Source organism: Pseudoleptotrichia sp. (assembly GCF_057270515.1).
Genome location: NZ_DBHIXS010000001.1, coordinates 228,035 through 285,705 on the forward strand (window position 1 = coordinate 228,035; position 57,671 = coordinate 285,705).

At 30.5% G+C, this 57,671-nt stretch carries 54 protein-coding genes and 11 tRNA genes (2 of these 65 running past the window's edge); 16 read left to right on the forward strand and 49 right to left on the reverse strand.

The genetic code is table 11. The features are described from left to right. The 7 genes from ACO5J6_RS01140 to ACO5J6_RS01170 all read left to right on the forward strand — a co-directional run. Positions 1 to 9, forward strand: the final stretch of a protein-coding gene (locus ACO5J6_RS01140) for a hypothetical protein (protein ID WP_485641529.1). 279 nt of this gene lie to the left of the window's left edge; only the last 9 of its 288 coding nucleotides appear in the window; the start codon falls outside the window, past its left edge; the stop codon is at positions 7 to 9. Next, complete coding sequence (locus ACO5J6_RS01145) at positions 10 to 186, forward strand: hypothetical protein (RefSeq protein ID WP_485641530.1); 177 nt, start codon at positions 10 to 12, stop codon at positions 184 to 186. A gap of 11 nt (positions 187 to 197) precedes the next feature. After that, the gene (locus tag ACO5J6_RS01150) at positions 198 to 875 is read left to right on the forward strand and encodes a lambda-exonuclease family protein (protein WP_485641531.1); all 678 of its coding nucleotides are present in this window, start codon (positions 198 to 200) and stop codon (positions 873 to 875) included. A gap of 12 nt (positions 876 to 887) precedes the next feature. Continuing rightward, complete coding sequence (locus tag ACO5J6_RS01155) at positions 888 to 1,802, forward strand: DUF1351 domain-containing protein (RefSeq protein WP_485641532.1); 915 nt, start codon at positions 888 to 890, stop codon at positions 1,800 to 1,802. Next, on the forward strand, positions 1,803 to 2,732 hold the full coding sequence (locus tag ACO5J6_RS01160) for a recombinase RecT (RefSeq protein WP_485641533.1): 930 nt from the start codon (positions 1,803 to 1,805) through the stop codon (positions 2,730 to 2,732). It abuts the gene before it with no gap. A 34-nt stretch (positions 2,733 to 2,766) separates the two neighbouring features. Further along, positions 2,767 to 3,216 (forward strand): YopX family protein, encoded by a 450-nt coding sequence (locus tag ACO5J6_RS01165; protein ID WP_485641534.1) that lies wholly within the window; start codon positions 2,767 to 2,769, stop codon positions 3,214 to 3,216. A gap of 68 nt (positions 3,217 to 3,284) precedes the next feature. After that, positions 3,285 to 4,667 (forward strand): recombinase family protein, encoded by a 1,383-nt coding sequence (locus ACO5J6_RS01170; RefSeq protein ID WP_485641535.1) that lies wholly within the window; start codon positions 3,285 to 3,287, stop codon positions 4,665 to 4,667. 16 nt (positions 4,668 to 4,683) lie between these two features. Here ACO5J6_RS01170 and ACO5J6_RS01175 read toward each other — a convergent pair. From ACO5J6_RS01175 to ACO5J6_RS01235, 13 genes are all read right to left on the reverse strand, one after another. After that, positions 4,684 to 4,759 (reverse strand) — tRNA-Phe (locus tag ACO5J6_RS01175). A 27-nt stretch (positions 4,760 to 4,786) separates the two neighbouring features. Further along, positions 4,787 to 4,876 (reverse strand) — tRNA-Ser (locus ACO5J6_RS01180). Between the two features lie 73 nt (positions 4,877 to 4,949). Continuing rightward, a tRNA-Glu gene (locus ACO5J6_RS01185) sits at positions 4,950 to 5,024 on the reverse strand. A gap of 4 nt (positions 5,025 to 5,028) precedes the next feature. Beyond that, positions 5,029 to 5,105 (reverse strand) — tRNA-Ile (locus ACO5J6_RS01190). A gap of 3 nt (positions 5,106 to 5,108) precedes the next feature. Then, positions 5,109 to 5,185 (reverse strand) — tRNA-Arg (locus tag ACO5J6_RS01195). Between the two features lie 20 nt (positions 5,186 to 5,205). Then, positions 5,206 to 5,281 (reverse strand) — tRNA-Lys (locus tag ACO5J6_RS01200). A gap of 4 nt (positions 5,282 to 5,285) precedes the next feature. Further along, positions 5,286 to 5,361 (reverse strand) — tRNA-Gly (locus ACO5J6_RS01205). A 48-nt stretch (positions 5,362 to 5,409) separates the two neighbouring features. Next, positions 5,410 to 5,497, reverse strand: a tRNA-Leu gene (locus tag ACO5J6_RS01210). Positions 5,498 to 5,688: 191 nt separating this feature from the next. Further along, positions 5,689 to 8,181 (reverse strand): AMP-binding protein, encoded by a 2,493-nt coding sequence (locus ACO5J6_RS01215; protein WP_485641536.1) that lies wholly within the window; start codon positions 8,179 to 8,181, stop codon positions 5,689 to 5,691. Positions 8,182 to 8,349: 168 nt separating this feature from the next. Then, on the reverse strand, positions 8,350 to 9,360 hold the full coding sequence (asnA, locus tag ACO5J6_RS01220) for an aspartate--ammonia ligase (protein WP_485641537.1): 1,011 nt from the start codon (positions 9,358 to 9,360) through the stop codon (positions 8,350 to 8,352). A 36-nt stretch (positions 9,361 to 9,396) separates the two neighbouring features. Further along, positions 9,397 to 9,473, reverse strand: a tRNA-Arg gene (locus ACO5J6_RS01225). A 14-nt stretch (positions 9,474 to 9,487) separates the two neighbouring features. Then, positions 9,488 to 9,581 (reverse strand) — tRNA-Ser (locus ACO5J6_RS01230). Between the two features lie 17 nt (positions 9,582 to 9,598). After that, a tRNA-Ser gene (locus tag ACO5J6_RS01235) sits at positions 9,599 to 9,684 on the reverse strand. A gap of 395 nt (positions 9,685 to 10,079) precedes the next feature. Between ACO5J6_RS01235 and ACO5J6_RS01240 the strand changes: the two genes are divergently transcribed. The 7 genes from ACO5J6_RS01240 to ACO5J6_RS01270 are packed head-to-tail and all read left to right on the forward strand — an operon-like array spanning position 10,080 to position 16,208. Beyond that, positions 10,080 to 12,095 carry a PRD domain-containing protein gene (locus ACO5J6_RS01240; protein ID WP_485641538.1) on the forward strand — a complete coding sequence of 672 codons (2,016 nt, stop codon included), beginning with the start codon at positions 10,080 to 10,082 and terminating at the stop codon, positions 12,093 to 12,095. Between the two features lie 15 nt (positions 12,096 to 12,110). Next, the gene (locus ACO5J6_RS01245) at positions 12,111 to 12,545 is read left to right on the forward strand and encodes a PTS sugar transporter subunit IIA (RefSeq protein WP_485641539.1); all 435 of its coding nucleotides are present in this window, start codon (positions 12,111 to 12,113) and stop codon (positions 12,543 to 12,545) included. Positions 12,546 to 12,556: 11 nt separating this feature from the next. After that, complete coding sequence (locus ACO5J6_RS01250; RefSeq protein WP_485641540.1) at positions 12,557 to 13,882, forward strand: PTS galactitol transporter subunit IIC; 1,326 nt, start codon at positions 12,557 to 12,559, stop codon at positions 13,880 to 13,882. A gap of 2 nt (positions 13,883 to 13,884) precedes the next feature. Next, a complete protein-coding gene (locus ACO5J6_RS01255; RefSeq protein WP_485641541.1) occupies positions 13,885 to 14,169 on the forward strand; it encodes a PTS sugar transporter subunit IIB in 285 nt (94 codons plus the stop codon). A 4-nt stretch (positions 14,170 to 14,173) separates the two neighbouring features. Then, the gene (locus ACO5J6_RS01260; protein ID WP_485641542.1) at positions 14,174 to 15,010 is read left to right on the forward strand and encodes a class II fructose-bisphosphate aldolase; all 837 of its coding nucleotides are present in this window, start codon (positions 14,174 to 14,176) and stop codon (positions 15,008 to 15,010) included. After that, positions 15,010 to 15,690, forward strand: a complete 681-nt coding sequence (locus tag ACO5J6_RS01265; protein ID WP_485641543.1) for a triose-phosphate isomerase — start codon at positions 15,010 to 15,012, stop codon at positions 15,688 to 15,690. The genes ACO5J6_RS01260 and ACO5J6_RS01265 overlap by 1 nt, the downstream gene beginning before the upstream one ends. 2 nt (positions 15,691 to 15,692) lie before the next feature. Beyond that, a complete protein-coding gene (locus tag ACO5J6_RS01270) occupies positions 15,693 to 16,208 on the forward strand; it encodes a YjbQ family protein (RefSeq protein WP_485641544.1) in 516 nt (171 codons plus the stop codon). A gap of 129 nt (positions 16,209 to 16,337) precedes the next feature. Here the strand turns inward: ACO5J6_RS01270 and ACO5J6_RS01275 are convergent, their stop codons facing one another. The 19 genes from ACO5J6_RS01275 to ACO5J6_RS01365 form a co-directional block, all read right to left on the reverse strand. Next, positions 16,338 to 16,739, reverse strand: coding sequence for a hypothetical protein (locus ACO5J6_RS01275; protein WP_485641545.1), 402 nt, complete (start codon positions 16,737 to 16,739; stop codon positions 16,338 to 16,340). A gap of 89 nt (positions 16,740 to 16,828) precedes the next feature. Next, positions 16,829 to 18,220, reverse strand: a complete 1,392-nt coding sequence (locus ACO5J6_RS01280) for a hypothetical protein (protein WP_485641546.1) — start codon at positions 18,218 to 18,220, stop codon at positions 16,829 to 16,831. A gap of 295 nt (positions 18,221 to 18,515) precedes the next feature. Beyond that, positions 18,516 to 20,018 (reverse strand): glutamate--tRNA ligase, encoded by a 1,503-nt coding sequence (gltX, locus tag ACO5J6_RS01285; protein ID WP_485641547.1) that lies wholly within the window; start codon positions 20,016 to 20,018, stop codon positions 18,516 to 18,518. A 404-nt stretch (positions 20,019 to 20,422) separates the two neighbouring features. Then, on the reverse strand, positions 20,423 to 21,094 hold the full coding sequence (locus tag ACO5J6_RS01290; protein WP_485641549.1) for a cupin domain-containing protein: 672 nt from the start codon (positions 21,092 to 21,094) through the stop codon (positions 20,423 to 20,425). Between the two features lie 77 nt (positions 21,095 to 21,171). Then, a protein-coding gene (prfB, locus tag ACO5J6_RS01295) for a peptide chain release factor 2 (protein ID WP_485641551.1) occupies positions 21,172 to 22,267 on the reverse strand; the annotation gives its coding sequence in 2 pieces (ribosomal slippage) (positions 21,172 to 22,206 and positions 22,208 to 22,267; 1,095 coding nt in all). A 72-nt stretch (positions 22,268 to 22,339) separates the two neighbouring features. Then, positions 22,340 to 23,380, reverse strand: coding sequence for a 2-hydroxyacid dehydrogenase (locus ACO5J6_RS01300; RefSeq protein WP_485641552.1), 1,041 nt, complete (start codon positions 23,378 to 23,380; stop codon positions 22,340 to 22,342). A gap of 319 nt (positions 23,381 to 23,699) precedes the next feature. Next, complete coding sequence (locus ACO5J6_RS01305; RefSeq protein WP_485641554.1) at positions 23,700 to 24,332, reverse strand: superoxide dismutase; 633 nt, start codon at positions 24,330 to 24,332, stop codon at positions 23,700 to 23,702. Positions 24,333 to 24,425: 93 nt separating this feature from the next. Beyond that, positions 24,426 to 25,103 (reverse strand): response regulator transcription factor, encoded by a 678-nt coding sequence (locus tag ACO5J6_RS01310; protein ID WP_485641555.1) that lies wholly within the window; start codon positions 25,101 to 25,103, stop codon positions 24,426 to 24,428. Positions 25,104 to 25,143: 40 nt separating this feature from the next. After that, the gene (locus ACO5J6_RS01315) at positions 25,144 to 25,944 is read right to left on the reverse strand and encodes a P-loop NTPase (RefSeq protein WP_485641556.1); all 801 of its coding nucleotides are present in this window, start codon (positions 25,942 to 25,944) and stop codon (positions 25,144 to 25,146) included. A gap of 326 nt (positions 25,945 to 26,270) precedes the next feature. Beyond that, on the reverse strand, positions 26,271 to 28,352 hold the full coding sequence (gene ligA, locus ACO5J6_RS01320) for an NAD-dependent DNA ligase LigA (protein ID WP_485641653.1): 2,082 nt from the start codon (positions 28,350 to 28,352) through the stop codon (positions 26,271 to 26,273). A gap of 290 nt (positions 28,353 to 28,642) precedes the next feature. Further along, complete coding sequence (locus ACO5J6_RS01325) at positions 28,643 to 29,197, reverse strand: hypothetical protein (protein WP_485641557.1); 555 nt, start codon at positions 29,195 to 29,197, stop codon at positions 28,643 to 28,645. A gap of 95 nt (positions 29,198 to 29,292) precedes the next feature. After that, a complete protein-coding gene (locus tag ACO5J6_RS01330; protein ID WP_485641558.1) occupies positions 29,293 to 29,793 on the reverse strand; it encodes a hypothetical protein in 501 nt (166 codons plus the stop codon). Positions 29,794 to 29,886: 93 nt separating this feature from the next. Next, a complete protein-coding gene (locus tag ACO5J6_RS01335) occupies positions 29,887 to 30,390 on the reverse strand; it encodes a hypothetical protein (protein ID WP_485641559.1) in 504 nt (167 codons plus the stop codon). 135 nt (positions 30,391 to 30,525) lie between these two features. Continuing rightward, entirely contained in the window at positions 30,526 to 31,080 is a 555-nt protein-coding gene (locus ACO5J6_RS01340) for a hypothetical protein (RefSeq protein WP_485641557.1), read from the reverse strand. 3 nt (positions 31,081 to 31,083) lie between these two features. Continuing rightward, entirely contained in the window at positions 31,084 to 32,070 is a 987-nt protein-coding gene (locus ACO5J6_RS01345; protein WP_485641560.1) for a hypothetical protein, read from the reverse strand. Between the two features lie 418 nt (positions 32,071 to 32,488). Further along, complete coding sequence (nagA, locus tag ACO5J6_RS01350) at positions 32,489 to 33,721, reverse strand: N-acetylglucosamine-6-phosphate deacetylase (protein ID WP_485641561.1); 1,233 nt, start codon at positions 33,719 to 33,721, stop codon at positions 32,489 to 32,491. Between the two features lie 52 nt (positions 33,722 to 33,773). Beyond that, positions 33,774 to 35,096 carry a family 4 glycosyl hydrolase gene (locus ACO5J6_RS01355; protein WP_485641562.1) on the reverse strand — a complete coding sequence of 441 codons (1,323 nt, stop codon included), beginning with the start codon at positions 35,094 to 35,096 and terminating at the stop codon, positions 33,774 to 33,776. Then, positions 35,093 to 35,866, reverse strand: a complete 774-nt coding sequence (locus ACO5J6_RS01360) for a MurR/RpiR family transcriptional regulator (RefSeq protein WP_485641563.1) — start codon at positions 35,864 to 35,866, stop codon at positions 35,093 to 35,095. The genes ACO5J6_RS01355 and ACO5J6_RS01360 overlap by 4 nt, the downstream gene beginning before the upstream one ends. A gap of 12 nt (positions 35,867 to 35,878) precedes the next feature. After that, positions 35,879 to 37,429, reverse strand: a complete 1,551-nt coding sequence (locus ACO5J6_RS01365) for a PTS transporter subunit EIIC (protein ID WP_485641564.1) — start codon at positions 37,427 to 37,429, stop codon at positions 35,879 to 35,881. 404 nt (positions 37,430 to 37,833) lie between these two features. On the opposite strand from ACO5J6_RS01365, the gene rlmN reads away from it, so the two are divergent. Continuing rightward, the gene (gene rlmN / locus ACO5J6_RS01370; protein ID WP_485641565.1) at positions 37,834 to 38,901 is read left to right on the forward strand and encodes a dual-specificity RNA methyltransferase RlmN; all 1,068 of its coding nucleotides are present in this window, start codon (positions 37,834 to 37,836) and stop codon (positions 38,899 to 38,901) included. After that, complete coding sequence (locus ACO5J6_RS01375; RefSeq protein WP_485641566.1) at positions 38,894 to 40,960, forward strand: transglycosylase domain-containing protein; 2,067 nt, start codon at positions 38,894 to 38,896, stop codon at positions 40,958 to 40,960. The genes rlmN and ACO5J6_RS01375 overlap by 8 nt, the downstream gene beginning before the upstream one ends. Before the next feature lie 189 nt (positions 40,961 to 41,149). On the opposite strand, the gene metA is transcribed toward ACO5J6_RS01375, so the two are convergent. The 17 genes from metA to ACO5J6_RS01460 all read right to left on the reverse strand — a co-directional run. Next, complete coding sequence (gene metA / locus ACO5J6_RS01380) at positions 41,150 to 42,073, reverse strand: homoserine O-acetyltransferase MetA (RefSeq protein WP_485641567.1); 924 nt, start codon at positions 42,071 to 42,073, stop codon at positions 41,150 to 41,152. 80 nt (positions 42,074 to 42,153) lie between these two features. Next, positions 42,154 to 42,741, reverse strand: coding sequence for a C40 family peptidase (locus ACO5J6_RS01385; RefSeq protein WP_485641568.1), 588 nt, complete (start codon positions 42,739 to 42,741; stop codon positions 42,154 to 42,156). Between the two features lie 108 nt (positions 42,742 to 42,849). Continuing rightward, positions 42,850 to 43,287, reverse strand: coding sequence for a D-aminoacyl-tRNA deacylase (gene dtd / locus ACO5J6_RS01390; protein WP_485641569.1), 438 nt, complete (start codon positions 43,285 to 43,287; stop codon positions 42,850 to 42,852). A 96-nt stretch (positions 43,288 to 43,383) separates the two neighbouring features. Next, entirely contained in the window at positions 43,384 to 44,796 is a 1,413-nt protein-coding gene (locus ACO5J6_RS01395) for a glycoside hydrolase family 1 protein (RefSeq protein WP_485641570.1), read from the reverse strand. A gap of 165 nt (positions 44,797 to 44,961) precedes the next feature. Further along, positions 44,962 to 45,573 (reverse strand): MBL fold metallo-hydrolase, encoded by a 612-nt coding sequence (locus tag ACO5J6_RS01400; protein ID WP_485641571.1) that lies wholly within the window; start codon positions 45,571 to 45,573, stop codon positions 44,962 to 44,964. Next, positions 45,563 to 46,417 carry a mechanosensitive ion channel family protein gene (locus tag ACO5J6_RS01405; protein ID WP_485641572.1) on the reverse strand — a complete coding sequence of 285 codons (855 nt, stop codon included), beginning with the start codon at positions 46,415 to 46,417 and terminating at the stop codon, positions 45,563 to 45,565. Before ACO5J6_RS01405 ends, ACO5J6_RS01400 begins: the two co-directional genes overlap by 11 nt. A gap of 72 nt (positions 46,418 to 46,489) precedes the next feature. Then, complete coding sequence (ychF, locus tag ACO5J6_RS01410; RefSeq protein ID WP_485641573.1) at positions 46,490 to 47,593, reverse strand: redox-regulated ATPase YchF; 1,104 nt, start codon at positions 47,591 to 47,593, stop codon at positions 46,490 to 46,492. Positions 47,594 to 47,706: 113 nt separating this feature from the next. Beyond that, the gene (locus tag ACO5J6_RS01415) at positions 47,707 to 48,480 is read right to left on the reverse strand and encodes an MBL fold metallo-hydrolase (RefSeq protein WP_485641574.1); all 774 of its coding nucleotides are present in this window, start codon (positions 48,478 to 48,480) and stop codon (positions 47,707 to 47,709) included. Positions 48,481 to 48,574: 94 nt separating this feature from the next. Beyond that, positions 48,575 to 49,012: a competence protein ComE gene (locus ACO5J6_RS01420; RefSeq protein WP_485641575.1), complete on the reverse strand. Its 438-nt coding sequence runs from the start codon at positions 49,010 to 49,012 to the stop codon at positions 48,575 to 48,577. A 36-nt stretch (positions 49,013 to 49,048) separates the two neighbouring features. Beyond that, positions 49,049 to 50,170 carry a ribosome biogenesis GTPase YqeH gene (yqeH, locus tag ACO5J6_RS01425; RefSeq protein WP_485641654.1) on the reverse strand — a complete coding sequence of 374 codons (1,122 nt, stop codon included), beginning with the start codon at positions 50,168 to 50,170 and terminating at the stop codon, positions 49,049 to 49,051. A gap of 26 nt (positions 50,171 to 50,196) precedes the next feature. Further along, positions 50,197 to 51,159: a site-specific tyrosine recombinase/integron integrase gene (xerA, locus tag ACO5J6_RS01430; RefSeq protein WP_485641576.1), complete on the reverse strand. Its 963-nt coding sequence runs from the start codon at positions 51,157 to 51,159 to the stop codon at positions 50,197 to 50,199. A gap of 12 nt (positions 51,160 to 51,171) precedes the next feature. Continuing rightward, the gene (topA, locus tag ACO5J6_RS01435) at positions 51,172 to 53,580 is read right to left on the reverse strand and encodes a type I DNA topoisomerase (RefSeq protein ID WP_485641577.1); all 2,409 of its coding nucleotides are present in this window, start codon (positions 53,578 to 53,580) and stop codon (positions 51,172 to 51,174) included. Positions 53,581 to 53,692: 112 nt separating this feature from the next. Beyond that, positions 53,693 to 54,763, reverse strand: a complete 1,071-nt coding sequence (dprA, locus tag ACO5J6_RS01440) for a DNA-processing protein DprA (protein ID WP_485641578.1) — start codon at positions 54,761 to 54,763, stop codon at positions 53,693 to 53,695. A gap of 83 nt (positions 54,764 to 54,846) precedes the next feature. Continuing rightward, positions 54,847 to 55,644 (reverse strand): tetratricopeptide repeat protein, encoded by a 798-nt coding sequence (locus ACO5J6_RS01445; RefSeq protein WP_485641579.1) that lies wholly within the window; start codon positions 55,642 to 55,644, stop codon positions 54,847 to 54,849. 97 nt (positions 55,645 to 55,741) lie between these two features. Then, a complete protein-coding gene (gene asnS / locus ACO5J6_RS01450; protein ID WP_485641655.1) occupies positions 55,742 to 57,130 on the reverse strand; it encodes an asparagine--tRNA ligase in 1,389 nt (462 codons plus the stop codon). Positions 57,131 to 57,308: 178 nt separating this feature from the next. Next, positions 57,309 to 57,602, reverse strand: a complete 294-nt coding sequence (rpmA, locus tag ACO5J6_RS01455; RefSeq protein WP_485641580.1) for a 50S ribosomal protein L27 — start codon at positions 57,600 to 57,602, stop codon at positions 57,309 to 57,311. Positions 57,603 to 57,605: 3 nt separating this feature from the next. Beyond that, positions 57,606 to 57,671: the final stretch of a ribosomal-processing cysteine protease Prp gene (locus ACO5J6_RS01460; RefSeq protein ID WP_485641581.1), read on the reverse strand. The gene runs 270 nt beyond the window's last position; the window shows 66 of its 336 coding nt (coding positions 271-336); its start codon lies off the right edge, out of view — the gene reads right to left on this strand; it ends in the stop codon at positions 57,606 to 57,608.

Consider the following 57,671-nt stretch of genomic DNA (forward strand, 5'->3'; position numbering starts at 1 on the left):
GAGGGATAAATGAGAGAAAAAGACGAGGTAATTGAAAAATTAGAAGAGTTGATTTTAGAATTAAAAGCCAGTACACAAATTCAGGGACTCAAAATAAAAGATATAAAAGATTATTCCATGTTTGACTATGAACGTGGAAAAATCGAAGCTCTTAAGTGGGTTTTAAAAAAAATAAAATATATTTAAGGAGAAAAAATATGCAATACAGAGAATTAGAATACAAGAACAAAGATGAGTGGCACGAGCTTCGGCGGAAACATATTGGAGGCAGTGATATTTCGGTGTTAATGGGTTATAACGAATATAAAAATATTGTAGATTTATGGAAAGAAAAGACTGGGAGAAAAAAGCAAGATGACTTATCCGACAACGAAGCAATCCAAAGAGGTGTTAAAAGCGAAGATTTGCTTATAGAACATTTTCGGATTAACAATCCTGAATATTTGGTAAGTAAACTTGAAAAAACTCTTGAAAGCCTAAAATATCCGTTTATGAGTGCTAATCTTGACGGAACTTTGGAACATCGGGAACTTGGCAAAGGAGTACTGGAAATTAAAACAGCCACTTGTTTTAACTCAAATCAGTACTACGATATTTGGCTAGTGAAAGATGAAAATGGCAGATATACAGTTGATGACATTCCAATTAATTATTGGCTACAGATTCAACATTACTTAGCTGTTACAGGCTGGCAATACGCAATATTGTACGCTGATATAAAACTGGCGTTTCAGAATGAAAGACATGTTTTAAAAAAATATATCTGTCATAGGAATGAAGAAGCAATAAAAGAAATAATAGAAAAGGAGCTGGAATTCAATTCATACATCATAAATGATATTGAGCCAGTTTATAAAAGAAAATTGCAAATATAGGAGGATAAACATATGGGAACAAACGAATTACAAGTTGTGGAGTTCGAGATAAAAAAATTAACACCAGCAAAAATAGAAAGTAATATTGAAGAACTGGAAAATTTTATGATAGCTGTGAAAGAAAAATATCACGACTGGATAGTTACAGAAGATGAAATAAAAATTGCTACAGAGGAAAGAACAAAATTAAATAAATTAGAAAAAACAATATCAGAAGAAAGAAAGAGAATTCAGAAAGAAGCTAACGCAGATATTGAAAAGCTTATAGAAAAACTTAAAATTGCTGAAAAAGAAACAAAGACATTATCAAGCAATATTGCGGAACAAATCAAAGAGTTTGAAGAAAAAGAATATCAGAAAAAACTGGAAAAAATTGGAGAAATAAAAGAACAAATCTTTTCAGAAAACAGGTTACTGGAACAATGGTTTACAGTAAATGAAAAATGGAAAAACAAGACAATGACACTCAAAAAAATTGAGGAGGAAATAAAAGAACAGTTTGAATACTGGAGTAAAAGATACAACTTTATTACTTCTCAATTAACAGCAATAAATGAAGAAATAGAAAATAAAATAAGCTTTGAAGATGTACAGTATTTAATGATTGCAGAGTACGACAGTATCATGAAAAAGCTTATAGAAAAAAAGAACGAAATCAAAGCTACAGAAGAAAATATGAAGAAAAAAGCAGAAGAAGAAAAGCAAAAAGCCTTGGAAGAACTGGAGAAGAAAAAGGAACAGGAAAAACAGGAAGCAGTGGCAAAAGCTACTGAAGAAAAAGTAGTAGAAACAAAAACAGAAAATGCAGATAAAAAAGGAACATATATCTGTATCAAAGTTAGTGGACTAAGTGAAGAAGCTACAAATGATTTATTATCAGTAATCAGAAAACATGAACTAAAATATGAAAAAAAGGAAGTGAAATAAATGGATAATACAAATAAATTAGCAAAGAAAAATAGCAATGTAGGAAAGAATACTTTAAAAGCATTAGTAAATGCTGATGTTACTAAAAAGAAATTTCAGGAGATGTTGGGAAATAAAGCAGCAGGATTCTTAACATCATTAATGAATACAACAAATGGGAATGCTCAACTTCAACAGGCAGACCCAAACAGTATTTTAAAAGCAGGAGCAATTGCTGCAACATTGGATTTGCCAATAGACCCAAACCTAGGATTTGCCTATATAGTTCCGTATAAAAACACTGTAAAAGACAAATTCGGAAATGTTGTAGAAACGAGAAATGAAGCACAATTTCAAATGGGCTGGAAAGGATTTTATCAACTCGCAATGAGAACAGGACAGTACAAAAGAATAAATGTTACTGAACTATATGAGGGGCAATTCGAGAGCTATGATTCGATTACAGATGAACTGAAATATAATCTTGATAATAGACTTAGCAATGAAATAACTCATTATATTGCTTATTTCAAAACTTTAAATGGGTTTGAAAAATACTTTGTGATGAGCAAAGAAAAAATAGAAAATCATGCTAAAAAATTTAGCAAGACATACAGCTATAACGGCTCGAGTTGGAAAACTAACTTTGACGCTATGGCTAAAAAAACAGTTTTAAAGCTATTATTAAGCAAATACGGAATGTTAAGCATTGAAATGCAGACAGCACAGAAAGCAGACCAGGCTGTAATAAGAGAATTTGACAACAATAATAATATAGAAGTCGAATACGTTGACAATGAACAAAATACTACTGATGTTTCAGAGAATGCAAATGAAACTCCACAGGAAGCTGAAGAAGTTCCGGGAGAAAATACTGATGAAGTTGATGACGAAGATTTAAAAAAAGAACTCTTCGGAAACAAAGGATTTAATTCTGCGGACCAATTTTAAAAATCGGGGTTAATTGAAAGAACGGAGGAATAAAATGAGAATAATAAAATTTAGAGTATGGGATATCATAAACAGAATGTGGTTAAACAACTTTAATATTAATCTGCTGAATATAGGCGACCTGTCAAATGTAGAAATAAATCAATATACAGATTGCACAGATAGCAAAGGTAAAATGATATTTGAGGAGGATATACTGCTATCCTCAAATGAAAATGGAACTTTCTTACAACTAATTGGTTTTGGAGACAGCGAGAGGGATTATGACTGTATGCTGCAAGGATTTAAAATCATAGATGGCTATACTTTAGAAAATGATGATTATGAGATTGACGAATGCAAGCCATTAACACAGGAATTAGTAAAGAAACATAATATACCAATTATCGAAAGCGAAGGTGGAATTATTATGGATGGTTGGTGGGTTATTGGGAATAAATACGAAAATCCCGAATTAATGGAGTTGATCGAGAATGAAAAATAAGGAAATAGTAAATCTAATAGTTTACAAATTAAAAGTTTTAAAAGACAAGCAGGAAAAGAGGATAAAAAATGCGTCTTAAAGCAATTATCTATGCGAGAGTTAGCACAGAAATGCAAGAAGATAATAATAGCTTAAAATACCAAATTTTAAAAGCTAAAGAATATTGTAATAATAAAAATTATGAAATATATCAAATTATTGAAGATGTCGAAAGCGGAGGCAAAGATGATAGAGACGGATTCAACAAATTAAAAAAAGAAATATCAATGAAAACATTTGATGTATTGGTAGTATTCGAGACTTCGAGAGTTTCAAGAAATTCAAGAACACTTATAAACTTTATTCACGATATGTTTATTAAAAATATAAAGTTTGTTTCAATATCACAGCCTGAACTTGATACTACCACTCCTACTGGGAGTTTATTTTTTCAGATTCATGCAAGTTTTGCAGAATATGAGAGAAAACAAATCTCAATTAGGGTTAAGACAAGTAAAAAAGCTCGTGCAAAAGACGGAATTTGGCAAGGCGGATTTCTTCCGATAGGATATACAAAAGATAAAGACAATAATATTATAATTGATGAAGAAAACGCTAAAACAGTCCGAGAAATATTTGATGAGTATCTATTAACTCATTCCTTAAAATATCTTTCTGAAAAGTTCAAAATTCATATTTCAAGTATAAGATATATTTTGAAAAATAAATTTTATCTCGGATATATACCGTATGGAAAACAAGAAAATATTCTTGAAACTAATTCTTTTAAGAGAAATAAAGATTTTAAGTACCAATTTAAAGGTAAACATGAAGCTATAATTTCAGAAGATATCTTTAATAAAGCAAACCAAATCATTGATAATAGAAGTATAGTAAGAAGTGAAGGACTTCTGTTTTCAGGATTATTACATTGTCCTTGTGGCGGAAGAATGTACCGTTCAAAGACAAGAAAATGGAATGACTATAAATGCTCCAAATGTAAAAAGTCCGTCAGTCAAAAAAGAATCGAACCTGTCATTTTTAAAGAATTGCTTAATTTAGATAACTTGAAAAGTTTAAATGATGTAAATATCCAAGAAAATATATCTAAACTTTCCTTGAAAATCGCACAGGAAGAAGAAAAAATAAACAATTTGGAAAGCAAAAAGAACAAACTGATTAACTTATTGACTGATGACATTTTAACTAAAGATGAATTTATAAAAACAAAAGAAGATATTGATATTAAAATCAAAAACCACAATGAAAAAATAGATACTTACAAATCTATGATTGAGTTTGAAGAAAAAAAATCGAATCAGAAAGACAATATCGAAATATTAAAGTCAGTAGTAAAAAATTTTGATGAGGAAGATATTACAGAATTAAAAGAGATTTTTAGGCTTTTAATAGAAAGAATTGATATAATAAAAAAAGATGCTTTATCGGTAAACATCATTCTTAGAATATAGCGTCAGTGAAAATATATGGTGCCCAGACGCGGAATCGAACCACGGACACAGGGATTTTCAGTCCCTTGCTCTACCGACTGAGCTATCTAGGCATAATTTTAATTATATTTTTAATTAAATGGCGGGTGAACAGGGACTCGAACCCTGAGAGCTTATATCAGCTTTATCGGTTTTCGAGACCGACCCCTTAGCCATTCGGACATTCACCCGAAGGTACTCTATTATAAAAAACTTTTTCTAAAAAAAATACCACAACAACAATTATGGTAGCAAACTTAATAATGGTACGCCCTAGGAGGATCGAACTCCTGTTGCCGGGATGAAAACCCGATGTCCTAACCACTAGACGAAGGGCGCATGATGGTGGATCCAGCTGGACTTGAACCAGCGACCGCTCGGTTATGAGCCGAGTGCTCTAACCAGCTGAGCTATGGATCCATATGGCGTGCCTGAAGAGATTCGAACTCCTGGCCCACGGCTTAGAAGGCCGTTGCTCTATCCAACTGAGCTACAGGCACGCATCATAATAAACTGGTAATGGTGAGCCATACTGGAATCGAACCAGTGACACCATGATTAAAAGTCATGTGCTCTACCGACTGAGCTAATGGCTCATAATGGAGCGGGAGACGAGGGTCGAACTCGCGACATTCAGCTTGGAAGGCTGACACTCTACCAACTGAGTTACTCCCGCAAAATTATGATTTGCATCATTTACTAATCATCATTTTCTAAAATCTAGTGGTGCCTCGGGCCGGACTTGAACCGGCACGGTAATAATTACCACAGGATTTTAAGTCCTGTGCGTCTACCGATTTCGCCACCAAGGCATAATCCTCAATCACACTGACAAGGTAGATTATATATTTTTTCTACGGATTTGTCAAGGACTTTTTTATATTTTATTTTTTGATTAGGTGCTTTTTGATACATTTTCTATCTTAAGCACCTAATCATTTTATAAAATTTTTCAGAAAAATTCAAGTTAATTTTTGATTAATAGTTTTTTGTATATAAAATTTTAATTTTCTTTTTTATTTCCTTCGACATATTCTCTTATAATATTTTCAGCTTTTTGCACTATTTCATCATATGTTCCTTCGGGCTTAAATCTTTCCAATGCTGCCACTTCTATTTTCTTAGGTTTAGGAAATTTCATAAATCTTGAATATGCTTCAAATCCGCCTTTTATACCTAAACATTGTATATCTATGTTCAATTCTTTTGCAATTATAGCGAAAACTTTTTTGAATTTTCCTACTTTTCCGTCTTTTGTTCTCGCTCCTTCAGGAAATATAAGAACATTTTTTCCGGCTTTTACATGAGCAGCTATTTCCTCAACACTTTTTTTAATATTTTTATTTATATCTATCAGAACAACATTTCCATTGCTTACAAGTAATTTCATAAGTCCTTTTTTAAAATACCAGTCTATAGCTAAAAACATCGTATTATACAGTATTTTATGCGGCAACAGACTTCCCAGAACGAGTGAATCAATAAAACTCTGATGATTTGAAACAAATATTTGCTGTTCTGCAATTATACTGTCCCTGTTGACTCTTTTTAGTCTGAAATATACTTTTAATGCTACATCCAATAAAGGTCTTAGCACTTTAGTAATCCAACGGTTTCTTTCTTCAACAGCAGGAGCTTCGGCTATTATCTTTTTCCAGTCGACTTCAGAATCTTCTATTTTAGTGGCCTTTTCATTAATATATTCCGACAATGCTTTCAAATTTGACATTTCAGAAAATTGTTCCTCATTCAGTTTTATTCCAAAGCTGTTTTCAATATATGCAAATAGTTCCACTATATCCAGTGAGTCCATTCCTATTTCCAGCTCCAAATTTTCTTCAGGTAACGGCTCTACACCTTTCAATTTTTTTATATATTCTTTCAATATTCTATAAACTTCCGTATCAGGTTCTTCGACTTTTTTCTTTTCAGTAACATTTTTTTCATATAAATTCGGAAGCATAAACCTTCTTACTTTTCCTACTCTTGTTTTAGGCAGTTCCTCTTCATAAAGCTTATAATCCAGTATTTTTTCATGATTGTGAACTGTCAGATTGTAGTCTTCTATCACATTTTTTATATATGCTTTTATATTTGTAATTCCTTTTTTTCTAAATTCCAGTAATTCAGGAACTATGATTGCGGCTATTTTGTCATTATAACCGAATACTCCTATTTCCTTTATTAAATAATTGCTCTTAGCTATAACTTTATTTTCAATAGTTTCAGGGTCAATATTTTTTCCATTTGAAAGAACAATCATACTGTTTTTTCTTCCCCGTATTGTAATGTATCCTTCGTCATCAATATCTGCAAGATCGCCTGTCTTGAACCAGCCGTCTTCCGTTATGACTTCTGCCGTTTTTTCAGGTTTATTGTAATAACCTTTCATAACTATAGGTCCTTTTACCCATAATTCCTCATCTACTACTTTTACTTCAATATTTTCGAGTTTTTTTCCAACTGTTCCTATTTTTCTTTCTTTTTGAGAATTTACCGCTATTACCGGCGAAGTTTCAGTCAATCCGTATCCTTCCAGCGAATATATCCCCAAGACTTCATAAAATTCGGCAATTTCAGCATCGAGTTTGGCTCCTCCCGAAACAATAAAATTAAGATGTCCTCCAAATTTATCATGAACTTTTTTAAATACTTTTCTTCTTAATTTAAATGACTTTATTTTACTCATAATTTTATATATAAGTCTTGTTATAAATTTAGAATCTATCTGCTGTTTTATTCCGTCATAAAATAATTTGAAAACTCTCGGAACTCCTACAAGTGCAGTAACCCTGTTTTTGCTTAATGCTTCAAGGATTTCCTTGCTTGCAACTTTCTCAACAAACACTATTGATGTCTGCTCCCTCAACATAAGCAGGACAGTCGCAGTCAAAGGTAATATATGGTGAAAAGGAAGCAATGCAAGTATCTGATCTCTGTACGTAAATATATTTTTTGCAAATATTCCGTCCATTTCAGAGTTTAAATTTCTGTATGTAAGCATTACTCCTTTAGGCTGCCCCGTTGTTCCGGAAGTATAGAGCATTACCGCCGTATCCTCATCTTCAGGATTGTCCAGAGTAAATTCCTTGTTTTTTATAGCTTCCAGTTTTTTATTATCAATTGAATAATTATCAACATTTATTATTTTTATTTTATCTTTTGAGACATATAATGAAACTGCTTCAGAGATATTTTTTTCTGTTTCATTTGAACATATAATTATTTCAGGATTGGAATCTTCGAGAACATATAAAATTTCTTTTGGATTACTTCCTGCATCTATTGTTATCGGAGCGGATTTTTTGTCCCATACTGCAAAAAAACTGTAAATCCATTCGACTCTGTTTTCCATTACAATTAATCCGAATTTGTTTTTCTCAAGCTCGATTACATTTTCGGAAAAATATTTTATATTTTCTATCAATTCGGTATAATTGATATGATTATTCTCAAAGTCAACTAATGCCAATCTGTCTGTCTTTTTCAAAAACATAAAATTCTCCTTTTTAAATTTATTATTTTAAGTAATTATATCATAAATTTTTAAATAATAAAATGGAACTATCTAAAAAATAACACAATAAATATAATAAAAAAATATTTATTTTTAGATAGCTCCATTATTTATAATTTTTATTATTTAGTAATCTATTATTTATAATTATAGTAAATTTATTCCATTTTCTTCGCATATTTTTATCATATCGTCCGTCCAGATAGATGCCTGAACTTCTCCAATATGTGCTTTCTGCAATAAAAACATACAAATTCTTGACTGACCTATTCCTCCTCCTATTGTCAGAGGTAATTCTCCATTAAGCAGCATTTTATGATATTCAAGTTCTTTTCTTTCTTCCAAATTGGAAATTTTGAGCTGTTTTAAAAGAGAATTTTCATCTACTCTTATTCCCATTGAGGACAATTCCAAAGCTCTGTCAAGGACAGGATTCCACATAATCAGGTCTCCATTTAGCTCCCAGTCATCATAGTCAGGAGCTCTTCCGTCGTGTTTTTCTCCCGAATTAAGAATTTTACCTATCTGCATTATGAATATTGCACCTTTTTCTTTGGCAAATTTATTTTCCCTTTCTTCGGCAGATAAATCAGGATATATGTCTTCCAATTCCTGAGAAGTTATAAATGTAACTTTTTCAGGCAAAAATTTCTTATATTTTGGATATTTATTTACAAGCATTTCTTCCGTTTTTAAAAATACTTTATATATTTTTTCTACCGTTTCTTTTAAATAGTCTAAATTTCTTTCTTCTTTTGTTATAACTTTTTCCCAATCCCACTGGTCTACATAAATAGAATGTACATTATCAAGTTCTTCATCACGTCTTATTGCATTCATATCAGTATAGATACCTTCCTGTATTGGAATACCGTATCTTTTCAATGCCAATCTTTTCCATTTTGCCAGTGAATGAATAATCTCGATAATTTCACCCTCATAGTCTTTCATTTCAAAACTTACAGGTCTTTCAACTCCGTTCAGATTATCATTTAGCCCTGTTACCCTTTTTACGAATAATGGAGCCGATATTCTTGTAAGATTTAACTCTTTAGCAAGCTCCGATTCAAAAAAATCTTTTATTAATTTTATGGCTCTCTCTGTCTCCATTATACCGTATTTAGCGTCATAATTTTCAGGAATTATAATATTTGCCATACTATTACCAACTTTCCGGTTTATTACCAATAAAAATGGCGCACCCAGCAGGAGTTGAACCCACAACCTTCTGATCCGTAGTCAGACGCTCTATCCAATTGAGCTATGGATGCATTTTATAAAAAAATGGCGGAGAAGGAGGGATTTGAACCCTCGATCCAAGTTTTAGCTCGGATACTCCCTTAGCAGGGGAGCGCATTCGGCCTCTCTGCCACTTCTCCACGATATTAAATTAATATGGCGGGTGAACAGGGATTCGAACCCTGAGAGCTTTCGCCTTGCCGGTTTTCAAGACCGGTCCCTTAGCCGTTCGGACATTCACCCACACATTACTTGGTTAGTTTATCATATTTAATTATTTTTTGTCAAGGCTTTTTTATTTAATTTTTTTCATAACGATATCAGAACTGAAAATAAATGCAGTCGGTTCATATATGCTTCTCAACTTATACATTTCCTATTTAATACATACTTTTTACTTGTTAAATTCTATTTCCGAAATTTTTGAAACAGGATTTATCAGATATTGCATATTCATATTTTAATTATATTCATATAATGTAAAATTTATTTCCAAAAAAAAATCCGTAAATTTAGTATTGAAAAACAGGGATTATTTAAATATACTTAATATATGAAAGGAGAAAGTAGAAATCAATAGTATCTCCGATAATGCAGACTACAAATATTACTATATTACAATATGAGGAGGTGTTTAAATGATATTGAACGAACGTGAAGTAAAGATTTTAGAAAAATTTTATAATAACAGGACAGTATATATTGCAGATCTTTCAAAAGAGTTTTCCGTTTCCGAGAGAATGATAAGATACAATATTGATGAGATAAACACTCTGCTTGAGTTTATTAAGACAAAACCGATAAGAAAGATAGGAAAAGGAAAATATATACTGGAAAACAGCTCGACAAAACTGTTAGATATGATAAAGGAACTGGAACCTATAAATAAATACAAAAGACAGTCATTAATTCAAATGTATCTGCTGTTTTCAGGTGAAAAAATAAATATTAAATCTCTGGCAGAAAAATTTCAATTAACGAGGATAACTATTAATGCAGATATAAAAGAAATCAACAGAATTCTCGATGTCAGAGGATTAAAAATAGCCAATAATAAAGGGCTTGTTATCATCGGGGAAAATGAAAACATAAAAAAATACAAAATTTTTATTTTGTCAGAGCAGCTGGAATTATTACTCAAAAATGACTCCAACGAATATTCCAGTAAAGTAAAAGAAATTATATTTAGGTCAATCAGCGAAAATAATTTCAAAAAAATTAAAATATTTATAGATAATATTATCAATGAAAACAAAATCAAGCTGGATGATTTAAATTATAAATATTTCTATTCTCAAATTGTAAATATTTTTTACGATGACGATGAAAATAACGATAACGAACTTAATTTATCTGACAGAAAATATGTCATTGAAAATTTAAAAAAACTGAAATTATATAAGGAACTGAGTATTCATAAAATAGATAAAATATCCAATTTAGTAGCATGGATAAAATCGTATGAAAATTATGAAGATTTTTATCAAGATTGGTTAAATGTTGAAGTATTAGTTAAAAACATAATAAAAACTGTAGAAAATAAAATATCTATACAAATATCCAAAGATAAATTATTGGAAGAATTTCTCATACAGCACCTCAAAGCGCTGATATATAGAACTCAGAAAGGATATAAATTAAAAAAAGAGGAAATTATAGGTGAAAAAGAAGAAGATGAACTATACCTTATCATTAAAAATTCTTTGGAACTAATAACTCAACTGCTGGGAAATAAAATCGAAAATGATGAAATTCATCTTTTAAAAATTCATTTTTTGGCTTCAATTGAAAGAATAAATAAATTAAAGTCCGAGCCTATAGAAGTCGTAATAATAACATCTTTGGGTCCGGGAAGTAATAAAATACTGATTGACAACATTAAGAGCAAATTTTTAATTAATGTAGTTTATATAGGTCCTTTATATAAAATGCCTTCCGTTCTCAAAGAACATAAGAACATCAAATATATTTTAACAACAACGGATATTAATGAAAATGAATATAAGGGCAAAAAAATAATTAAGATAAACACAATATTAAGCCTTGAGGATAAGCAAAAATTAGCTTCCTTAGGTTTCAGAACAAATAATAATAAGATTAATTTATCAAATCTTATCGAAGTAATATCTCAAAATTGCAGGATTGATAACAGAAACGCTCTGATTGAAAATCTGATGACTAATTTTAATGACAGGATAATAAACGATGTGAGTGAATTTATAGGAAATGAAGATGTGTTATTACCTAAAAACATTATTTTTGATTATGAAGCAGCCGATATTACCGATGCAATAGAGAAATGTTGTAAAAGTCTTGAAGGGGAATATACGGACGCTACGTATACTAAAGAAGTATTAGATATTTTTGCAAATAATCATCAGCATATAATCAGATATAACGGTGTGATATTACCTCATACAAGAAATAAAGGAAATGTATATAAAAACGGTGTTTCAATATTAAAACTTAAAAATCCTGTAATAATAAATGACACTAAAGAAAAAATAGATACGGTCGTATCATTTGTAATCAAAGATGAAAAGAATATCAGTAACAAAATAAGCAACGTAATAAATAAAGTATTCCGAGTTCAATTTAAAAAAATGATGAAAGAAAAAAACAAAATTTCAATTATTAACTATTTAATGAGTTAAAGAAAGGATAGAGCAATGTTTGAAAAAGAAAATATATATCTGGATATTGAAGCTAAAGATCATACTGAATTATTTACAAAAATGGCAGAAATATTCAAAAAAAAAGGATATGTAAAAGAAAGTTATTTAGATGCAATTATAGAAAGGGAAAAAAAATATCCTACAGGTTTTGAATTTGACGGATATAACATAGCACTGCCACATACGGATGCAGAACATGTACTTGTCCAGAAAACAGTAATAGTAAGGTTAAAAAAGGAAATCAAATATAAAGAAGTTGTATCCAACAAAGAAATACCTGTCAAACTGTTTATAATGCTGCTCGTTAAAAATGGAAACGAACAGACTGAAATATTGGAAAAACTGATAGCAATAATCAGCGAGAAAAAATTTTATGATGAAGTCATAAAGGCAAAAGATGTAAATGATTTAAAAAATATATATAATTAGGAGGAATATTTATGGTTATTTTGCAATGGTTTATCAATTTGGGAGCAACAGTAATGGTACCTGTATTATTAATACTGTTTGCCCTTATTTTAGGAACAAAGCCCTCAAGAGCTATTAAAGCAGGGATAACAATAGGAATAGGATTTATAGGATTAAATCTTGTAATAGGGCTGTTAGTCGGGTCATTGGGAGAAGCTGCCCAAGGAATGATTAAGAATTTCGGTTTTCAATTGGACGTTCTCGATGTCGGATGGCCTGCTACATCAGCAATTGCATATAGCACAGCTTTAGGTTCTTTTGCAATTCCTTTGGGAATAATTGTCAACATAATACTACTGGTATTCGGTCTGACAAAAACTTTAGACATAGACTTATGGAATTTTTGGCACGGAGCTTTTATAGGGTCTATTATTTATGCAACGACTGATAATTTTATTTTAAGTGCTTTAACAATAGTTGTCTATTATCTGTTTATATTCTGGGTAGCGGATTATATGGAGCCTGCAATATCCGAATTTTACGGATTTCCAAACATCACTTTCCCTCATGGTACAAGTGCACCCGGATACGTTATAGCCAAACCTTTAAATTATATTTTCGATAGAATACCCGGATTTAAAGACTGGGATGTAAGTCCTGAAAAAATTCAGAAAAAATTGGGATTATTTGGAGATTCTACAATTATGGGATTGATAATAGGTCTGATTATGGGAGTTCTTGCGGGATATAATACCAGCGATACATTGAATTTAAGTATGAAAACAGCGGCAGTGATGATGCTAATGCCGAGAATGGTTTCATTATTAATGGAAGGCCTCGAACCTATATCGGAGTCTGCAAGTGAATTTATAAAAAAACGTTTTCCGACAAGGGATATTTATATTGGAATGGATTCAGCACTATCAGTCGGACATCCGGCAGTTTTAGCTTCATCGCTGATACTTGTTCCTATAACAATTTTCTTGGCAGTTATCCTTCCCGGAAACAGAGTATTGCCTTTTGGAGATTTGGCGACAATCCCGTTTCTTGTCTGTCTAATGGCGGCAGTATTTAGAGGAAATATTATCAGAACGGTAATAGGCGGAACTTTATATATGGGATTAGGTCTATATATTGCAACATGGATTTCTCCATTATTTACTAAAATGGCGGAAAATGCTAAATTTGATTTCAATGGAAATGTAAACATTTCATCTTTAGCAGACGGTTCATTATGGCCGACAGCATTATTTGTATTTTTCGGTAAACATATTGCATATGTCGGAGTAATAGGTTTTGGATTATTGATGTTAGGATTGCTGATTTATCAGTCAAAAATTAAAGGAGGTAAAAAGTAGATATGAAAAAAATGTTAATTGTATGTGGTACAGGTATCGCAACGTCCACGGTAGTTATAGGAAAAATCAAGAATTGGCTGGAAGCTAATAGTTTGAGCAGTCAGGTTAAAATATATCAGGGAAAAATTGCTGAAGAAATAAACAGATTTGATGATTATGACATAATAATATCGACTACTTTGGTTCCCGATAACTATAAAGACAGAGTAATAAACGGGATTGCCCTTTTGACAGGCGTAGGAACTGAAGAAATGTACGAAAGAATTAAAAAAGAGATAGAAGGTTGATTATATGGAAAATAAGATGTCAAAAATGTTTGAAGCGGCAATGAAAGAAAAATTTGCCATTCCGTCAGTCAATTTTATAGATCTTGAAACTGTACGAGCCTATGCTGAAGTTGCCGATGAAACAAAATTACCGATAATTTTTTCAATAGCCGAAGCCCATTTGACATATATTGATCTGGAAGAAGCATTTTTGCTCGCTGAATATTATATCAAAAAATTCAACTTAAATGCAGTTATACATTTGGATCATGGGCAAAGTTCCGAAATTATAAATAAGGCCGTTCAGCTTGGTTTTGATTCCATTATGATAGACGGCTCAAGCTTACCTTTTGATAAAAATGTCAGTTTGACTAAAGATGTAGTAAAGCTCGCTCACAGTAAAGGTATATTTGTCGAGTCGGAAATAGGGCATGTCGGAAGCGGAGAATTAGTCGGTCTTTCCTGTTCTTCAGATGATGACAGCATTTACACAAGTAAAGAAGAAGCACTGAGTTTTGCTGAACTTACGAATACAGATTCTCTTGCAGTTTCCATAGGGACAGTACATGGTAACTATTCCGGAGAGCCTAAAATAAATTTTGAAAGATTAAAGGAAATAAGAAACGAATTAAATATTCCTCTCGTTTTACACGGAGGGTCCTCATCAGGAGATGAAAATCTGAATAAATGTGTCAAATATGGAATCAATAAAATAAATATTTATACAGATTTTATAGTGGCTGCACAAAATGCAAATAACTCCGAATTAGGTTATTTTGAAAACAAATATAATATGCGGGAAGCTATAAAAAACAAATTAAGACATTATTTTAAAGTCTTTGAAACAAAGAAGGTGAAATAATGAAAAAACCATTTTTTGTTGTAAATCCGAAATCGTATTTATATGGCAAAAAATTATATTCATTAGCTTTAAAAGCCGATGAAGTAGCCGATAAATACAATGTAGAGATATATTTTACAGCTCCTTTTGTAGAACTTCAAAATATTAATAAAATGACTAAAAATATTTTTCTGACCGCACAGCATATGGACGATACTAAAATCGGAAGAGGTATGGGTCATATTGTAGGTGAAATATTAGTTGACTCAGGAGTTAAAGCTGTTGTATTAAATCATGCGGAACACAAAGTCGAAAATGAAAAACTTGAATCGACTATACAGAGAGCAAAGGAATTAGGACTTAAAACAATAGTCTGTGCAAGTACCTACGATGATGTAAAATATGTAGCAGGTTTACATCCATTTTCCATACTGTGTGAGCCTACCGAATTAATCGGAACAGGAATTACGAGCGGGAACGATTATATAGATGAAAGCAGTACAATAATAAGAACTATTGACCCCGAGATATATGTAATGCAGGCGGCAGGAGTAACTACTCCCGAAGATGTTTACAATATAATATTGAGAGGTGCGGATGCTACAGGCTGTACCAGCGGGATAGTTTCAGCAGACAATCCTGAAGAAATGATTGAAAAAATGGTAATATCTTTGATTAAAGGTTATCAGGAAAGGAAATAAAAATGAAATTTACACATGATGATATAACAGTCAGAACCGTATCAAACAGAGTTTCTTATCACTGCCTTACGAAAGAAACGGAAGAAATTATTGAGAAATCGGGAATAAAAAACGGGATTGCAGTTTTGAGCAGTTCCCATACAACATGTTCATTATTCTTTGAAGAATATATGCACGATAAAAACTATTACGGAGATGAATATATACAAATAGATATAAATAATATTATGGACAGAATAGTACCTAAATGTAATACTGAAACACAATATTTCAGTCCGGGACCTGAGCATATTGAATTTGGTATAGGATTAGTAGACCCTAATTATCCTCAGGAAAAATGGACAATGTTGAATACAGATGCCCATATCAGGTCTTCTATTTTTGGAAATAATTCCCTGACTTTTATTATAAAAGACGGAAAAATGAGATTAGGTTCATTAGGAAAAATATATTTTGCCGACTGGGACCAGCTAAGGGAAAGAACAAGAAAAATTAATGTACTGATAATGGGGGAATAAATAATTCAATATAAAAAATCATCCCAAAAACAAATAAATTTGAAATAAGAGTGAAATAAATATATACTTTACTATATTTTTTCACTCTATTTTTTATTTTTGAAATGATTTCAGTTTTATTTTAATATTTTACAATTTACTGTAAATATCTATTTTTCCCACTATATGGTCTATCAGTTCTTCAAAAATAAAATTAAACCTTTTATTTGAAGAATAACAAATTATAAAACATAAATCTGTTTTAAACTGTTCCATTTTTTTATCTATTTTAATTTTTCCGTAATCTATAATTTTTTCAGTTTTTACAATTTTAATCTCTTCCTTGTAACTTTTATTTTTAATAGGACAAACTACAAATTTTATTTTCCCAAGATCTATCGTCATTTCTCTTTTTCCTCTTCTAATGGACGTTTTTCCTGTAACATCATTATTACAAATAAATTTTGCAGCTTTTTCTTTTATTTCTGTACAATTTTTGACATTTTTTAATACATAAATATGCCTGTCAAATTTTAGCCTGCCTTGTTCCATTCTCATCCTCCCCCAATTATTATTTTATAGAATATTATTTTATAAAAACTCCTTTCTCTTATATATAACTATAATTTATAAGCTATTTTTTATTTATATTTATCATATTCCATTATCATTTTATTGATTTCATCCAATTGTTTCTTGAAATCCGATCTTCTTTTCAGTTTTCCTATTTTTCTTCCAAATCTGTTTTCTTTACCGATTCTGAAAAAATAAATCGGAATATTGGAATAATTATCTATTAAATTTTGAACTTCCCCTGTAGATAATAAAAATACCTGTTCAATATCATCATTATCGCTATTATTAAGTTTTTTGTTTAAATTTTCCAGATTTACAGTTTCGACTATATCCGCTATCTCAAATAAAGTCTTTATATTCTTTCTACTTTTTACCATTTCACTATATTCCATATCTATGGCTAATATAGTCTTTCTTTTTTCTATATTTTCAGGAACTTGTGTATTTCCAGTTTCTTCTGCAATCTGATATACATATTCTCCTGTCGCTTTTTCATTTGAAATATCGCTGTTATATAATATTTCCCTTGATTTTATATTTTTCATATTAAAATTTTCTTTTTCTTTTTTCAATAAAAGTTTGTATAATTTCAATCTGAAATATGAATATATTCTGATATTTTCATTTCTGGAAATTTTATCCAGCATTTCCGATAACAGTATATAATCTTTATCTTCTTTCATTTTTACGCTTTTTGAAGTTATTCTTTTTCTTACATTTTCCTTTTCATTATATAAACTTAAAACAAAATAAGTGAAAAAATCATATTTTTCATCAACTGAAAATAATTTACCGTAACTTTCATAAAAATTCTGAAAATTTCTGAATATATATTTTATATCTTTTATTTTAAGTTCTTCTTCCATTATTTCAAACAATAATTCCTCTACATCTATATTATTTTCTTCATAATTTTTTGTTTTATGTAGATATCCTCTTTCAAATCTTTTTATTAAAAGATTTTTGATATAGTTTTTTCTCGTCATTTCAAAATTTTCTATTTTTCTTTTGATTATTTCTAACGGATTTTTAAATTCTCTATATTCCGAATAATCTATATTTAACGTTTCCAGCACAGTCTTTATATCTCTTCTTACATATTTTCTGTCATACTCACTAAGTTTCAGTTTTAAAGTAAACTTTGTTATATTAAAATGTTTTTCACTTAATAAAAGAAACAGATAAATCATTTCTCTTCTTATGCTGTTTTTAAATTTTACGATGCCATCCATTCTGAGTTTATGTTCATTTCTTTCATTATTAAAAAGTATATACCCTCTTTTACTGATAAGAGAATTTAATTTACTCCATTCAAGTAAATTGTTCAACTTTTTGATAATATCAGATAATTCGGTTTTGCTGAGGTCATAATTATCTGTTATTCTATTTTTATCAACTATTTTAAAATTCATAATTTCACGCAATATATCAATTTCTTTGTATCCAATACTTAACAAAATTTTCACCTCGCAATTTTATTATTTGTTTAAATAATACTAATAACAAGAAATTATTATCAGTTACCTATTTTTCTATTTCTTGTTTTCTGTTTCCCATTTTAAATTAGCAATCTTAAACTTTTTATCAATTAATACGATGTTAAACGATATATTTTATTGATTTTTCAACTTTGATATTACGAGGTTTTATATGAAGAATTTTTAAAGAAATTGATTTTTTCCAAAAAAAAAACAATATTAAATTTTACAATTTAATATTGCCCTCTTCTACAAAATTTATTATACCAACACATTATTTTATTATATTTTTTATTCTGTTTAATGTTCTTTCCTTACCGATTATCGCTATTACCGTGTACAAATCAGCTCCTCTTGATTTTCCTGTAATTACGGCTCTCAACGGCATAATCACAGCTGCCGGACCTTCTCCCAGTTCATCCTGCAACTCATTAAGAACTTTTTTTGCTTCTTCTTCACTAATGTTTTCATTCAGCTTATTTATTTTTTCTATAAATAATTCTATTGATTTTTTTCCTGTTTCCGTTTCCAAAGAAGAACGTAATTTTTCAACAGATTTCCTCTCTTTTTTATTCATTCCTTCTTCTATGGCAGGTAACTCAAATTTATCTTCAAAGTATATGGAAGCTATTTCAGGCAGTTCTTTTAAAGTATGAGCTCCTTCCCTTGAAATCTCTACTATCCTTTTCAATTTACAATATTCTTCTTCGGATAAATCCTCATTATTGTAATAACCTGCTCTTACAAAATAAGGAATTGCAAGTTTTGTGAGTTCATCCAAATCTTTCAGTCTCATATGCTGATTATTTACCCAACCTAATTTTGCAAGGTCAAACACAGGTCCTCCAAGGGAGATTTTATCAAAAGAAAAATTATCTATCATTTCTTTTACAGTAAATATTTCCTTATCTCCTCCAAAGCTCCAACCCATTAATGCAAGGAAATTGAGTAACCCTTCTTTTAAATATCCCTCATCAATGTAATAGTTCATTGATACGGGATTTTTTCTTTTGGATATTTTAGTCTTGTCCGCATTTCTTAGTAAAGGCATATGATACCACTCGGGTTCTTCCCAGCCAAATGCTTTATACAGCTGGACATGTTTAGGAGTGGAAGCAATCCACTCTTCAGCTCTTATTACATGAGTTATTCCCATTAAATGGTCATCTACTATATTTGCCAAATGATAAGTTGGAAATCCGTCAGATTTTAATAATACTTGGTCATCTATTTTACTATTTTCAAATACTATATCCCCTCTCAGACCGTCATGAACTATCGTTTCACCTTCATAAGGCATTTTAAGTCTTATTACATAAGGTTCTCCCGCTGCAAGTTTGGCTTCGACTTCTTCTTTTGAAAGATTTCTGCAATGACCGTCATATCCCGGTGCCTGTTTCATAGCAATCTGTCTTTCTCTCAATTTCTGCAATCTTTCGGAAGTACAGAAACAGTAATATGCTTCTCCTTTTTCCACTAATTTTTCTGCGTATTCCTTGTATATGGAAAATCTTTCAGACTGTCTGTATGGACCTCTATCTCCTCCTATATCAGGCCCTTCATCATAGTTCAGTCCCAGCCATTTCATCATGTCAAATATCTGCTGCTCCGAAGTTTCGGAAAACCTCGTCCTGTCAGTATCTTCTATTCTAAGCAGGAAATCCCCTCCATTGTGTTTCGCAAAAACATAGTTGAACAACCCTATATATGCAGTACCCACGTGAGGGTCCCCTGTAGGAGACGGGGCTATTCTTACTCTAACTTTTTTTTCAGACATAATTTTTCTTCTCCATTCATTTTTACTTTTTATTTTATATTATATAATACTTTTTATGTTCTCGCAACCGTCTTTAATTTTTATTTTAAATTTTATCTGCCCTCGAAAATTAATAAAGCTCTTTATCCAATAATGGATATTTTAAAACTTATCACTCAAAAAAATGACTTATAATTTCAAAAATTATTTATATTTCAAAGATAATTTTTATTTTTTATTGAGATAGAAAAATTTATAAATAGTAATTAAAGTGTAAGAAAAATAATATATTTAACAAAAACTATAAAAAAGAACATAAATTTGAAATAACATCATTTTTCATTATTATTTCTCCAAATTACGTTCTTTTTCGGTTTTTTCAAAATTTTTTAAATATTTTAAAAAACACTTTTTTATGATAATTTTTATTCCTTAATGAGAATTAACATCATTTTAAAATTTTCCACTGCTTCCACCGCATGAGGTATATTCGCAGGAAGAACAGCACTTTCGCCTTTTTTCACGATAAAGGGTTTTCCGTCAACAAAGTATTTTCCTTCTCCGTCAAGAACTGTAACCAAAGCATCTCCGGGAGCTTTATGCGGATCAAGACTCTCACCTTTCCAAAAAGACATAACAGTGATTACTAAATTAGTTTTAGCCACTAAGTTTTTACTTATGATTTTTCCTTCCTGATAATCAACAACTTCTGCAAGTTTAAATGCTTCTGCACTTTCCAGCATTGTTAATGTTTTATTTTCCATATTATCATCTCCTATCTTTTCACCAATTTCAATCAATTTTAGATTATCTGCTGCTTCAATTGAATAGTTGTGATTTGCAGATATTTCCAGAAAATCTCCGTTGGAAATAGTCTTTTTATTATTCTCGATAAAAATCTCGCCATTTCCATTGAAACAATAGTAATATCTGTTTCCTAACATGGCTTCAGCAGTTATTTCCTCATTTTCAGCCAAAGAAAATAGAGAAACATAGCTATTTGACTGACTTAAAATCCTCATACTTACGACTTCGGCTTCTTTTGAACATATAATTTCATTAAAATTTATAGGCTTTGCCACATCTATTTTAACCATAGAATTTCCTCTTTTCCTGTTTGATAAAAATATTATATCATTTTTTTCAATGAGAAAGCAATCTGCTAATCTACATTTTATTTTTTATAAAATTTCAGATATTCATTTATAAAATTATTTATATGACCATCCATAACTTTGTCAACATTCCCCTCTTCAGCTTTTGTCCTATGGTCCTTTACCATTTTATAAGGTTGGAATACGTAAGACCTTATCTGGCTTCCCCATTCGATTTTGCTTTCTGTTCCTTTCAAATCTTCCATTTCTTTTTCTCTTTTTTCAAGTTCTATTTCAAATAATCTAGATTTTAAAATTTTCATGGCAGTTTCTTTATTTTTTATTTGAGATCTTTCTTTTTGACATGTAACTACTGTATTTGTAGGAATATGAGTTATTCTTACTGCTGAATCGGTAGTATTTACATGCTGTCCTCCCGCACCGCTCGCCCTGTATGTATCTATTTTCAAATCTTCGTTTTTTATTTCCACTTCTACATCGTCATCTATTTCAGGAATTACATTTACCGCTGCGAAAGATGTATGCCTTTTACCGTTAGAATCAAAAGGGGAAATCCTTACAAGTCTGTGGACTCCTTTTTCTCCTTTTAGATATCCGTAGGCATAGTTTCCTTTTATATTTAAAGTTATACTTTTTATCCCCGCTTCTTCTCCCGACAGACTGTCCAAAATCTCAACTTTAAACCCATTCTGATTTGACCACCTGTCATACATTCTGTAAAGCATTTCAGTCCAGTCGCACGCTTCCGTCCCTCCTGCTCCCGAATTTATTGTTAGTATTACATCATTCATATCATATTTTTCATCAAGAAGCAGTTTAATTTTAAAATTTTGAATTTCCTGCTCAGTTTCAGTTATCTTATCATTTAGTTCACTTTCAAAGGAACTGTCTCCCATTTCCACAAATTCCGTCAATACCGATACATCTTCATGCATATTGTTCAGTCTTTCGTACTCTTCAGCCAATTTCTTCAATATATTCAGTTCTTTCAATATTTCCTTGCTGTTTGTACTGTTCCAAAAGTCGGCTTCGGAAGTTTTCTTTTCCAACCTTGATATTTTCCCATTTAGAGTATCAAGGTCAAAGGTGCCTCCTTATTTCTTCGATTTCAAGGGCATTCTGTTCATTCAGTTTTTTTATTTCAAACAAATCCATATTATTTCCCTTTCTATAAAAAAATTATACCCTGAGATATAATTTTTTTATTATGATTTTTTATTTTTATAATTATTTTTTAGGTCTTAAACCTTCTACTATTTTTTTAGTTTCCACATTATACCACACTTCGTTTACTAATTCTTCTTTTTTCGCAAATTTCAATATGTTTTCAAAAGTAGTTTCGACAATATTATTTAATGCTTCTTCCGTGAGGAATGCCTGATGAGAAGTAACTACTACATTGTTGAATGTGAGCAGTCTGGCGAGAACATCGTCTTCTAAAACTTCTGTTGATTCATCTTCAAAGAAATAATCTTTTTCATTTTCATAGACATCAAGACCTGCTCCACCTATTTTTTTGTTTTTTAATCCTTCTATTAATGCTTCGGTATCTACCAAGCCACCTCTCGCAGTATTTAAGATTATGACCCCGTCTTTCATTTTAGCTATACTTTTTTCATCTATTATATGTTTTGTTTCAGGAAATAAAGGGCAATGCAATGAGATGATATCCGATTTTTCAAATATTTCTTCCAAAGAAACATAAGTGAAATTTTCTTCTTTAGCAGCTTGCTCATTTGGATATTTGTCATAAGCCAGTACGTTCATTCCCAAGCCGTTCAATATTTTTATAAATATTCTTGCAATTTTACCTGTTCCTATTATTCCCGCTGTTTTTCCGTCCAAAACAATTCCTGTCAATCCTACCAGACTGAAATTTCCTTCCCTTGTTCTGTTGTATGCTTTATGAATTTTTCTGTTTACAGCCATTAATAAAGCAAGTGCATGTTCAGCAACTGAATATGGCGAGTATGCAGGTACTCTGAATACGGTAACTCTGCTATGATAAGCAGCTCTTATATCTACGTTATTATAGCCTGCCGCTCTTACAGCTATTGCTCTCACTCCATTTTTTGAAAGAATGTCAATAACTCTTTCATTTAAGTCGTCATTCACAAAAGTACAGACAACATCCTGATATTTTGTCAGCATAACATTATTTATACTGAGTTTTTCTTTAAAATATGTAATTTTTGCCCCATATTTCTTGTTCCATTTTTCAAAAAACTCTATATCATAGGGTTTTGCATCAAAAACCACTATTTTCATCTAAACTTCCTCCTACAATTATTTTTTGTTTTATTATAACAAAAAAAGAAATAATTATCAATTTAATTTTATTGACTTAAATTGTCAGTTTAAGTTATAAAGAATATAACTAACTCGAAAAACAATAAATATATAATAAAAATTTATAAAAAAATAATGTAAAAAATGATATCAATGATATCTGTAAATTACTTAAAGATTTCATCAAATATCAAATTGACAAACATTTTTTACATTATTTTCTATTTACATTATTCTCTATAATTTTTTGTTTTTAAATTAATCTTATTTTTCTATAATCAGATTTTTTATAACCAGATTATTTAGCTGCCTCATATCTTTTCGCAACTTCATTCCAATCAATTACATTAAAGAATGCATTTATATAATCAGGTCTTCTATTCTGATAATTGAGATAATATGCGTGTTCCCATACATCTATTCCTAAAATAGGTGTACCTAAGGAACACTCACATGTTGCTCCAGGTATTAGAGGATTATCCTGATTTGCAGTTGACCTTACTTTCAGTTCACCTTTTCTGTTTACTGTAAGCCATGCCCAACCTGAACCAAATCTTGTAGCAGCAGCTTTAGCAAATTCATCTTTGAAAGCCTGAAAACTTCCAAAAGTTTCATTTATTTTCTGTGCTAATTCTCCTGTAGGCTCTCCTCCACCGTTAGGACTTATTACTGTAAAATAAAGATTGTGATTATAAAATCCTCCACCGTTATTTCTTACTGCTGTTCTTATTTCTTCGGGTAATACTTCCAAATTACCTAAAATTTCTTCAATAGGTTTATTTAAAAATTCAGGTGCTTTATTTTTTAAAGTATCGTTTAAATTATTTGTATAAGCAGCATGGTGCTTAGTATAATGTATCTCCATTGTCTTTGCGTCTATGTTAGGCTCCAATGCATCATATGCATATGGTAATTTTACTTGTTCGAACATTTAAATCACTCCTTAATAATATATTTTAATCAATTCATTTTAACATACAAATTCTATAAAATCAATATATTATTTGGTGATTTATTTACCAAATTACTCTTTTACAATATATCCGACGCTTCTGACAGTCTTAATTATTTTTTTATCAAACCCTTTATCCACTTTTGCTCTGAGGAAATTAATATATACATCCACTATATTACTTTCAGTTATAAAATCAATATCCCATATTTTTTCAGAAATCATAGTTCTTGTGAGTACTCTGTTTTTATTTCTTAGGAAATATTCCAAAAGCAGAAATTCTTTATTTGTAAGAACAATTTCTTTTCCGCCTCTTATAACTTCCCTATTGATAGGGTTTAATGTCAAATCATAAATTGACAGCACTTCAGAATCATCATTATTTACTTTTTTAGTAAGCACTCTGACAATAGCTTTCAATTTAGCTGCAAGTTCTTCCAATCTGAAATCATTATAAATATAGTCATCCGCCCCATTCAACAATGCTTCCGTTTTTGAATATCTGTCATCATTGTCAATAGAAAGCAGAATATAACTTTCATTTTTATTTTTCACGATTTTTTCCAACATTTTCGGAAAATTTGAAAATGAAGCAATATCCAAAAACACCATATCTAATGCGTCTGATTTCATTTCTTCTATCAATCTTTCTTCAGAATCAACCAATAGAACACTGAAACTCATTTCTTTAAGTAATTGTCCCACCACTAATCTTGATTTTTCATTTTTATTACATACTAATATTTTCATCCTGTTCCTCCAAATCTATTTATTATATTAATTCTATACACTATTTATCCAATTGCTCCAGAACTTTATTAATTATATCATTCATTTTCCTTGATGCAACTGTATCATTTGCTATATAAGGCAGTCCACTATCCCCTGCTTCTACTATAACTGCTTCCATAGGTATGGAACCTAAAAAAGTCTGTTTTGTTTCTGCAGCCATTTTTTCAGCTCCGCCTTTTTTGAATATATTGACTTCCTTTCCACAGTCAGGACATATAAATCCACTCATATTTTCTATAATTCCGAGTAAATTGAGATTTATCAGCCTTGAAAATTTGACTGTTCTTTTAGAATCCAGCAGAGATACATCCTGAGGCGTAGTTACTACTATTGATTTCGCGTCAGTCCCGATATTCTGTGCAATACTCAACGTCTCATCTCCTGTTCCCGGCGGTAAATCTATAATCAAAAAATCAATTTCTCCCCACTCAATTCCTTCCAACATTTCCATTATTGCTCCCATTTTTTGTGGACCTCTCCATATAACGGGGTCGTTATCGGGTATAAAGAAGCTCAATGAAGAAATAGATAAATTTTCATTTATTTTCAAAGGAGTTGAAAGACTGGGTAATTTTATTCCTTCTCTACCAAACATCAAAGGAATATTGGGACCATGCAAATCCGCATCAAGTATTCCGACCTTATATCCTCTCATATATAATCCATATGCCAAGTTTACTGATATTGTGGTCTTTCCTACTCCTCCTTTCCCGCTCATGACAGCTATTTTATGTTTTATTCCTGACATTTTCTCGTCTATTTTTTTCTTTCTTTCATCTATGTTGGGATTTCCATGCATTGTGTAATTTTTCCTCCTGTAATTCATTATATTAAAATTAAAACATATAATGAATTAAAATACAAGTATTTTTTTAATTTTTTATAAAATAAATCATTATATATAGAAAAAAGATTAAAATAAATATTATAAATATCACTTTTTCTTTTTTAACTTCAATATAAAAAAATCCAAAGTTAGATAATATTTTTCACAAAACATTAACTCGCCCCTCAGATTTTATAAAATGATACCAAATTAATATTCTTTTTCACTTAATATTTTCCTATAATTGCATTTGAATATATTCTCATTCGGTCTTAAAATGTATTTAACTTTTGATATTATTAGAGAAAGTTTTTTTCAAATTCTTCTTCATTTAAAATTTTTATTCCTAATTTTTCGGCTTTTTCGAGCTTACTTCCCGCTTTTTCTCCTACAATGAGAAAATCGAGATTTTTGGAAACTCCTGACAAATAATTTCCTCCTTTGGATAAAATAATATCTTTTATCTCTTCCCTTGTATATTTCTCCAGTTTTCCTGTCGCAAGAAAATTTTTCCCTTTAATCGGGTTATCTTCTATTTCTTTTTCTTCAGTATTTTCCATAGAAAATTTCAATCCTACATTTTCCAGTTTTTTTATTTTCTCCCAGTTATCTTCATTATTCAGATAATTATATACGGAAGTTGCAACTTTTTCACCTATTCCCTTTATTTCAAGAAATTCCCCTATTTGCAGATTTTTTAAATTTTCTATATTTCCAAAATTTTTTGTCAGCAGATTTGCAGTAAATTTTCCTACAAAAGGAATTCCAAGAGAATACAGGACCTTGTTAAATTCTCTATTTTTACTTTCTTCTATACTGTTTATCAGATTATCTATACTTTTTTTGCCCATTTTTTCAAGGTTTTCAAGCTCTTCACGATAATTTTTCAGGGAATATATATCTACCACTGTTTTTATTTTTCCTAATTCAATAAATTTTTCTACTATCTTTTCTCCTAAACCCGTTATATTCATAGCGTCCCTTGATACAAAATATTCTATTTCCCTTTTTACTTTTTCAGGACATACTGAGTTCAGGCATTTCAATGCGACCTGTCCCTCCTCTTTTATAAGTATGCTCCCACAGACAGGGCAGTTTTCAGGTTTTTCTATTTCCTTTTCTTCTCCTGTTCTATCCTCAAATACTACGTTTACTACCTGAGGTATTATTTCTGCCGCTTTTTCAATTATTACATTATCCCCTATTCTTATATCCTTTCTTTCTATTTCATCAAAATTATGCAGACTTGCCCTTTTTACCACTGAACCTGATAAAGTTACTTTTTCCAGTTCCGCAACGGGTGTAATCACTCCTGTTCTTCCTACCTGAAAAGTAACATCGTACAATTTTGTCTTTACCTGAATTGCAGGAAATTTATAGGCAATAGCCCATCTCGGGCTTTTTGTTGTATATCCGAGTTCATTATAATATGAAAAATCATTTACTTTTATAACCAGTCCGTCAGTTTCATAATCCAGTCTTTCCCTTTCAGTGTGCCATTTTTCTATGGATTTTTCCAGTTCTCCAAAATCAGTATATTTTTCAAATATTTTTGTTGTTTTAAATCCTAATTTTTCAATGAACTCAATACTTTCCAGATGAGTTTTTATTCCATAATTTTCAGGATTTACAAGATAATACAAATAACAGTCAAGACCTCTATCCTTGACAATACTGCTGTCCAGCTGTCTTATCGTTCCTGCTGCTGCATTTCTCGGATTGGCAAACACATCTTCTCCGGCTTCTTCCCTTATTTCATTTACTTTTCTGAAACTTGAAATTGGCAGAATTATCTCTCCTCTTACTTCTATATTAATCGGTTCTTTAAGTTTTTTAGGTACTGATAATATTTCTTTTACATTTTCAGTAACATCTTCGCCAATTTGCCCGTCTCCTCTCGTTACAGCCTGTTTAAACAGACCGTTTTCATATATCAGACTTATACTTAATCCGTCCAATTTTAGTTCCAATATATACTCCAACTTTTTATCAAAACCTATTATTTTTTTTGCTCTCTGGTTAAAATCTTCTATTTCAGAGATATTATAAGTATTGGATAAACTTAGCATAGGAACACTGTGTATGACTTTGGAAAATTTTTCACTGGCAGTTCCTCCGATTTTTTCAGTAGGACTAAGATTTAAACTTTTTCTTTTTTCCAATTCAGGATATTCTTTTTCCATATTTTCCAGTTTTTTTATCAAATCATCATATTCTCTGTCTGAAATAAGGGGATTATCCTCATTATAATAAAAATGATTATATTTTTCTATATCTTCCCTCAATTTTTTATATTTTAGAAATATATCTTCTCTAATTTTTTTTTCTTTTACAGTCATTTCCCCAGTTTCTCTTTTATTTTCTTTTTCATCATTTTTCATTTCTGTATTTTCCTCTTTTGCATTTTTTTCTTTATTAATACTATTATTATTAATATCATTATCAAATAATTTCATTTTTTCTCCTTAAATCGGTAATTATTGTTTTATTATACTACATTTATACTGTATTGTCGAAATAAATAAAATAATTTCTTTAAAATTACTGATTTCCTTTTATTAAAAAATCGGCTAAAATTAGCCGATTTTAGATTTTTACAATCTTGCAATAATTTTGGTATAATTATCATTTTTATCCATATTTATCTCTTAAATAAAAGTTTTTTTTAGTGTTAACCGATAGGAGCATACCACGTACAAGGAAAAGAGTTATCTTCTTCATATTTATAACGTACATCTGTTCTGTGTTCTCCACTGTTATTTTTATAATAGAGTACAATCTTGAACTCTGAACCTGATTTTATTTTTGGTAATTTACTTATTAAATATCGTCTTTCATTAGAATTAAAGAGAAATTTTGATTTAAATTCTATAATTTTTTTGTTTATTTCAATTTTTTCTTTTAATATATCATTTTTTTCATATTCTTTTTCTTCTTCATCTGTTTCTGATAAATTATGTTTATCATTTTCATATATTTCTATTCTTAGTAACTCAGTATTTTTTGCAGTTCCTTTATTTGCATCTATAATAATTGATTTTATTTTTTCATTATAACCAAAATATAGTTCTCTTTCTTTTTCCCTTTTTATGAAATGATATTCATATTTATCGAAATCACATAAAAATATTCCAAATATTGGATTACTTGCGTATAATCGTAATAACATAAGAATTATCAAAATTATTATGATAATTCTAACAACTTTCTTTTCTGATTTAGCCATAATTTATCTCCTGATAAAAGATTTTTCTTTTTCTTTCATTAACTTAGGTGCTTTTGAATCCTGATAATTTTTCAATACCTTTGGTGTGCTTATAATTACCAATCAGGATAAAGCATAGTATAGGGAAAAAATGGATTTTTTTCATATCGATAACTTGCACTTGAGCTATGTTCTCCATTTTTATCTTTATAATAAATTACCATTTTAAATTCTGAATTTACTTTTATCTCGGGTAATTTATGTATCTGATAAGTCCAAAATTTTGTAGAAGAATTATATTTCTTTTTAGTTTCTTGAATATTTTTATTTACTGAAAATTTTTCTTTTAATATATTATTTTCATATACTTCTCCTCTTAATATATAAATATCCTGATTTTCACCATTTTCAATAGATATAGAAATATATTTTGTTTTTTTTTCATATTTTATATATAGTTCTCCTTCTGAACTTCCTAATACATATTCATATTTATATTTTTCAAAATCAAAGATAGGAATTCCAAATATAGGTCTTGACATATATAATGCAAATAATATAAAACTTATAAAAATTATTGCAACTATTTTTACAACTTTCTTCCCGTTTTTATCCATATTTTATCTCCCATAAGTAGATTTTTTATTTCTTTCCTGTATAGATTTTCTTTTTGCAGTTTTGTATTCTTCTCACACTTAGTGTAATTATAGTTACCAATCAGGATAAAGCATAGTATAAGGAAAATATGGATTTTTTTCATAGCGATAATTTGTGGTCAGTTTATGCTGTTCTCCATTTTTATCTTTATAATAAATTACTATTTTGAACTCTGAATTTACTTTTATTTTTGGTAATTTATGTATCTGATAATGCCAAGATTTTGCGTAAGAACTATATTCCTTTCTTATTTCTTTAAGATTTTTATTTATTGAAAATTTTTCTTTTAATATATTATTCTCGTATACTTCTCCTCCTATTATAAAAATATCCCAATTTTCAATATTTTCAATAGATATACTAATATTTTTTGTTTTTTTATCATAAAATAAATATAATTCTCCTTTAGGATCTCTTTCTATAAGTTCATATTTATATTTTTCAAAATCAAAGATAGGAATTCCAAATATAGGCCTTGACATATATAATGCAAATAATACAAAACTTATAAAAATTATTGCAATTATTTTTACAACTTTCTTTCCGTTTTTATCCATATTTTATCTCCCATAAGTAGATTTTTTATTTCTTTCCTGCATAGATTTTCTTTTTGCAGTTTTATATTCTTCTAATACTTAGTATAATTATGATTTTTATCCGTATTTATCTCTTAGATAAAAGTTTTTTTAGTGTTAACCGATAGGAGCATACCACGTACAAGGAAAAGAGTTATCTTCTTCATATTTATAACGTACATCTGTTCTGTGTTCTCCACTGTTATTTTTATAATAGAGTACAATCTTGAACTCTGAACCTGATTTTATTTTTGGTAATTTACTTATTAAATATCGTCTTTCATTAGAATTAAAGAGAAATTTTGATTTAAATTCTATAATTTTTTTGTTTATTTCAATTTTTTCTTTTAATATATCATTTTTTTCATATTCTTTTTCTTCTTCATCTGTTTCTGATAAATTATGTTTATCATTTTCATATATTTCTATTCTTAGTAACTCAGTATTTTTTGCAGTTCCTTTATTTGCATCTATAATAATTGATTTTATTTTTTCATTATAACCAAAATATAGTTCTCTTTCTTTTTCCCTTTTTATGAAATGATATTCATATTTATCGAAATCACATAAAAATATTCCAAATATTGGATTACTTGCGTATAATCGTAATAACATAAGAATTATCAAAATTATTATGATAATTCTAACAACTTTCTTTTCTGATTTAGCCATAATTTATCTCCTGATAAAAGATTTACCTTTTTCTTTCATTAACTTAGGTGCTTTTGAATCTTGATAATTTTGCAATACTTTTGGTGTAACTATCTGTATTTTGTTTTCTTCTATGTATTTTTTTAATTTGGCTCTGTCAGGATTGGTTACATCAGTAATTAATTTCATCCAGTATTCTTTTATAAATTTACCGGTTTTTTCTCTTTCCTCTCTTGTTGTCTCATCATTAATTCCCGAGCCGTATTTTTTATAAAATTCAACATCTGTTGCCAAATGTTCTAAATTATTATCTGAATCCCAGTTAAATGTACCTGTATTATGATAATCCTTTACTACTTTATTCATATCATGCGATAAGACTAACTCATATCCTTCATTATTTTTGAATTTTCTGTTTAATTCAGGATTTATATGAGATTTTATTCCTATAAAATTTCCTTTAGCATCGTATACTTTCTGATGATATAAAGTCGCTTCATAACTTTTTTCCTGACTTAAGGTTATTTCTTTTCCTTCTTTATTTTTTACTGTTATTGTCCCATTTTTATTAAATTTAATATCTTTTGGATTTACATCGTTTAATGAATTTTTTTCAATATAGTAATAATAATTCTTTTTTTCTCTATAATCAGACTCTTCCTTATATTTTTCTTTATCAAAATTATTGCCCAAATATTTTTTCATTTGAGCTTCTGTAGCTACTCCTTTATTCAGTAAATTTGCATCTCCTTTTATTGGAATACCTAATATTTTAACACCTGCTCCATTCATTCCTTCTGTTACTTCCGCCACTAAATCATCTCTTTTATTATTTGGATTGTTTATCAGTGTATTAGTTTCTTCATAAGGTAACGGCTCCATTCTTCCTACAGGCAATCTCTCCCTTCCTTTTTTAGATTCTAATAAATCTTTCATAATTTTTTCTTCTCTCTCATGTATTTGTCTATCAAGAGCCTCAAGTGCGTCAAATTCTTTATTATCCTTTTTCATATTGTTACCCCTTTCTAAATTTAAATATTTTTCAAATTTTTTATTGCTTAGCTTTTTTAGTAAATATATTGTCAGAATAATTCTAAAAATTATTTCTGTTATATTTTAATAAATTATAACTTATTTTTATAAAAAGTCAAGAGATTATTTATTTATGTTTTTATACTTGAAGACTTATAAAATATTTCAAATAAAAAATATATAATGATAACAAAAATAGAAAATCCAGTTAAAAGAAAAATTATATAAAAAAGAAACTATATAAAAAAACTGTCCCATAAGTTAAAAAAATATCAAATTATAAATCTTATATATTAATAAAATCTGCTATTTTTATAAAACAAATAAAAACAGCAGATTTTAATTTTTTAGTTTTGACTTTTTTAAATATTTCTATTGTAACTACTTAATATTATAATTATTTTACAATATTATTGATTTCTATTTTAAACTCTATTTTTCCCCTGCAAATAGTGCATTTTAAATTATAATTTTTATCCAATACCAGTATATCGGCATCTTTTCCTATTTCCAAGCTTCCTTTTCTGTCATTAATCCCGATATATTCAGCAGGATTGTAGGAAGCCATTTTTACAATCTCTTCAAGGAAATACTTTCCTCTTTTTAATATATTCTGAACTGACCCTAAAAATCCTAATTCCAAATCTTTTATATTTTCATAGTCAGTCCTGTCCTTCACTTCTTCATGCCCGTCATCATACAGCACTCTTATTTTATCGCCTTCAGGAATAAATTTTGCTTTTCTTATATAATGATAAAACTCCTTATCTCCCCTTGACAATCCCACCGTATCAGTAGTAAGAAGCATTTTATCTACACCTTTCAGTCTGTACATAATATCAAAAGCTTCCGGTTTTACAGTCAATCCTGTCTGTTTAGCAAATTCCGCATACAGTTCGTCAAAATACATAACTGCCCCGACAACTCCGAGTTCCCTGTGATGAAATCCTCTCATTCCTGAATATGTATGTGTAACTCCTTTTATTCCTGCCTGAACAGCTTTTTTCATATCTTCAAAAGTAGCTGAAGTATGACCTGCCTGCACAACAATATTTTTTTCATTACAGAATTTTATCATTTCTTCAGAGCCGTCCAGTTCAGGAGCCAAAGTCATCAGCTTTACATTTTCTTCTCCCGTAATATTGAGGAATTCTTTTAAAATATCTATATCAGGATTGATACAATATTCCTCTTTCTGCATTCCTTTATATTCTTTGCCGATAAAAGGTCCCTCCAGATGTACTCCTGTCATTTCGGCTCCTATTATCTGCTCATTTTCCTTATCAATAACTTTTTTAGCCTCTTTCAGCGTATCGGATATTTTTTTTAGGGAATCGGCTCCGGTAGTTCCTAAAAAAGAAGTTACTCCCGCTTTAACAAGGTCTTTTTTCATATTATACATTGCTTCCTGCGTTCCCTCTTTCCAGAATGAACCCGTTCCCCACCCATGCACATGGTTATCAATAAAGCCCGGTATAATATAATAATCAGTATAGTCCGTTATTTCTTCATCCTTATTTTTCAGTTCATTTTTATCAGTACAGATATTCGTTATTATTTTATCTTCTATTTCAATATAACCATTTTTTACTCCTTTAGGAGTATAAATATTTTCAGAATAAATTATCATTATTTTCTATATATCTCCTTTTTTATTAAAATAATACTTAATATGAAATATTTTATTTCAATTCCCAGTATTTTTTATTTACTTTCATCATATCGTCCAATATCAAAGCCGCTTTTTCAGGATTAACTACGGTTCTGTTTAATGTGAGTGCCTGCAATGCTTTTTTATAGCTGCCTTCAAGACATGCTTCTACTGTCAGTTTTTCATATGTATACTGATTATCTATAAGTGCCTTATAAAAGTCATCTATTTTTTCATAGCCGTAAGGTATAGGTCCGTTTTCTCCAAGTTTTGAGCCTACTTCCACAAGCATATTTTCATCAAGATTTTTTATTATTCCGTCGTTTTTCATCATCAGTACAAATTCATTTTCTAAATTATAGGCAATACTTTCAGCAATTTCGACCATCATATTTCCATGAACTTCTCCCACAAGAAATGGCAGATTTTCGAGATTTCCCTGTTCTTCGGCCTTTTTGCATATATCATAAACTTTCTTTTCACGTCCGACTTTTGCTTCATCTACCCTTGTAAATTCAGGATTTTCTTCCTTAGCCAATTCATTCCCGAAAAAATAATATTGTAAATAAGTATTCGGAACATAATCATCAAAATATTTCATCATTTTATTTACATTCAGATAAGTGTCCAGCCATGATTTATCCCTTTGTTCAGCATTATATGGCTTAAAATCATTGTTTTTTATGTAGTTTTTCAGTTCAGGCAGTAAATCTTTTCCTTTATAGTACAGATTTGTAAACCAACCGAAATGGTTCAGTCCGAAATATCTTGGTTTCAATTCTTCCTGAGGAACATTCAAAATTTTTGAAAAAGTTTTCAGCATCGAATAAGGCTGGTCGCATATGCTCATCAGTCTCCTGTCATCAGGAAAGACAGTCTGTAATGCCAGACCTATTATTGCCGCAGGATTTGTATAGTCCAGTACCCACGTTTCCTTTGAAAACTTTCTCACATCATTTACCATTTCAATCATATCCCCTATAGACCTCATTCCATAGGCAAATCCTCCCGGTCCGCAAGTTTCCTGTCCTATAACTCCATATTTTAAGGGTATTTTTTCATCGTAACTTCTGTACTCGCTTCCTCCAACTCTCATTTGACAGAATACAAAATCAATGTCTTTATATGCCGTATCCTTATCTCCTGTAAATACAAGTTCTGTTTCAGGAGAATATTTTTTCATCATCAGCTCCATATAAACTCTCATTTTTTCTACTCTGTCCATATCAATATCATAAAATGTAAGTCTTTTTATTGGAAATCTTTCTTTCAGTTTTATAATACTCCCTATCAATGCGGGAGTTCTGGTACTTCCTGCTCCAACAATGGTAACTTTCATCGGTTTTCTTTTCATTTCTGATTCACATCCTTTTTTATATATTCTATTAGAAGCTGAGTTACAATGTTCATTCCTACCCTTGATATTACATCATTATTTTTTGTGTCGGTTTCATTCGCATAAAAATACAGATTATTCGTACAGTATTTTTGAAGTTCATTTTTTCCGAAAGAAGTTATTGCAACTGTTTCAATTCCCATTAAGTTGGCTTTTAATGCCATATCGACTACCGTCCTTGTATTTCCCGACTGGGAAAGAAAAACTATTATTTCATCATCCGCTACATTTTCGATCACGGCATTTATCAAATTTATATCCGAAATAAATATGGATTTTATTTTGCAGGCTGCCAGTCTTGAATTTAAATATTCTCCCGTATGAACAGAGGCTCCTCTCGAAATTATATATACTATCTTGGATTTTGTTATTTTTTTTACTACTTCTCCGATTTCTTCTCTATCCTGTATCATGAGTGTCCTGTTTATTTCATGAGACATTTCTTCAAATATATCATTGTCCTCACTTTTTTGAAAATCAGGCTTTTCAATATTTTCAGATTTAGTTTTGGTTTCAGAAATATTTTTCAGAAAAAATCTCAATTCCGAATAACCCTCGTATCCCAACTTCTTCGCCAAATTTATTACAGTGGTTTTAGAAACGAATAATCTCTGACTCAACTCTTTTACTGTTATTTTCTGTATTTCATCAGTATTTTTAATGATATATTGTAATATTTTTATTTCAGTTGCATTCATCTTGTCGTAATCTCTAAATATATTTTTCATTAATCACTCCTCTTATAACAGTTCATCGACTTCATTTCTTACAAATTCCACATGCGGACCGAATACTACATGAATATGGTTTTTACTCGGGAAGAATACTCCCAAAGTACCGCTTTCTTTCAGTTTCGATTTATCTATAATATTTTTATCTTTCAAATCTATTCTCAATCTTGATATACAGTTTTCAACATTTATAATATTTTCCTTGCCACCCAGTGATTCTACGACTATTTTTGCTATTTCCTTATATCTTTTTTCGACTAAAAGTTTATTGTCGCTTACTTCTTCCTCTCTTCCCGGTGTAATAAGATTTCTCTTTAATATATACCATTTGAACGAAAAATAACTTACAAACATTGCAACAAGTCCAACTATTATAATATTATAGAATTTACTGTTTTCATACATTACTCCAAATATTATAAAATCAAAAATTGTTCCCCTTATATATCCCACTGCTGTTCCCATGAAAGAAAGTGCCAGTGAAGAAGTCGCACCTATCAAAATATACATTATATACAAAACGGGTGAAATAAAAAAGAATGAAAATTCAAGAGGTTCCGTTATATTTCCTAAAAATGCCGTAAGTACCATTGTAACAAGTATTCCTTTTACAAGAGGTTTATTTTTTTCATAAGCTGTTTTATACATTGCAAAAGCTATCCCCGGGAACATAAACAGCGTATCTATCATCTGATTTTGTGCTAAAAATCTTGTCAGTTTCGGCATCATTTTCCATTCAGGACTGTTAGGTCCGAGATTGAATATTATCTCATTTGCGGCAGGAAGCACTCCTACATAAGTTTTTCCTGCTATCTCATACACTCCTCCCGCTTCAGTAAATCTGAGCAATGCACTCCATGTATGGTGCAGCCCGAAAGGTATCAGCAATCTTACCATAATTATATTTACAAATGGTCCTAACGGATGTAACAATACTACTGACATTCCTGCAAGCACTTTTGTAAAATATATCCAAAGAGGTGTCGCTATGAAAGATACCACTGAAGTTACAAATATTGATAATATCGGTACTAATTTTTTCCCGCTGAAAAAAGCAAAGGCGACAGGCAGTTCCGTCTTATAAAATCTGTCAGTCAGTTTTGCCGCTATAAGTCCGCTTATAATCCCTCCAAATACGTCCATTCTGACAGTTTGTATTCCCAATACCATAGCCTGACCTGCTTTATCCATTAGTTCCTTTTCTGTAACTAATGTTCCCGTAATTTTCAAATATACATTAGTTCCTGCCAAAAGCACAATATATGAAATCATTGATGAAAATACCGCTATACCTTTTTCTTTACGGGAAACGCCATAAGCCACTCCCATTGCAAACAGAACAGGAATATTACTGAAAATTATACTCATAGAATCCTTTACCGATGTTAAAAATAATTTAATTGACGGATTACCCAATATCGGTATCTTTGATATTAAATAAGACTGAGTAAGTGCATTTACAATTCCAAGTAACATTCCCACAGGTGCCATAACCGCAATAGGCAATAATAATGACCTTCCAAATCTTTGAACTTCTTCTGAAATTTTCGTTTTATCCATAAATAGATTCCTCCTATCTTAAATTACCTTATATTTTTATTAGTAATGGTATACTCTATTTTTTTCATTTTTTCAAGAGGTATGACCAATTTATTACTACGACATAAAGAAATACTTTAAGACATATTTAATGACTTTGGTCAGAAACAATAAGGACTTTTTCAAAATTTTGTTTTCTTTTTTTCCTAAATATTTTGAATCTATTCTTACAGTCATTTCAGCTATGTTACATTTTGTTAGTTTACAAATATTGGGCTATTTTATTTCATAAAAATATGATATTATATAGAAGATATGAAATAATAAATAAAGGAGGATAGAATTGTTTCAAAAACAGAAAAGAAATTATAAGTATTTAAATACTTTAAAATTTTCCATTTTTGAAACAGTGGAATTCATTGATAATGTTAAACAAGGAAACAGAAAATAAAATAGACATACTCGAATTAAATCTCGAAAATCTTCAAAATATATTTTTTAAAATCGGGCTGAAAAAATTCAACGCCATTCAGGTATATGACTGGCTACATAATAAACTTGTCTTTGATTTTGACGAATTTACCAATATTTCAAAAGATAACAGAGAATTACTGAAAAATAAATTTTATCTGCCCAAACTGAAATATAAGGCACATCAGATTTCCGATGACGGGGAAACTGAAAAATTTCTTTTTGAATTAAAAGATAACAGACTGATAGAAAGTGTACTCATATCTCATAAAAACAGATATACTTTATGTGTATCTTCCCAGATAGGGTGTCTTATAGGCTGTGATTTCTGTGCAACTGCGACTATGAAATATGAAAGAAATCTTGATACTTCGGAAATCTTAATGCAGTTTTACTACATTCAGAATTATCTGAAAAAAAGAAGGCAAAAGCTTGGAAATGTTGTTTTCATGGGAATGGGAGAACCTTTTTTAAACTATGACAACGTTATGGAAACTATTAGAATACTAAATTCAGACAAAGGGCAAAATTTTTCCAAAAGAAATTTTACAATTTCGACAAGCGGTATTGTTCCGATAATCAATAAATTTACTGAAGATGAAAATCAAGTCAATCTTGCTGTTTCCCTACATTCAGTAAGAGATGAACTAAGGTCTGAAATTATGCCCATTAATAAAAATTACGGAATTAAAGAATTAAAAAATTCCCTTATAAATTATCAGAAAAAGACAAAAAACAGGATTACTTTTGAATATATTCTTATAGATAATTTTAACTGTGAAACAAGGGATGCTTTCGAACTTGCAAATTTTTTACATTCATTTTCGTGCTTAGTAAATCTTATCCCTTACAATCCCGTTATGGGAAAGCCTTACAGCACTCCAACAAAGAAAAAACAAAGAGAATTTTATACACTACTTAAAGAAAAAAATGTTAATGTAACATTGCGTGAAACAAAAGGTCAGGATATTGCCGCAGCCTGCGGTCAATTAAAAGCTAAAAAGGAGATGAATAATGAATAATAATAATCAACAAAATATAGCTGATACGAAATCTCCAAAAAACAAGAAAAAAAATAAAAAGAGAGCTGTACTTTTCTTTTTCTTAAAATTTTTTGGGGTATTACTCGTTATAGGAGCAGGGTTTTTAGGATATATGCTTTACACCCTCAAAGGAGAGACACCTACCGAGCTGATAGAAAGCTACAGTCCTATTTCTCCCTCTATAATATATGATATAAACGGAAATCAGCTTGATACTATAACAGTCGAAAATAGGGACCCTATAAGTATAAAAGACGTTCCTCTCGATGTACAAAATGCTTTTCTTGCAATAGAAGATAAAAAATTCAGAACACATCATGGTTTTGACTTTGCAAGAATGTCTCGTGGAATGTTTCTATTATTGACAAGTAAAAGACGGGAAGGCGGTAGTACCATTACTCAGCAACTGGCAAAAAATGCTTTCCTGACACCTGAGAGAACTCTCGTCAGAAAAATGAAGGAAGCCATACTTGCCCTCGAAATAGAGAGAAGATACACTAAAGATGAAATATTGGAAAACTATTTAAATACGATTTATTTCGGAAGAGGAGCTTACGGTATCAAAAATGCCTCCCTAAAATATTTTAATAAGGAACCAAAAGACTTGACCGTTGCTCAGGCAGCAATATTAGCAAGTTTGCCTAAGTCTCCTTCAAAATATTCCAAAATCGAAAATGCAAAAAAGAGACAGGAACTGGTTCTAAATCAGATGAGAAACTTCGGCTTTATAAATGAACAGCAATATGAACAGGCAAAAGCTGAAGAAATAGTTTTTGCAAACAATGATAGTAAAAATAAAAATGAAGAGGAACAAATTTCCACTTCAAATATTGCTCCGGAGTTTACAAGTATTGTTTTAAGCGAAGTTAAGAAAATTCTGAAAGTTGACGATGACGACCATAATTTTCTTTTTGACGGATATAAAATTTATGCAACTGTTGATTTGGATATGCAAAGAGCTGCTTATAAGGCTTTCAGCAGTAACTACAATCTGAAAAGAAGAGAAAAACTGAACGGTGCTTTATTTTCCATTGACCCGAGTAACGGATTTGTAAAAGCTATGGTTGGGGGAAAAGATTATAAAAAAGGTGAATTCAACAGAGCCTTGAGTGCATTAAGACAGCCGGGTTCATCATTCAAGCCTTTAGTTTATCTTTCTGCTATTCAAAAAGGTATGGGAATGAACAGTGTTATGGAAGACTCCCCTCTTACTACTCCGGGCTGGTCTCCAAGAAACTATGACAGAAAATTCAGAGATAGTATGACTTTATTGAGAGCAATCGAAATTTCGAATAACATTATTCCTGTAAAAGTTCTTCAATATGTAGGAATTGATTCGGTAGAAAAAATTTGGCGTGATTCGGGAGTTGTAGGCGGAGATTTTCCTAAAGATTTGACTTTGGCTTTAGGTTCCATATCCACTAAACCGATAGATATGGCTCTGTTTTATGCGGCACTTGCCAATGGAGGTTACCAGGTTACTCCTCAGTATATCTATAAAATAGAAAATAAATACGGTGAAGTAATTTATGAAGCTAAACCTAAGAAAAAACAGGTGTTTAAATCAGATGATGTCGCTATACTGACATATATGCTGGAAAGTGCTGTAAATTACGGTACAGGACAAAGTGCTAAAGTATTTAAAAACGGTGAACTAATTCCTATGGCAGGAAAAACAGGTACTACAAGTGATTATACTTCTGCATGGTTTACAGGATATACTCCTACACTTGCTACCATAGTTTATGTAGGTTATGATGATAACAAACCTATGGGCAGTGGAATGACGGGAGGAGGTGCTGCTGCACCTATCTGGAAAAACTATATGCAGTCTGTTGTAAATATTCAAAATTATAATGTAGGAACATTTGAATTTATAGATGATTACATTAAAAGACGTGATTTGACCTTACGGGAAATTGACCTGAAAATAGGACTTCTCGACACCGACGGAGTGGACAAGAGAACTGCCTTATTTAAAGCCGGAACAGAACCTATTGAGAGTGAAAATAAATTTAATGGCGGTATTGTATTTTAATTAAATAAAATTATTAAAAAATAAAAGGTTGTCTCATAAAGTAAATAAAATTAACAAATCATAAATTCTATATATTTTACTATATTTACAAAATCAATAAAAATGATATCTGTTGATTTTTAAAAATATATAACATTTATGTTAGTAAAATTATTTTTGACTTATGAAACAGCCCCTTATTTTTTATGATTACATTTTTTCCAACTCATCTAAATCATATGGAGTCTCCTGATATACATAATAATTTATCCAGTTAGTAAAAAATAGATTTGCATGACTTCGCCATGTATATAGAGGTTTTTTTTCAGGATTATCATCAGGATAATAATTGAAAGGGACTGCTATTTTTTTACCTGAATTTATATCCCGCTTATATTCATTTTCCAATGTAAGTCTGTCATATTCCATATGTCCTGTAACAAAAATTTTTCTCTTATCTCTACTTCTTATAATACTTACTCCTGCTTCATCAGATTTTGCAAGTATTTCTAATTCGGAAATTTTTAATATATCTTCCTCTTTTATTCCTGTATGTCTTGAATGAGGCATATTGAATATTTCATCAAAACCTCTTAATAGCATTGTTTTTGTATTTTCTATTTCCACAGGAAATATTCCGAATATTTTTTTATTCAGATAATACTTAGAAATACCGTAATGATAATAAAGTCCTGCCTGAGCTCCCCAACATATATGGAGTGTTGAAAACACACTCTTTCTGCTCCATTGCATTACTCTTTCGAGTTCTTTCCAGTAAGCGACTTCCTCGAAAGGCAATGTTTCCACAGGAGCCCCCGTAATTATGAGAGCATCAAATTTTTCATCTTTTATATCATCAAAAGTTTTATAAAAATTTTTCATATGTTCGACAGATATATTTTTTGAAACATAACTGTCCATTTTCAAAAAAGTAATTTCAATTTGCAACGGAGTATTACTTAATAATCTTAATAACTGAGTTTCCGTTTCTATTTTTGTTGGCATTAGATTTACTATAACACATTTTAAAGGACGAATATCCTGAGACAATGCCCTCTGCTCATCCATTACGAATATGTTTTCTTTCGCCAGTATATCTACAGCAGGTAAATTATGCGGTATCTTTATAGGCATTGTACTATTTTCCTTTCTTATTCATAATTTTTAAAATTTTATATATTTTTGTAAAATACTTTTATAATAGCATACTTATTTTATGATTTTCTTGCATCATCTACTCTTACTGCATATTTAAAATATCTTCCCCAGTAAGAACTTTCGAGAGATGATAAAATAACTCCTTTGGATGATGAAGCATTTATAAATAAAGAATTTCCAAGATAAACTGCGGTATGATTTACTCTGTTTTCAGGTCTAAAGAACAATATATCTCCCGGCTTCAGATTATTTGACGAAACTCTTCTTCCCACTTTTACCTGGTCTTCAGTAACTCTCGGCAATTCATAACCGAATACTTCCCTGTATACCCTTCTCGTCAATGCTGAACAGTCTATTCCCCTTGAAGAGTCTCCTCCCCAAGCATATCTCGTACCTTTCCAGTTGTTGAATGATTTCAATAATGCATTTTCCAAAATAACTCTGTCAATTTCTTCGGCTGTTCCGTCCATCATAATTCTGTCCTGTTCCCTTTTCAGCTCTTTAAAACGGTTATCTACTATTATCTGTTCATCATTCGGCGTAACTTTGATACTGCCTCCTCCTGAATATTTGTTATCACTTGTACAACTTATAGCTAAAAATATACAGAAAATAAGCATTAAAAACAGTTTCTTCCTATTCATGAAAATTCCTTTCTGATTTTATAAAAATAATTTAAATTTCAAAATTTGCTATTTTAAGTATTTTTTCTCAAATATTTTTTTGTCAAATTTACAAAAATGATCTAAATTCTAAGATTCTATTATAAGATTGACAGGACCGTCATTTTCCGAATAAATCTGCATCCATTCCTGAAATTCTCCTGTTTCAAAAGGAACACCCGTTTCCGACATTTTTTCCAGAAACTGATTATATATTTCCCTTGCTTTTTCAGCAGGAGCAGAATTTAGATAATCGGGTCGGCGACCTTTTTTAGTATTCCCATAAATTGTAAAATTACTTACTATGAGTAATGAGCCTTTTACATCCTGAACTGATAAATTGAGTTTTCCGTCGGCATCATCAAAAATTCTGAGATTAATTAATTTGTCAATACAATAATTTATGTCTTTGATCCCGTCATTATGAGTAATCCCGACATAAGCCACTATTCCTTTGTTTATTTCACACTTAAAATTTCCGTTGACAAACATTTTTGCCATATTCACTCTTTGAATAATTATTTTCATAAAATCTTTCCTTTAATATAAATATATCTATATAATATATTTTATTTATATGTTTTGTCAATATATTTATTTCATTTTATTTTGACTTTATCATTATTATTCGCAAAATTCATCTATCTCATTAGTTTCTGCAACTTTTTTTATCCAATAGCCTGATTTTTTTATTGTCTTTATCTGGGTAGGCAAATCTACAGAAATAAATCCATATCTATTTTTATAGGCATTTGTCCATGACCAGCAGTCTATAGGTGTCCAAGTATGGTATCCGAAACAGTTCGAGCCTTCTTCTATCCCTTTATGAAGATATGTCAAATGTTCACGGTAAAAATCTATTCTGTAATTATCTTCGATAATGCCGTCCGTATTTTTAAATTTTTCTTCTCCTTCTACTCCCATACCGTTTTCAGAAATAAACCATTTTATATTTTTATAATTTTTCTGAATATTTTTTGCAATATCATAAATCGCCTGTGGATATATTTCCCAGCCTCTATAAATGTTCATTCTTTTTCCAGGCATATCATAATTTTCAAAATATTTATCAGGTAGCCAGCCGTTGGACGTATCAAACTCGGTTTCTCTCGCTTTTATTCTTCTTGGCTGATAATAATTCACTCCTAAAAAGTCCACAGTATTTTCTTTTATAATTTCAAGTTCTTTTTCATTACTTTCCCATAATACGCCGTCTTTTTCAAGAATATCCGTCAGTAATTCGGGGAATTTTCCATAAATTGCAGGATCAAGAAAAGAATTATTGAAAAATACATCCGATATATTGGCAGCTTTTACATCATCTTTATCTTCACTTCTTGCATAAGACGGTGTTAAGTTAAGTATAATTCCTATTTCTCCGTCATTTTTACTTTTTTTCTTATATTTTTTATATGCTTCTATTACTTTTGCAGAAGCCAGTGCGGTATTGTACAGTACCTGCATCGCTTTTTTCCCGTCTACTATTAGCGGATAATGGAATTTATACATATACTGTGCTTCCACAGGGACTATCGGTTCATTAAATGTTACCCAATATTTTACTCTGTCTCCGAAAAGTTCAAAAGCCTTTTCCGCATATTTTACAAAAAGCTCTACTGTATATTTTGATTCCCAGCCTCCATATTTTTCCTGTAATTCTATAGGCATATCAAAATGAAACAGATTTAGCATTAAAATAATACCGTTTTTTTCAAATTCATTTATAACATCATTATAAAATCTTGCTCCGTCATCATCCACTTCTGCCGTTTCAAAATTTTTTATCAGTCTTGTCCATTGGATAGAAGTTCTTAAAGAGTTTAGTCCTATTTTCTTATACAGTTTTATATCTTCTTTATAACTGTTATAAAAGTTTGAAGCGACATTAGGCCCTATTTCATCAAAAAATACCTTTTTATCGGTGTCGTACCAATAATCAAATATGTTTCTGTTTTTCTTGTTAAATCTTCCTTCTGACTGAGGTCCCGAAGTTGCAGCCCCCCACCAGAAATTTTTAGGAAATTTTAGTTTATTCATATAAATCTTCCTCCAAATCTGTATAAATTTTATAATATTACCAACTGCTTTAAGAAATCTCAACACTTTTAGATTATAATTACGATTTATTTAATTTTATAATATTATCAAACTGTCTTAAGAATTTTTCATTATTTTTAATATTCACAGTAATCGTATTAATTATTAATAATTGTGGTATTTTCTTTCATCTTTTATATAAGTATAGCTTCCATGTCCGGGATAAACTCTGATATCTCCGTCCATTTTCATAAGTTTTGTTATAGATTTTTTTAAATCCTCATAGTTTCCTGTAGGTACATCCGTTCTTCCGTAACTGCCTCCTTTAAAGATTATATCCCCTGAAATCATTATTTTTTCCTGTTCATCATAAAAACATATATCCCCATGAGTATGACCAGGTATTTCTATTATTTTAAATCCAAATACTTCATCTCCCTCTTTCATTTTTATTACCTTTACATCTTTGGACAGCCTAAAATCCATTCTGATCCATGTTGACAATGATAAATTAGGATCATATAAAAAATCATAGCCTTTTTCACTTATATATACAGGAACATCTTTATATTCAAGAATTTCGGGAGTTCCTATTATATGATCAAAATGCCCGTGAGTAAGCAGAATAGCTACAAGATTTAAATCTTTTTCCTTAATATAATCAATTACGGGAGACATATTCCTTCCTCCGGGATCCACTATATAGCAGTCTTTCCCTTTTTCCACTACATAACTGTTTCCCTGAGTGTCATGATTTGTAAATAATTTAATTTCCATTCTGTTCCCCTTTCCCTGAAATATGCACATCCATTTGCGGATAAGGTATTTCAATATTATTTTCATCAAATTTTATTTTTATTAATTCATTCAGTTTCAAATTAAGCTTAAAATAATTTTCACTTTTTGTATAGACATATACACAGAATACCACAGCAGACTCGGCTAATTTTAATACTCCTATAGTAGGCTCGGGAGACCTCAGTACTAATTTTTCCTCTCCTGCGATTTCTTCCTGTACAATTTCATTCAATACTTCTTTCACTTTCAGAATATTGCTATCGTAAGAAACTCCTACATTTAAATCTAATCTACGAACTTTTTCCTTAGTGATATTTCTTATTTCACTGTTTGTTATCATTCCATTAGGAATAATGACCTGCTCATTTTGAGGCGTCTTGATTTTCGTATAAATTAACTCGACAGACTTAACTTCTCCTATATATTTACCATATTCTATAAGATGACCTACTTTAAAAGGCTTAAAAGTAAGTATAATCAGACCTCCACAGAAATTTCCCAAAGTTTCCTTGAAAGCAAACCCTAAAACTATCCCTGTGGCACCTAAAAATGTTGTAATTGATGTCAGATTTATTCCTAAAAAACCTATAAGGAGGTAACTTAAGATTATATAATATAACACCGAAAAAGAAGACCTCAGAAATGATGCAACACTCTTATCCATTTTAGATTTTTCAAGTAAAATCTTAATAGCGTTATCCACATATTTTTTAAGCATTCCCGCTATTTTAAATACTGCAAATGCAAATATTATTTTCAGTATATTTGTTTCAAAAAAACTGTATATAGTTTTCCAGTCTAAAAGCTTTATAAAATTTCCCATATTTGCTTTTTTCTCCTTATAGATGATTTATTAAAAAACCTGATAATATCTCTATTATCAAGTTTTAAATTTTTACACGTTAAATCTGAAGAACATTACATCTCCGTCATTAACAATATATTCTTTTCCTTCAAGACGCATAACTCCTTTTTCTTTGGAGCCTTGCCAGCCTTTATATTCGATAAATTTATCATAAGCAACTACTTCTGCCCTTATAAATCCTTTTTCAATATCAGTATGTATTTCTCCTGCTGCTTTCTGGGCATTTGTTCCTTTTCTGATTGTCCATGCTCTGACTTCTTTTTCTCCGGCAGTAAAATAAGTTATAAGACCCAGAAGTTTAAATCCTCCTCTTATGAGCCTATTTAAACTTGGCTCACTTATTCCGAGTTCCTCAACAAACATCTGTCTTTCTTCTTCATCTTCTATTTCTATGAGTTCAGCTTCCACTTTGGCTGAAAATGTTACTACTTCACTATCATGAGTTGCAGCATATTCTCTGACTTTTTTTACATAGTCGTTTTCATTTCCTTTGGACAGGTCATCCTCCGAAATATTCGCAGCAAACATCATAGGTTTTGCTGTCAAAAACTGATAAACTCTGATAAGCTCATTTTCTCTCTGAGTCAGTTTTAGTGTTTTCAGTAATTTAAAATCTTCCAAATGAGTTTTACATTTTTCAAGAACCGCAACAAGCTCTTTTCCTTCAGCATTTCCTCCTCTAGCTAATTTCGAATTTTTCTGTAATGCTCTTTCCACAGTATCTATATCCGCGAAGATTAATTCTCCGTTTATCGTTTCTATATCTCTTATAGGGTCGACACTTCCTTCAACGTGTATAATATTGTCGTCATCAAAACATCTGACAACTTGACATATGGCAGCCGTATTTCTTATATTGGATAGGAACTGATTTCCCAGACCTTCTCCTTTAGATGCTCCTTTTACAAGTCCTGCGATATCTACAAATTCTACAGTTGCTCCTACCGTTCTTTGAGGATTTATAATTTCTTCCAGTTCTTTCAACCTGATATCAGGTACACTTACAAGTCCGATGTTCGGCTCAATAGTCGCAAAAGGATAATTTGCAGCTTCAGCATTCTGTGTTTTTGTGATTGCATTAAACAGCGTTGATTTTCCTACGTTAGGCAGTCCTACTATTCCTATTCCTATCATTTTTATTCCTTTCCATTTTTTATTATTTTTCGACATTTTTTATTTAAAATTTTATAACATATTTAATCAGATTGTTTAATTAGATTGAGTATATTTTGACTTTATCATATATTTCATACTTTGTATATTACAGTTTCTTTTTCAGTAACAATTTCTATTTCCAAATGACTTTTATTTTCCCTTTCGAGTATTTCATAGAGAGAATTATAAGCTAATTCGGGCGTATTGTTATCTTTACTTATATGCATTAAATAAATCTTTTTCAATTTATCCGACATAACTTGGGATATTAATTTTGAAGCCTCCGCATTGGATAAATGGCCATTTCTGCCTTTGACTCTGTTTTTCAACTCCCAGTGATAAGGTCCTGTCATCAACATATTATAATCATAATTACTTTCAACTACGATTACATCACTGTTTTTAAAGTTTTCCTTTATTATATTGTTAGTACATCCCACATCACTGGCATAGGCGAGTTTCTTATCCTCATACTCAAAAGTAAATCCTAAACATTTTTCAGCGTCATGCATTACTTCAAAGCTGTTTATTACGCAATCTTCTATCATTATCTTTTCTTCATTGATAAATTTTACATTTTTCGGCTCTACTTTTCCTATTTTTTCTCTTATTATACCATATGTTATTTCATGAAGATAAATAGGAATATCAAATTTTCTTGACAAAACTCCCAATCCCTGAATATGGTCCGAATGCTCATGAGTTACAAAAATTCCGTCTATGTCTTCTATTTTTCTTTCAATATTATTTAATTTTTCCATTATTTTTTTCCCGCTAAATCCTGCATCTATGAGAAATTTTTTATTTCCCATTTCTATATAACTCGAATTTCCGCTGCTTCCACTTCCTAATACTGAAAACTTCATCTGTACTTTTTTCTCCAATTTCTATGATTTTTTTATTCCCCCTGTTTTCTATCCCGAATGACTGAACAGAAACTCGGAACACATCAAAATATAGCTAATCAATGTTCGGCTTTACTTTTCCTGTAGCCCTATCATAAAACCAGCCGCCTTTATTATCCTGTTGGGCCGTTACAGCATTTGATCTTACAGTTCCTTTTCTCAGATTGTCAGGAATTTCATATATCTTTTCTGTTCCGTAAAATAAATCAAAAGTATATCTCCCGTCAGGGCTTTTTATTTCTTTCAAATTATTTTCTTTTCCGCTTATATCAGGATATGAGCCTGTTTTTGCTTTAAATTCCTTAACCGCATTTTCCAATCTCAAAGTTTCTATCTGCAAGTCTGCTTTTATTATCTTCTCCACTCTCTTGGAAAAAAGATACGTTGCAAGAAAAAATGCAAAAATAAGGACTATTATAAAAATTATCGTCTTTCCTATCAGTTTTCTTATTTTTTTTCTGTTTATTCCTGTATAATAATCATTTATTGCCATATCAATACTCCAATACCTGTTATTTTCGGTCTTTTATTATTTTCTGCCTTTAAATATGGCAGGTCTTACGATCACTTTAGCGTATTCCGGAACCGTGAGTTCTATTTTCAGAGGACCTCTTTTTACATTAACCCAACCTAGACCCGCTATTACTAAATCTTCATTTTCCTGAATTTCTACAATATGGGTTATAAATTTATTCTGTAAATATTTATCTTTTTCTTTTCCTTGAACTAATTCAAAAAAATCTCCGTTTAACAGTTCCTCTATTCTTTCTTCCTTAGTAATATGAAACTTTACATTTTTAGAGGAATACACTGAAAATATAGGTTTATAATTTTCTTCATTTGTATTCCTGTTTTTCAATATTTTAAATCTGCAAAAAACGTCAAACATAAAGACTTTATTTTCTTCGGGTTTAAAAGTTTTTCTTGAAATTTCTCCTGACGGTACTAATTTTAGTCCTGTTTCCACACTTATCAAATCGGAAATTCTCCCTTCGGGGATTAATCCCGGTGTATCAGTTATTGTGATGTCTGTTTTCGGTATCTTATTACTGATAGCTTTTAAAGTTGTTCCCGAATATTTGGATGTAGTTATCCTGTCTTTTCCAAGTAAAAGATTTATTACCGAAGATTTTCCCACATTGGAAGCTCCCATTACAACTGCTTTTACCTTTTTATCAGGGAAAAGATTTTTAATTTTTCTTATAATCCCGTTTACTCCATATTTATTTTTTGCACTTAGAAAACCGATATCGTCAGGGACTATATCTTCTTCGATTAGTCTTTCCTTTACCCAGTCCGCTATTTCCGCAGGATGTATAAATTCGGGCAGCAAATCTATCTTGTTTATAAGTATTATTGACCTGTAATCTCTCAAATAATCAAGTATTTCCTGAGTAAATGATCCTTCAAAATCGATAATATCAAATATAGGAAGTATTATATCAGCTTTTTTTATGCTATCTGAAACTTCTTTCGAGTAATCTTCTTTTTTCAGATTATTTCCTATATTTTGACCGTAGTTTTTTATTTTATAACATCTCTGACAAAGTAAATTTTCTTCTGTCATAAATTTTTCTTCAGGAACATATCCTTCCCTATTTTTATCTTCAAACTGCAATTCTATACCGCAGCCTGCACATTTTTTAAAAATCAATTTTTCCTCCGTCTTTATTTTATTTACTCTTTTGCCAGCGGATGAGTATTCATATACACATCTTTTAAAAATGCCTTACTTACATGAGTATATACCTGCGTTGTAGAAATACTGCTATGTCCTAATAATTCCTGTAAATATCTTATATCTACACCGTTATTCAGTAACTCTGTTGCAAAAGTATGTCTGAACACATGGGGAGTTACTTCTTTCTGTAGACCTGCTTTTTTAGCATAATCGGCTATCAATCTTCTCAATGACCTTGTGGTAAGCTTTTCCCCTCTGCTATTTGTAAATATGGTATCTTTAGTGTAATTGGAATATTTTCTCTTTTTTTCTCCTATATATTTTTCGAGCCATTTTTTAGTATTTTCACTGAAAAATGTAATTCTCTCCTTATTTCCTTTTCCTATAACTCTTATTTCACGCTCTTCGATATTTACCATATATTCATTTAGGTCTATAAGCTCGCTTGCCCTTATTCCACTCGAATATAAAAGCTCAATTATAAGCCTGTCTCTTATACCGGTTATTTTTTCAGTATTTACCGCATCTCTTAATTTGTTTATATCTTCTTTATTCAGAACATTAGGCAGTTCTTTTTCAAACTTGGGCATCGTTATATACGCCACTTTATTAGTTTTCACTATTTTTTTTTCCTGAAGATATTTAAAAAACGTTCTTAATGCCGAAATTTTTCTATTTATACTTCGTTTAGATACTGATTTTTGAATGTTATTTTTGCTATTTTCTTTATCTCCCGAATTCAGATATGCTATAAAAGACCTGAAAGTCATTGTCTCTACTTCTTCAAAATCTTTTATTTCCTCATATTCATTGAGGTAATCTATAAACTGCATTATATCTTTTTTATAACTTTTTATTGTGTTGTAGCTTTTTCCTATAACTACTTCTTCGTAATAAAGAAATTTATCTATATACGCTTTCAGATTATCCTTTTCATTATAATTTTTTAAATCTTCCATACAGATACTCCATTACTTATCTTTTGAAACTGATTTTCGTGTTGTTTTCTTTTTTGTCGTTGTTTTTTTCTTAGTCGATTTAGTTTCAGCAGATTTTGTCCTGCTCTTTTTAGTTTCTTTTTCCACTATTTTTTTAGCGACCGTTTTTTTAGCCGTTGTCTTTTTCTTTGAAGAAGCCGATTTTGATTTCGGTATCGCTCTTATATTTTTACATTCGGGATAACCTGTACAAGCTAAAAACTTACCAAATCTTCCCATTTTTATTTCAAAAGGACGTCCGCACTTTTCACATACTCCTGCTTCTTCTATTATTCTTTTATCCTCATTTATGATAGCAGTTATCTCATCATTTATCTGCAATATACCGTTTATTTCATTAAGTGTACCTTTTTTTAGTTTCTGTTTTATAGGCAGAGGTAGAGACATCCTTTTTTGGTCATTTTCATAATCCTCACTTTCAAGATATTCTCCAAATCTTCCTTTTTTTATCATATATCTTTTATTATTTTCAGTAAAGAAATCTGTAGGGATACCTTTTTTCTCCGCCTGAAGTTTTTTCACTTCATCTTTTATAAATATTTTTCCCGCTTCAATTTGTTCAGGGTCTATGGATATCCCTTTCAATGTTATCTTTTCTTCGGGATTTGACTCGCAGACAAGATATTTTCCAAATCTTCCGGTTTTCAGAAGCATAGGTTCCGTACCGTTTAAACATAGGACATCTGATTCTATTTTTCTGTCTTTCAGTCTTTCTATTTCTTTTTCATATTCTTTCAAATGAATTTCCAGTGAATTATAAAACTTTCTGAGCAGTTCTACCCATTTTATACTTCCTTCTTCAATTTCATCCAAATTTTCTTCCATATTTGCTGTAAATTTTACATTCATTATATCCTGAAAATTTTTTTCCAATTCATTTTTCACTTCATAACCTAAAAAAGTCGGATGAAATCTTTTTTCGATAACTTCGACATATTCCCTTGTTTTAAGAGTTTCGACTATGGAAGCATAAGTGGACGGTCTTCCAATCCCCTCTGATTCAAGTTTTTTTACAAGAGTAGCTTCTGAATATCTTGTAGGCGGTTTTGTAATTCCTTCTTCTATATTCAGTTTTTCTATCGGATAACTGTCTCCTTCTTTCAATTCAGGAAAATCAGAAGTTTTTATTTCGTCTTCTTCTTTGAATATTTTATAATATCCGTCAAATATGACTTTATTTATAGTTCCTCTAAATCTGTAATCTTTGTTTATACCATTTATCTGCATCTGTTCATATTTCATCGCAGCAAACTGTGATACAAGAAATCTGTTCCATATGAGTTTATACAGTTTATACTGGTCATTTGTAAGATATTCCTTTATTTCTTCGGGGTCAAGGTTTATATCTGACGGTCTTATCCCCTCATGGGCGTCCTGAACATTGGACTTGGAATTTTTTGTAACATAAAATCCTACATATTCTTTTCCATATTTATTAGTAATATATTCTTTCGCCATATTTATGGCATCCATGGACACTCTCGTAGAGTCCGTTCTCATATATGTTATAAGTCCTTTGTTTTCACCGTTAATAGAAAGACCCTCATATAGCTGCTGGGCTATTCTCATAGTTTTTGTCGCCCCGTAACCCAAATAAGATGATGCCAACTGCTGAAGTGTACTCGTCTTGAAAACTAAAGGAGGTCTTTGACTTTTTTTCTTTATTTCTATACTGTCCAGAGTTAATGACTTTCCTTTTAGTTCTTTTTCAAGTTTTTTTATGATTTTCTCATCAAAAATTTTATCTACTTTTTCTCCAAGTATTTCGACGAGATTTAAATTTATCCCATTTTCCAATAATGCACTCACTTCCCAGTATTTTTGAGGAACGAAGCTTTTTATTTCATCTTCCAATTCACAGATAAGTTTAAGAGCTACTGACTGGACACGTCCTGCACTGGCGTTTTTATTTATAGTTTTCCATAACAGTGGACTTATTTTATATCCCACTATTCTATCTAAAAGCCTTCTCGCCTGCTGGGCATTTACAAGATTTTCATTTATATTTCTTGGATTTTTGATTGCATTGTTTACTGCTGTCTTTGTTATTTCATTAAATTCTATTCTTTTAGTCTTTTTAGGTTCTTTTATGTAATTGGATATATGCCATGCTATTGCTTCCCCTTCCCTGTCCTGATCAGAAGCAAGATAGATTACATCGGCTTTTTTTGATTTTTCCTTAAGTTTTTTTAAAACTTCACCTTTTCCTTTTATGACCTGATATTTAGGCTCAAAATTATTTTCTATATCTATACCTATTTTTGTCTTGGGCAAATCAATGACATGACCATAAGAAGCCGTAACCTCATAACCTTTACCCAATATTTTTTCAATTGTTTTTGCTTTGGACGGCGACTCCACAATAACAAGTTTTTTTGCCAAAACTCTCACCTCAAATTTCTTATAAATTGTATATTTTAGATTATTTGCAAGGACCTATTATCACTTATATTATTTATATTATTATTTATACTATTTCTATCATTTGTGATTTTTAGACTATTCTTATATATCTAGCAGTACCCGTTTCCGTTATCAGCCCTTTGATTTTTAAACTCATAAGAATAGATAAAATATGATTTAGAGGTATTTCGTCCTGAATGTCTTTCATAATTTCTTCAAGACTTCTTTCCTCATTTATATATTCAAATAATTTTTTTTCTTCTTCATTTAATTTTGCTGCTTTACTTTTCTCTTTGCTTATATCCCATAAAAATTCTTTTGCTATATCATCAGCACAGGTAATAAGCTTCGCCTTATTTCCCTTTATCAGATTATTACAGCCTTCAAAAGACGGATAGTTTATAAATCCGGGGATAGCAAATATTTCTCTGTTCATTGAAAAACCAAGTTCTGCTGTTATCAGGGAACCTCCAGTTTTAAAGCTTTCAGCTATTATTATCCCGTCTGAAAGTCCCGCTATTATTCTATTTCTTCTTGGAAAATTCCATTTTAGCGGCTCTGTTCCCAGAGGATATTCGCTTATAATTATACCATTTTCGCTTATTCTTTCCCACAACATTTTATTTTCATAAGGATATACAATATCAAGACCACTTCCCACTACAGCTACCGTATTCCCGTTTTTTTCTGAATAAGTAGTCAGTGCTATTGTATCAATCCCTTCAGCAAGACCGCTAATCAGATTTACATTATAATTCAGAAGCTCCTTTACAATTTTCTCACAGGAACTTTTTCCAAATTTTGTAACTCTTCTTGTCCCTACTACTGCTATATTTTTTCTCTGATTATCACTCAGATTTATATTTTGATTAAGTGCTTTTCCTTTCACATATAAAAACAGGGGATAATCAATGATTTCTTTCAATTTCTTCGGATATTCCCTATCATTCGCATTAATTATCCTAATCCTGTTTTTATTATATAAATCCTGTTCTTTACTTATATCCGTATTTTTCGTTTTTTCAAGCAATCTCTTCAAATCATTATTAAAAAGCCTGAAATTTTCCTCAAGGAAAAGTTCGTCGTAATTCTTATAGTAGCTCATAAGTTTTCTGATATGAGTATCTTTCATACCTATTTCCCTAAGTTTTAACCACCCCATAAATTAATCCCCCAATTAATTTTTATTACAGTTTTATTTATGTTCTTTATTCTATATAATTGCTTTTATTATTCAAGCTTATATTATTTACTGTTTGTGATTACTTCATTCAATATAGCAATCTCCCTTGAAACTTCCCTGTCGGGATTTGTTGCCGAATAAGAACGCAGATATTCAAGGGCTTTAGCATATTCACCTTTTCCTTTGTAAGCTATTCCTATCCCTAATTTTGCTTGGGATTCCCCTGGTGCCGAAGCCAGTATTCTGTTGTAATAATCTATAGACTGGTCATAATTCCCCATAAGTCTTGAACTTATCGCAACTACATAAAGATTTCTTATATCTCCTGACCTGTCTTTTTTCGCTAAATTGGCAGCTCTTTCAAATAATCCGTCTTTAAAATATAACTGACACAGCTGAAAAATCGTACTGGCATCTCTTTTTGCAAGAGCAGCACTTTCATAGCTGTTATATGTGTTGAATTTTGAACCGTCAGAAACATCATCAGTTTGAGTAACAGGAGCAGTACCTGTATCAGCTGTTGTTGCATTTGGGTCTCCGTTTTGAGTCGCTTCGGATATTATTTTGTCGATTTCCGACTGGGTATTTTGTCCCTGTTGCTGATTATTCGGTTGTTGCTGTGTCTGACCATTTTTTTTCTGAGCTATTTCATTTAATAAATTTTGTATCGAAGCTTTTTCCTGCGGTGTTATATTCGGGTCATTCAGAAGTTTTCTCGCATCCTGCTCGGCTTTGTCATACTTCCCTTTCTGTATAAGATTATCTATCGTCTGGATTTTTCCTAACAAATCCCCTTTTACTGTCATTGCAACAGTAAATATCAGCATTAAACTTAATGCAATTTTTCTAAATTTTTTCATATTCCCTCCGTTTCAGTATCATCTTAAACATAAGACAATTCTATTCCCCACTATTTTAAATGATTATACTTAGAATTTTATTAAATTAAATATATAATTAAAATTCAAGATTTTTAGTTGTTCTCGGGAAAGGTATTACATCCCTTATATTTGTCATTCCTGTTATATACATCAACATTCTGTCAAATCCCAGTCCAAATCCCGAATGAGGTACACTCCCATATCTTCTTAAGTCCAGATACCACCAGTAGTCTTCTTCTTTCAGTCCCATTTTATGAATCTTTTCCAAAAGAATATCGTAGTTATCTTCCCTTTGACTTCCTCCTACTATTTCTCCTATTCCCGGTGCTAATAAATCTACGGCTCTTACCGTTTTTCCATCCTCATTCAACTTCATATAGAATGCTTTTATATCTTTAGGATAATCCGTTACGAATACCGGTTTTTTAAAATGTTTTTCAGCCAGATACCTTTCATGCTCGGTCTGTAAATCAATTCCCCATTCAACTTTATATTCAAACTTCTGCTTTGTATTTTTCAGAATTTCGATAGCTTCAGTATAAGTTATTCTCTCAAAATTGGAATTTACAAGTGTATCAAGCCTTTCAAACAGTTCCTTGTCGATAAATTTATTAAAGAACTCCATTTCTTCTTTAGCATTTTCCATAACATATTTTACAATATATTTTATCATTTCTTCGATTATATCCATATTCACGTCTAAATCCGCAAATGCAATCTCAGGTTCCATCATCCAGAATTCAGCTGCATGTTTAGGTGTATTGGAATTTTCGGCTCTAAATGTAGGACCAAATGTATAAGTATTTTTAAATGCTGTACAAAATGTTTCGACATTCAGCTGTCCGCTCACTGTCAGATTGGACTCTTTCCCGAAAAAATCCTGTCTGAAATCTATATCACCTTTTTCTGTTTTCGGAAGCTTTTCCAAATCCAATGTTGTCAGTCTGAACATTTCTCCTGCACCTTCAGCATCACTACCTGTAATTATAGGTGTCTGAACATATACAAAATTTTTCTCCTGAAAGAACTTGTGTATTGCATAAGCCAGCATGGATCTTACTCTAAATACTGCAAAAAACGTATTTGTTCTTGGTCTTAAATGAGCAATAGTTCTCAAAAATTCAAATGTATGTTTTTTATTTTGCAAAGGATAATCAGAATCCGATTTGTTATAAATTTCGACTTTATCAGCTTTTATCTCATAATCCTGTCCTTTTCCTTCCGACTTCACTAATTTCCCGTAAACTTTAACAGATGAAGAAATTGTCAATTTTGATATTTCTTCAAAATTAGGTAATGTTTCGTCTATGACAACTTGAATTCCGTTAAAAAATGTACCGTCATTCAATTCTATAAATCCAAAAGTTTTCTGACTTCTTATTTTTTTTATCCAGCCATTCAGTTCTATTTCTTTATCCAAATATTTTTCAGGGTTCAATTGCAACTCTCTTAATTCTAATAACATTTTTTCTATGCGATAATTCATATCGCATAACTCCTTTCTGTAATTTCTGATTTTTATTAAATTATATCATATTATCGGACGAATTTTAAGAAAAATATTATAAATTCTCTTTTCTAATAAAATAAAAAAGACAAATCTTTATAAGATTTTGCCTTTTTTTGTTTATTTCCAGTTATTATTAAGCTTCTTTTTTTTCAGCGTATATGCTTACTCTTTTTTTACCTTTTCCGAAATTTTCAAATTTTACATATCCGTCAGTCAATGCGAATAATGTATAATCTTTTCCTAATCCGGCATTTGTTCCGGCGTGAAATTTAGTTCCTCTTTGTCTAACTATTATATTTCCCGCTTTTACTAATTCACCGTCATATTTTTTTACACCTAAGTATTTAGGATTGGAATCTCTTCCGTTTCTTGTAGAACCTTGTCCTTTTTTTGAGGCAAATAACTGTAAGTTTAATTTTAATATCATTTTTTATACCTCCCTTATTTTTAAATTTACATATTTTTCATATATTTTGGATACTTCCTGTAAGTATAA

Coding starts and splice junctions, on each gene's coding strand:
- ACO5J6_RS01145 (WP_485641530.1), top strand. CDS start 10: ATGAGAGAAAAAGACGAGGTAATTGAAAAATTAGAAGAGTTGATTTTA.
- ACO5J6_RS01150 (WP_485641531.1), top strand. CDS start 198: ATGCAATACAGAGAATTAGAATACAAGAACAAAGATGAGTGGCACGAG.
- ACO5J6_RS01155 (WP_485641532.1), top strand. CDS start 888: ATGGGAACAAACGAATTACAAGTTGTGGAGTTCGAGATAAAAAAATTA.
- ACO5J6_RS01160 (WP_485641533.1), top strand. CDS start 1,803: ATGGATAATACAAATAAATTAGCAAAGAAAAATAGCAATGTAGGAAAG.
- ACO5J6_RS01165 (WP_485641534.1), top strand. CDS start 2,767: ATGAGAATAATAAAATTTAGAGTATGGGATATCATAAACAGAATGTGG.
- ACO5J6_RS01170 (WP_485641535.1), top strand. CDS start 3,285: ATGCGTCTTAAAGCAATTATCTATGCGAGAGTTAGCACAGAAATGCAA.
- ACO5J6_RS01215 (WP_485641536.1), bottom strand. CDS start 8,181: ATGTTTTTGAAAAAGACAGACAGATTGGCATTAGTTGACTTTGAGAAT.
- asnA (WP_485641537.1), bottom strand. CDS start 9,360: ATGGCAAATATTATAATTCCTGAAAATTATGACGCTAAATACGGTATA.
- ACO5J6_RS01240 (WP_485641538.1), top strand. CDS start 10,080: ATGATATTGAACGAACGTGAAGTAAAGATTTTAGAAAAATTTTATAAT.
- ACO5J6_RS01245 (WP_485641539.1), top strand. CDS start 12,111: ATGTTTGAAAAAGAAAATATATATCTGGATATTGAAGCTAAAGATCAT.
- ACO5J6_RS01250 (WP_485641540.1), top strand. CDS start 12,557: ATGGTTATTTTGCAATGGTTTATCAATTTGGGAGCAACAGTAATGGTA.
- ACO5J6_RS01255 (WP_485641541.1), top strand. CDS start 13,885: ATGAAAAAAATGTTAATTGTATGTGGTACAGGTATCGCAACGTCCACG.
- ACO5J6_RS01260 (WP_485641542.1), top strand. CDS start 14,174: ATGGAAAATAAGATGTCAAAAATGTTTGAAGCGGCAATGAAAGAAAAA.
- ACO5J6_RS01265 (WP_485641543.1), top strand. CDS start 15,010: ATGAAAAAACCATTTTTTGTTGTAAATCCGAAATCGTATTTATATGGC.
- ACO5J6_RS01270 (WP_485641544.1), top strand. CDS start 15,693: ATGAAATTTACACATGATGATATAACAGTCAGAACCGTATCAAACAGA.
- ACO5J6_RS01275 (WP_485641545.1), bottom strand. CDS start 16,739: ATGGAACAAGGCAGGCTAAAATTTGACAGGCATATTTATGTATTAAAA.
- gltX (WP_485641547.1), bottom strand. CDS start 20,018: ATGTCTGAAAAAAAAGTTAGAGTAAGAATAGCCCCGTCTCCTACAGGG.
- ACO5J6_RS01290 (WP_485641549.1), bottom strand. CDS start 21,094: ATGGTTAAAATAGATGTGGCAAAGCCTATAAATTTTAATGAAATTATA.
- ACO5J6_RS01300 (WP_485641552.1), bottom strand. CDS start 23,380: ATGAAAATAGTGGTTTTTGATGCAAAACCCTATGATATAGAGTTTTTT.
- ACO5J6_RS01305 (WP_485641554.1), bottom strand. CDS start 24,332: ATGTTCGAACAAGTAAAATTACCATATGCATATGATGCATTGGAGCCT.
- ACO5J6_RS01310 (WP_485641555.1), bottom strand. CDS start 25,103: ATGAAAATATTAGTATGTAATAAAAATGAAAAATCAAGATTAGTGGTG.
- ACO5J6_RS01315 (WP_485641556.1), bottom strand. CDS start 25,944: ATGCATGGAAATCCCAACATAGATGAAAGAAAGAAAAAAATAGACGAG.
- ligA (WP_485641653.1), bottom strand. CDS start 28,352: ATGAAAAATGATGAAAAAGAAAATAAAAGAGAAACTGGGGAAATGACT.
- ACO5J6_RS01325 (WP_485641557.1), bottom strand. CDS start 29,197: ATGGCTAAATCAGAAAAGAAAGTTGTTAGAATTATCATAATAATTTTG.
- ACO5J6_RS01330 (WP_485641558.1), bottom strand. CDS start 29,793: ATGGATAAAAACGGGAAGAAAGTTGTAAAAATAGTTGCAATAATTTTT.
- ACO5J6_RS01335 (WP_485641559.1), bottom strand. CDS start 30,390: ATGGATAAAAACGGAAAGAAAGTTGTAAAAATAATTGCAATAATTTTT.
- ACO5J6_RS01340 (WP_485641557.1), bottom strand. CDS start 31,080: ATGGCTAAATCAGAAAAGAAAGTTGTTAGAATTATCATAATAATTTTG.
- ACO5J6_RS01345 (WP_485641560.1), bottom strand. CDS start 32,070: ATGAAAAAGGATAATAAAGAATTTGACGCACTTGAGGCTCTTGATAGA.
- nagA (WP_485641561.1), bottom strand. CDS start 33,721: ATGATAATTTATTCTGAAAATATTTATACTCCTAAAGGAGTAAAAAAT.
- ACO5J6_RS01355 (WP_485641562.1), bottom strand. CDS start 35,096: ATGAAAAGAAAACCGATGAAAGTTACCATTGTTGGAGCAGGAAGTACC.
- ACO5J6_RS01360 (WP_485641563.1), bottom strand. CDS start 35,866: ATGAAAAATATATTTAGAGATTACGACAAGATGAATGCAACTGAAATA.
- ACO5J6_RS01365 (WP_485641564.1), bottom strand. CDS start 37,429: ATGGATAAAACGAAAATTTCAGAAGAAGTTCAAAGATTTGGAAGGTCA.
- rlmN (WP_485641565.1), top strand. CDS start 37,834: ATGTTAAACAAGGAAACAGAAAATAAAATAGACATACTCGAATTAAAT.
- ACO5J6_RS01375 (WP_485641566.1), top strand. CDS start 38,894: ATGAATAATAATAATCAACAAAATATAGCTGATACGAAATCTCCAAAA.
- metA (WP_485641567.1), bottom strand. CDS start 42,073: ATGCCTATAAAGATACCGCATAATTTACCTGCTGTAGATATACTGGCG.
- ACO5J6_RS01385 (WP_485641568.1), bottom strand. CDS start 42,741: ATGAATAGGAAGAAACTGTTTTTAATGCTTATTTTCTGTATATTTTTA.
- dtd (WP_485641569.1), bottom strand. CDS start 43,287: ATGAAAATAATTATTCAAAGAGTGAATATGGCAAAAATGTTTGTCAAC.
- ACO5J6_RS01395 (WP_485641570.1), bottom strand. CDS start 44,796: ATGAATAAACTAAAATTTCCTAAAAATTTCTGGTGGGGGGCTGCAACT.
- ACO5J6_RS01400 (WP_485641571.1), bottom strand. CDS start 45,573: ATGGAAATTAAATTATTTACAAATCATGACACTCAGGGAAACAGTTAT.
- ACO5J6_RS01405 (WP_485641572.1), bottom strand. CDS start 46,417: ATGGGAAATTTTATAAAGCTTTTAGACTGGAAAACTATATACAGTTTT.
- ychF (WP_485641573.1), bottom strand. CDS start 47,593: ATGATAGGAATAGGAATAGTAGGACTGCCTAACGTAGGAAAATCAACG.
- ACO5J6_RS01415 (WP_485641574.1), bottom strand. CDS start 48,480: ATGAAGTTTTCAGTATTAGGAAGTGGAAGCAGCGGAAATTCGAGTTAT.
- ACO5J6_RS01420 (WP_485641575.1), bottom strand. CDS start 49,012: ATGGCAATAAATGATTATTATACAGGAATAAACAGAAAAAAAATAAGA.
- xerA (WP_485641576.1), bottom strand. CDS start 51,159: ATGGAAGATTTAAAAAATTATAATGAAAAGGATAATCTGAAAGCGTAT.
- dprA (WP_485641578.1), bottom strand. CDS start 54,763: ATGGGGTGGTTAAAACTTAGGGAAATAGGTATGAAAGATACTCATATC.
- ACO5J6_RS01445 (WP_485641579.1), bottom strand. CDS start 55,644: ATGAAAAAATTTAGAAAAATTGCATTAAGTTTAATGCTGATATTTACT.
- asnS (WP_485641655.1), bottom strand. CDS start 57,130: ATGTTATTAGAATTAAGAGAGTTGCAATTGAACCCTGAAAAATATTTG.
- rpmA (WP_485641580.1), bottom strand. CDS start 57,602: ATGATATTAAAATTAAACTTACAGTTATTTGCCTCAAAAAAAGGACAA.